Annotated in this window: 40 protein-coding genes (2 of these 40 cut by a window edge); 12 read left to right on the forward strand and 28 right to left on the reverse strand. The window is 72.1% G+C overall.

The window, feature by feature from the left end; all coding sequences use genetic code 11:
• Positions 1-942, reverse strand: the 5' portion of a protein-coding gene (gene glgX / locus ACYVK5_RS20415) for a glycogen debranching protein GlgX (RefSeq protein WP_460707817.1). 1,491 nt of this gene lie to the left of the window's left edge; 942 of the gene's 2,433 nt are visible here — the first part of the coding sequence; it begins with the start codon at positions 940-942; its stop codon lies beyond the left edge, outside the window.
• 88 nt (positions 943-1,030) lie between these two features.
• On the opposite strand from glgX, the gene ACYVK5_RS20420 reads away from it, so the two are divergent.
• Positions 1,031-2,806 carry an FAD-binding dehydrogenase gene (locus ACYVK5_RS20420; RefSeq protein WP_460707818.1) on the forward strand — a complete coding sequence of 592 codons (1,776 nt, stop codon included), beginning with the start codon at positions 1,031-1,033 and terminating at the stop codon, positions 2,804-2,806.
• A gap of 9 nt (positions 2,807-2,815) precedes the next feature.
• On the opposite strand, the gene ACYVK5_RS20425 is transcribed toward ACYVK5_RS20420, so the two are convergent.
• Positions 2,816-3,079: a hypothetical protein gene (locus ACYVK5_RS20425; RefSeq protein WP_460707819.1), complete on the reverse strand. Its 264-nt coding sequence runs from the start codon at positions 3,077-3,079 to the stop codon at positions 2,816-2,818.
• 606 nt (positions 3,080-3,685) lie between these two features.
• On the opposite strand from ACYVK5_RS20425, the gene ACYVK5_RS20430 reads away from it, so the two are divergent.
• Genes ACYVK5_RS20430 through ACYVK5_RS20440 form a run of 3 tightly spaced genes read left to right on the forward strand, consistent with a single transcriptional unit; the run spans position 3,686 to position 6,614 of the window.
• Positions 3,686-4,540, forward strand: a complete 855-nt coding sequence (locus ACYVK5_RS20430; RefSeq protein WP_460707820.1) for a hypothetical protein — start codon at positions 3,686-3,688, stop codon at positions 4,538-4,540.
• The gene (locus tag ACYVK5_RS20435) at positions 4,537-5,550 is read left to right on the forward strand and encodes a prephenate dehydratase (RefSeq protein ID WP_460707821.1); all 1,014 of its coding nucleotides are present in this window, start codon (positions 4,537-4,539) and stop codon (positions 5,548-5,550) included. The genes ACYVK5_RS20430 and ACYVK5_RS20435 overlap by 4 nt, the downstream gene beginning before the upstream one ends.
• A 5-nt stretch (positions 5,551-5,555) precedes the next feature.
• Positions 5,556-6,614 (forward strand): prephenate dehydrogenase, encoded by a 1,059-nt coding sequence (locus tag ACYVK5_RS20440; protein ID WP_460707822.1) that lies wholly within the window; start codon positions 5,556-5,558, stop codon positions 6,612-6,614.
• Between the two features lie 87 nt (positions 6,615-6,701).
• Here the strand turns inward: ACYVK5_RS20440 and ACYVK5_RS20445 are convergent, their stop codons facing one another.
• Complete coding sequence (locus ACYVK5_RS20445; RefSeq protein WP_460707823.1) at positions 6,702-9,215, reverse strand: VanW family protein; 2,514 nt, start codon at positions 9,213-9,215, stop codon at positions 6,702-6,704.
• Positions 9,216-10,185: 970 nt separating this feature from the next.
• Positions 10,186-10,626 (reverse strand): hypothetical protein, encoded by a 441-nt coding sequence (locus tag ACYVK5_RS20450; protein ID WP_460707824.1) that lies wholly within the window; start codon positions 10,624-10,626, stop codon positions 10,186-10,188.
• A gap of 109 nt (positions 10,627-10,735) precedes the next feature.
• Between ACYVK5_RS20450 and ACYVK5_RS20455 the strand changes: the two genes are divergently transcribed.
• Entirely contained in the window at positions 10,736-11,314 is a 579-nt protein-coding gene (locus ACYVK5_RS20455; RefSeq protein ID WP_460707825.1) for an LURP-one-related/scramblase family protein, read from the forward strand.
• A 144-nt stretch (positions 11,315-11,458) separates the two neighbouring features.
• Here ACYVK5_RS20455 and ACYVK5_RS20460 read toward each other — a convergent pair whose 3' ends face one another.
• The 13 genes from ACYVK5_RS20460 to fdxA all read right to left on the reverse strand — a co-directional run bounded on the left by ACYVK5_RS20460 (position 11,459) and on the right by fdxA (position 31,764).
• Positions 11,459-12,751: a PIG-L family deacetylase gene (locus tag ACYVK5_RS20460; RefSeq protein ID WP_460707826.1), complete on the reverse strand. Its 1,293-nt coding sequence runs from the start codon at positions 12,749-12,751 to the stop codon at positions 11,459-11,461.
• A 91-nt stretch (positions 12,752-12,842) separates the two neighbouring features.
• A complete protein-coding gene (typA, locus tag ACYVK5_RS20465) occupies positions 12,843-14,777 on the reverse strand; it encodes a translational GTPase TypA (protein ID WP_460707827.1) in 1,935 nt (644 codons plus the stop codon).
• Between the two features lie 286 nt (positions 14,778-15,063).
• On the reverse strand, positions 15,064-16,803 hold the full coding sequence (locus ACYVK5_RS20470; protein WP_460707828.1) for a dipeptide ABC transporter ATP-binding protein: 1,740 nt from the start codon (positions 16,801-16,803) through the stop codon (positions 15,064-15,066).
• On the reverse strand, positions 16,800-17,759 hold the full coding sequence (locus tag ACYVK5_RS20475; protein ID WP_460707829.1) for an ABC transporter permease: 960 nt from the start codon (positions 17,757-17,759) through the stop codon (positions 16,800-16,802). The genes ACYVK5_RS20470 and ACYVK5_RS20475 overlap by 4 nt, the downstream gene beginning before the upstream one ends.
• A complete protein-coding gene (locus tag ACYVK5_RS20480; protein ID WP_460707830.1) occupies positions 17,752-18,678 on the reverse strand; it encodes an ABC transporter permease in 927 nt (308 codons plus the stop codon). The genes ACYVK5_RS20475 and ACYVK5_RS20480 overlap by 8 nt, the downstream gene beginning before the upstream one ends.
• Before the next feature lie 153 nt (positions 18,679-18,831).
• Positions 18,832-20,448, reverse strand: coding sequence for a peptide ABC transporter substrate-binding protein (locus tag ACYVK5_RS20485; RefSeq protein ID WP_460707831.1), 1,617 nt, complete (start codon positions 20,446-20,448; stop codon positions 18,832-18,834).
• Between the two features lie 271 nt (positions 20,449-20,719).
• On the reverse strand, positions 20,720-21,439 hold the full coding sequence (locus tag ACYVK5_RS20490) for an ABC transporter ATP-binding protein (protein WP_460707832.1): 720 nt from the start codon (positions 21,437-21,439) through the stop codon (positions 20,720-20,722).
• The gene (locus tag ACYVK5_RS20495; RefSeq protein ID WP_460707833.1) at positions 21,436-22,437 is read right to left on the reverse strand and encodes an ABC transporter ATP-binding protein; all 1,002 of its coding nucleotides are present in this window, start codon (positions 22,435-22,437) and stop codon (positions 21,436-21,438) included. Before ACYVK5_RS20495 ends, ACYVK5_RS20490 begins: the two co-directional genes overlap by 4 nt.
• A gap of 33 nt (positions 22,438-22,470) precedes the next feature.
• Entirely contained in the window at positions 22,471-25,344 is a 2,874-nt protein-coding gene (locus ACYVK5_RS20500) for a hypothetical protein (RefSeq protein WP_460707834.1), read from the reverse strand.
• Positions 25,344-28,718 carry an FtsX-like permease family protein gene (locus ACYVK5_RS20505; protein ID WP_460707835.1) on the reverse strand — a complete coding sequence of 1,125 codons (3,375 nt, stop codon included), beginning with the start codon at positions 28,716-28,718 and terminating at the stop codon, positions 25,344-25,346. The genes ACYVK5_RS20500 and ACYVK5_RS20505 overlap by 1 nt, the downstream gene beginning before the upstream one ends.
• Positions 28,719-28,887: 169 nt before the next feature.
• Positions 28,888-30,198: a citrate synthase gene (locus tag ACYVK5_RS20510; protein ID WP_460707836.1), complete on the reverse strand. Its 1,311-nt coding sequence runs from the start codon at positions 30,196-30,198 to the stop codon at positions 28,888-28,890.
• A gap of 113 nt (positions 30,199-30,311) precedes the next feature.
• Positions 30,312-31,427, reverse strand: a complete 1,116-nt coding sequence (gene dapC, locus ACYVK5_RS20515; RefSeq protein WP_460707837.1) for a succinyldiaminopimelate transaminase — start codon at positions 31,425-31,427, stop codon at positions 30,312-30,314.
• A 19-nt stretch (positions 31,428-31,446) separates the two neighbouring features.
• Positions 31,447-31,764: a ferredoxin gene (gene fdxA / locus ACYVK5_RS20520; protein WP_123813417.1), complete on the reverse strand. Its 318-nt coding sequence runs from the start codon at positions 31,762-31,764 to the stop codon at positions 31,447-31,449.
• Between the two features lie 129 nt (positions 31,765-31,893).
• Here fdxA and ACYVK5_RS20525 point away from each other — a divergent pair, with 129 nt between their 5' ends.
• The 6 genes from ACYVK5_RS20525 to ACYVK5_RS20550 all read left to right on the forward strand — a co-directional run bounded on the left by ACYVK5_RS20525 (position 31,894) and on the right by ACYVK5_RS20550 (position 41,156).
• Complete coding sequence (locus tag ACYVK5_RS20525) at positions 31,894-32,205, forward strand: hypothetical protein (protein ID WP_460707838.1); 312 nt, start codon at positions 31,894-31,896, stop codon at positions 32,203-32,205.
• A gap of 208 nt (positions 32,206-32,413) precedes the next feature.
• Entirely contained in the window at positions 32,414-34,999 is a 2,586-nt protein-coding gene (glgP, locus tag ACYVK5_RS20530) for an alpha-glucan family phosphorylase (RefSeq protein ID WP_460707839.1), read from the forward strand.
• Between the two features lie 62 nt (positions 35,000-35,061).
• Positions 35,062-35,199, forward strand: a complete 138-nt coding sequence (locus ACYVK5_RS20535) for a hypothetical protein (protein WP_460707840.1) — start codon at positions 35,062-35,064, stop codon at positions 35,197-35,199.
• Positions 35,200-35,263: 64 nt separating this feature from the next.
• Positions 35,264-37,465 (forward strand): alpha-1,4-glucan--maltose-1-phosphate maltosyltransferase, encoded by a 2,202-nt coding sequence (locus ACYVK5_RS20540; protein WP_460707841.1) that lies wholly within the window; start codon positions 35,264-35,266, stop codon positions 37,463-37,465.
• A complete protein-coding gene (gene treS / locus ACYVK5_RS20545) occupies positions 37,462-39,309 on the forward strand; it encodes a maltose alpha-D-glucosyltransferase (protein ID WP_460707842.1) in 1,848 nt (615 codons plus the stop codon). Before ACYVK5_RS20540 ends, treS begins: the two co-directional genes overlap by 4 nt.
• Positions 39,306-41,156 (forward strand): aminoglycoside phosphotransferase, encoded by a 1,851-nt coding sequence (locus tag ACYVK5_RS20550; protein ID WP_460707843.1) that lies wholly within the window; start codon positions 39,306-39,308, stop codon positions 41,154-41,156. Before treS ends, ACYVK5_RS20550 begins: the two co-directional genes overlap by 4 nt.
• Before the next feature lie 138 nt (positions 41,157-41,294).
• On the opposite strand, the gene ACYVK5_RS20555 is transcribed toward ACYVK5_RS20550, so the two are convergent.
• The 8 genes from ACYVK5_RS20555 to ACYVK5_RS20590 all read right to left on the reverse strand — a co-directional run bounded on the left by ACYVK5_RS20555 (position 41,295) and on the right by ACYVK5_RS20590 (position 52,801).
• Positions 41,295-42,224, reverse strand: coding sequence for a carbohydrate ABC transporter permease (locus tag ACYVK5_RS20555; RefSeq protein ID WP_460707844.1), 930 nt, complete (start codon positions 42,222-42,224; stop codon positions 41,295-41,297).
• A complete protein-coding gene (locus ACYVK5_RS20560; RefSeq protein ID WP_460707845.1) occupies positions 42,221-43,258 on the reverse strand; it encodes a carbohydrate ABC transporter permease in 1,038 nt (345 codons plus the stop codon). The genes ACYVK5_RS20555 and ACYVK5_RS20560 overlap by 4 nt, the downstream gene beginning before the upstream one ends.
• A gap of 4 nt (positions 43,259-43,262) precedes the next feature.
• Complete coding sequence (gene ngcE, locus ACYVK5_RS20565) at positions 43,263-44,699, reverse strand: N-acetylglucosamine/diacetylchitobiose ABC transporter substrate-binding protein (protein WP_460707846.1); 1,437 nt, start codon at positions 44,697-44,699, stop codon at positions 43,263-43,265.
• 320 nt (positions 44,700-45,019) lie between these two features.
• Positions 45,020-48,274, reverse strand: coding sequence for a glycoside hydrolase family 2 protein (locus ACYVK5_RS20570; RefSeq protein ID WP_460707847.1), 3,255 nt, complete (start codon positions 48,272-48,274; stop codon positions 45,020-45,022).
• The gene (locus ACYVK5_RS20575) at positions 48,271-49,338 is read right to left on the reverse strand and encodes a carbohydrate ABC transporter permease (protein ID WP_460707848.1); all 1,068 of its coding nucleotides are present in this window, start codon (positions 49,336-49,338) and stop codon (positions 48,271-48,273) included. Before ACYVK5_RS20575 ends, ACYVK5_RS20570 begins: the two co-directional genes overlap by 4 nt.
• Positions 49,335-50,333 (reverse strand): carbohydrate ABC transporter permease, encoded by a 999-nt coding sequence (locus ACYVK5_RS20580; RefSeq protein WP_460707849.1) that lies wholly within the window; start codon positions 50,331-50,333, stop codon positions 49,335-49,337. Before ACYVK5_RS20580 ends, ACYVK5_RS20575 begins: the two co-directional genes overlap by 4 nt.
• A gap of 8 nt (positions 50,334-50,341) precedes the next feature.
• A complete protein-coding gene (locus ACYVK5_RS20585) occupies positions 50,342-51,643 on the reverse strand; it encodes an ABC transporter substrate-binding protein (RefSeq protein WP_460707850.1) in 1,302 nt (433 codons plus the stop codon).
• A 111-nt stretch (positions 51,644-51,754) separates the two neighbouring features.
• Complete coding sequence (locus ACYVK5_RS20590) at positions 51,755-52,801, reverse strand: LacI family DNA-binding transcriptional regulator (RefSeq protein ID WP_460707851.1); 1,047 nt, start codon at positions 52,799-52,801, stop codon at positions 51,755-51,757.
• A 100-nt stretch (positions 52,802-52,901) separates the two neighbouring features.
• On the opposite strand from ACYVK5_RS20590, the gene glgB reads away from it, so the two are divergent.
• Entirely contained in the window at positions 52,902-55,187 is a 2,286-nt protein-coding gene (gene glgB / locus ACYVK5_RS20595) for a 1,4-alpha-glucan branching protein GlgB (protein WP_460707852.1), read from the forward strand.
• Between the two features lie 24 nt (positions 55,188-55,211).
• On the opposite strand, the gene ACYVK5_RS20600 is transcribed toward glgB, so the two are convergent.
• The 3 genes in view from ACYVK5_RS20600 to ACYVK5_RS20610 are tightly spaced (at most 54 nt apart) and all read right to left on the reverse strand, a layout consistent with a single transcriptional unit that may run on beyond the window.
• Positions 55,212-56,174 carry a tetratricopeptide repeat protein gene (locus tag ACYVK5_RS20600; RefSeq protein WP_460707853.1) on the reverse strand — a complete coding sequence of 321 codons (963 nt, stop codon included), beginning with the start codon at positions 56,172-56,174 and terminating at the stop codon, positions 55,212-55,214.
• Positions 56,175-56,228: 54 nt separating this feature from the next.
• On the reverse strand, positions 56,229-57,272 hold the full coding sequence (locus ACYVK5_RS20605) for a hypothetical protein (protein WP_460707854.1): 1,044 nt from the start codon (positions 57,270-57,272) through the stop codon (positions 56,229-56,231).
• Positions 57,269-57,671 carry the end of a hypothetical protein gene (locus ACYVK5_RS20610; RefSeq protein WP_460707855.1) on the reverse strand. Its footprint extends 620 nt past the window's final position, so 403 of the gene's 1,023 nt are visible here — the last part of the coding sequence; its start codon lies off the right edge, out of view; it ends in the stop codon at positions 57,269-57,271. The genes ACYVK5_RS20605 and ACYVK5_RS20610 overlap by 4 nt, the downstream gene beginning before the upstream one ends.

Below are 57,671 nucleotides of genomic sequence, written 5' to 3' on the forward strand. Positions count from 1 at the left end.
GGTCGCGTAGGTGCTGTTGGGCGCGAAGAAGCCGAGCGTGTTGTAGCCCCAGTAGTTGGTCAGTCCCTGGGTGGCGAGCCGGGACTCGGTGGCATTGGCGTGGATCGGGAGGAGTTCGAGGGTGGTGACGCCGAGGGACGTGAGGTGCTCGATCGTCGCGGGGTGGGCGAGTCCGGCGTAGGTGCCGCGGAGGTCCTCGGGGATCTTCTCGTTGAGGAGGGTCAGGCCGCGCACGTGCGCCTCGTAGATGACGGTGTCCGCCCAGGGCACGCGCGGCCGGGTCAGCGGCTGCGGCGGTGTCAGCGGGCCGACGACGACGCCGTGCGGGACGTGCGCGATGGAGTCGCGGTCGTCCGGGGGGCCGTAGCGCTCGGCGCGCAGGGTGTCGTCGTCGGGACGGGCCGGCGATCCGAGCACCTCGGGCGCGTAGGTGACCTCGCCGACCAGGCCGCGGGCGTAGGGGTCCACGAGCAGCTTGGCCGGGTTGTAGCGCAGTCCGGCCTTCGGGTCCCACGGCCCGTACGCGCGGAAGCCGTAGCGCCGGCCGGGGGCGACGTCGGGCACGTGGGCGTGCCAGACGCCGTAGACCGGGCCTTCGAGTTCGATGCGGGTCTCGTGGAGCCCGCCGTCCGCGGCGACGTCGATGAGGCAGAGGTCCACGGCGGTGGCGTGGGAGGCGAGGACGGCGACGTCGATCCCGCCGTCCGGGGTGGCGTGCACGCCGAGCGGCGGCACGTGGCTGCGGTGCCGGGTGGGCTGCTTCAGCGGCCGGACGACGGGGCGTGGCTCAGGGTCGCCGGGCACGCGCTGGGGGGTCACCGTGACGGGTCGACCGGGAGTCGGCCGCGCGACGCGGGTGACTCGCGGCGTCCGGTCCATGGCCTCCGCCTCTCCGTCCGTGGCTTCCTGGTGGCTGTCCTGCGGTTTCGACGACGCTGGCATGGCTCCATCGTGGCACGCGGGTGGTGCGCCGAGGCTCGTCCGCCACGCGGCCCTCCCGTCGCGTCCCGCTTCCCGCTACGCTGCGGTCATGTCTGACGCCGTCTCCAACAGCGGTCCTGCCATCAGCGACGATGTGGTCACCGCCGACGTCGTCGTCGTGGGTGCGGGCCTGTCCGGGCTGGTCGCAGCAACGGAGCTGGCCGCCGCCGGCAAACGGGTGGTGGTCGTGGACCAGGAGCCGGCCCGCTCGCTGGGCGGGCAGGCGTGGTGGTCGTTCGGTGGGCTCTTCCTCGTCGGCTCTCCGGAACAGCGCCGTGTCGGCGTGCGCGACGACGCCGAGCTCGCCTTCGCGGACTGGCTCGGCTCGGCGCAGTTCGCCGCCGGTGCCGAGCGTGGCGAGGGTCCCGACCGGCACGGCTACGCCTGGGCCGAGGGTTTCGTCGAGTTCGCGGCCGGCGAGATGCGGCCCTGGCTGCACGGCAAGGGCGTGCGCTGGTTCCCGCTGGTGCAGTGGGCCGAGCGCGGAGGCTATCCCGTGACCGGCGGGGCGGCGACGGGCGCGCCCACCGAGCACGGCAACTCCGTCCCCCGCTTCCACGTCACCTGGGGCACGGGCCCGGGCCTCCTGGAGCCGTTCGTCCGTGCGGCCCGCGAGGCCGTCGCCGACGGCCTGCTCGATCTGCGGTTCCGCCACCGCGTCGTCGAGGTGCTCCGGTCCGGCGGCGCCGTGACCGGCGTGCGCGCGGAGGTCCTGTCCGACGACGACGCCCCGGCCGGAGCTGCCTTCTCGGGACGCGGCACGCCGTCGTCCCGCGAGGTCACGGGCGAGGTGGAGCTACGTGCTCAGGCCGTGGTGATCGCCTCGGGCGGCATCGGCGCGAACCACGACCTCGCCCGCGCCCGCTGGCCGCGCGAGGCCGGGAGCCTCCCGGAGCGCATGCTGTCCGGCGTGCCCGACTCCACGGACGGGCTGATGCTGGGCGTCGCGCGCGACGCGGGAGCCGCCCTGGTGCACGAGGACCGCATGTGGCACTACCCGGAGGGCATCGCGAACCACTCACCCGTCTGGACCGACCACGGCATCCGCATCCTGCCCGGGCCGTCGTCGCTCTGGCTCGACGCCGACGGCGGGCGGCTCCCGGCCCCGCTCTACCCCGGGTTCGACGCCCTGGGCGCGCTGCGGCACATCACGAGCCGCGGTGACGACCACTCCTGGTTCGTGCTGAACAAGGCGATCATGGAGAAGGAGTTCGCTCTGTCGGGCTCCGAGCAGAACCCGGACCTGACCGGGAAGTCCGTGCCGCAGCTCATCGAGCGCGTCCGTGGCAAGGCCGTCCCGGTGCGGACGTTCGCGGAGCAGTCGCCCGAGTTCGTGTGGGGTGCGACGCCGGCCGAGCTCGCTGTCGGCATGAACGCCCTCACCGAGGGGACCCCGGGCTCGACGGGCCACATCGACGCGGACGCGCTCGCGCGGATCGTCGCCGCCCGTGACGCCCAGGTGCTCTCCGGGCTGGGCAAGGACCCGCAGGTCGTGGCGACCCGGGCCGCGCGGTCGTTCTGGGTGGACCGGCGCATCCGTGTCGCCCCTCCGCGAGCGCTCACCGACCCGGCCGACGGCCCGATGCTCGCCGTGCGGCTGAGCGTGCTGACCCGCAAGACGCTCGGCGGGCTCTGGTGCGACGCCTCCGGACAGGTCCTCGATGCGTCCGGCGAGACGGTCGAGGGGCTGTGGGCGGTGGGCGAGGCGGCGGGCTTCGGCGGCGGCGGCGTGCACGGGCACCGCGCCTTGGAGGGGACGTTCCTGGGGGGCTGCCTCTTCACCGGCCGGACGACCGGGCGGGCAGTGGCGGCGCAGCTCGGGTGAGAGTCACGCTCAGGATCCCAGGAGCGCTGCGGGCACGACGGCGATTCCGTCCCGCCGGCGGTAGGCGTGTTCGCCTGCTGTCACCACGACGGCGTCGATCAAGTTGTCACCGATCTGATCACTCAGCCATCGCAGATGCTTGACGTCCGCGTCCTCGGCCCGGTCAGCAAGCTTGACCTCGATCGCAAGCACCTTGCCGTCCCGCCGCCAGTGTCCGGCGCCTGAGGTTCGTGGTGGAAGTCCGTTGCGGTTCGCGACGAACCGCAACATCATGCCGAGCGGCTTCCCGCGAACCGCAACATCATGCCGACACCACGGGTCCAACCGCAGCCGCGCAACGATTCCCTCCGCCGAACCGCACCCTGAGTGCGCCCGTGCCGGCCGAACCGCAACTCAAGGACGTTCTCCGCCACCGAGCCGCAGTGACACGCCGACAATCCTTGATGTTGTCGGCATGTCCCTGCGGCTCGGCGACGGTCAGCAGACGCAGGCTGCGGTTCGCCAGCACCGGCCGACGCGCCGTTGCGGTTCGCGACGAACCGCAACGGACTTCCGGCACGAATCTCAGACGCAGGGCACGCGCGGATGTCCTGCCAACGCACATAGCTGCTCTTGACTCGTCCTCCCCTTCTCTTTGAGGTTTGCCGGGACTGTACGTTCAACGGCTCTGTCGCACTTCCGGTGGTCGACCGCTCGTCCCGTGACAGGTCCTGCTCCGACAGCCCCAGGGTGGCGTCGCCGTGGTGCCGCCCGCCGACCGCGACCACCGGAATTGCGACAGAGCCGTTAAGTTGACAGACCCCATGGACGCGACTGCTGTCCGAATGATCCGGCGGACAGATGACGCACGAGCCCCTCCGGGGCAGTAGGTTCGGACCCATGCTGGGACGCGACGAACGAGAGTCCTCCGCGCACGCGCTGCTCGCGGCACGCGCGCAGGGATGGTCCACCGAACCTGTCGAACTATTGGATCTGGGCACCACGGCCGACACCCTGGCCACCGTCGCGAGCATCGCCGATCTCGCGGCCGTCGTTCACCTCGGGCACCCCGAACAGCCCTCGCCCGGGCTGGAGCGCGCGCTGCTGGAGGGCGCGCCGTCGCTCATCGTGACCGCGGCCGTGCCGGTCGAGCCGCAATGGGTCTGGGTCGGCGTCGGCGGCAGCTCCGGCGGTCAGGTGGTGGTCGACGAGGCCGGGCTGCGCGACTGCGCCGGTGTCCTGCGCGGGCTCGGCGTGCACCCCCGCCTGGTTCCCACCCGCACGCCCGTCGCCGAGCGGGTGGCGCTTGCCGGGGCGGACGGTTCGCTCGTCGTGGAGCGGTCCCGCGTGCCCGCGGGCTTCACCGAGCTGCCCGACAGCGCCGTCCTCGCCGAGCGCGGGCCGGTCTGGTACGGCCTGCTCCAGGCCCGCGACGTCGTGCCCGCGTTCACCCGGCCCGCCCAGGTGTGGCTGGCGTTCGGCCCGTACGACGACCACCGCGGCTCGCTCCAGCCCACCCTCGCCGTCATCGCCGACGCCGGGATCGACCTGCAGCACCTGCGCAGCCAGGCGTCGATCACCGGGCCGCACGTGTTCTTCACGTCGTTCTCCTGCCCCTCGTCGGCGGTGCTGTCCGCGCTCGTCGACGAGCTCGACACCCGCGGCATCGCGCACCGCACGCTCGCCGTCCTGCCGGGCGCGACGTTCGAGCCCGGACCCGACCGGGCCGCACCGCAGTGGGCGGGCGAGCTGTGAGCGGCGCGCTGCGCGCCGCCTATCTCGGACCGGAGGGCACGTTCACGCACCAGGCGGTCCGTGAGTGGCTGGCGCTCCGCGCCAAGGGGGACGACGACGGGCCCGGTCCGGCTGCGGCAGGTATGACGGGTACGACGACGGTCGCCGGGCAGCCCCGTCCCCCGGAGCCCCTCGCGACGGTGGCCCACGTGCATGACGCCGTCTCGGCCCGCACCGCCGATGTAGGCGTCGTCGCGATCGAGAGTTCCGTCGAGGGCTACGTGGTGCCGTCGCTGGACGCGCTCATCGGCAGCCCCGACGTGGTCGCCGTCGACGAGGTGGTGCTGGACGTCTCGTTCGACGCGTTCGTCCGCCCGGGGCACGGTGAGCTGCGCGAGGTGAGCGCCCACCCGCACGGCCTGGCGCAGTGCGCGGGGTTCGTCGCGGAGAGCGGGCTGCACCCGCTGCCGTCGTCGTCCAACGCGGCCGCCTGCCGTGATGCCGGGCCGCACACCGTCGCGCTCGGGCCGTCGCTCTGCGGCGACCTGTACGGGCTGGAGACCCGCGCGCGTGCCGTGGAGGACTTCCGGGGCGGGCGCACGCGCTTCCTCGTGCTCGCGCCACGGGACGCCGCGCGCGAGCACCTGGACGCCGCCCGCGCACGGGGAGCCTCGGCCTGGCGCACGATGCTCGCGGTCACGCCCCACCTGGTGGGCCCGGGCGTGCTGGCGCGGATCACCGACACGTTCGCCCGCGCGGGCGTCAACATGTCGAGCCTGATCACGCGCCCGCTGAAGGCGCGGCAGGGCCAGTACGTCTTCGTCATCACGCTCGACGAGGCGGCCTGGGAGCCCGGCGCGCGCGTCGTGCTGGCCGACCTCCTGGCGGCGGGCGACTCGCTCAAGACCCTCGGCGTGTTTCCCGCCCCGGACCTCGACGTCGACGGCACGCTCGACCCGGACCATGTCCCGGTCGGGTCGGTGACCGCGGCCGCCGGCTCCGCCGAGATCGACCGGGGGCTGCTGTGGTGAGTTCGGTGGGCGTCATCGGCCTCGGCCTGATCGGCGGGTCGCTCGCGCGGGCTCTCACGGGCGCGGGAGTGCCCGTGATCGCCACCGACCCCGCCGACGACGCCCGCACCGCGGCCCGGTCGGCGGGCATGCAGGTCGCCGACGACGTCGCGACCCTGTGCGGGAATCGTCCGGCGATGATCGTGCTGGCCGTGCCGCTGCGGGCGATGCGGGCCGTGGCCGGGGAGGTGGCCGCCGAGCTCGTCGGGGAGCCGGGATGGGACCCCACCGTCGTCGACGTCGGCTCGGTGAAGGGGCCGGTGCGGGACGCGATCCGGGACGCCGGGCTGTCCGGGCGCTACGTCGGCGCGCACCCGATGGCGGGGACCGAGAACAGCGGGTTCGACGCCTCGTTCCCCGACCTGCTGCGCGGGATCCGGTGGGCGGTGACCGTCGGCACGACGGCCGGGCGGTCCGATGTCCCGCCCGTGGGCGACATCCCGGGCACGGTGACCGACCCGGACCGGCTGGCGGAGGTGCTACGCCTGATCACGGCGCAGCTCGGCGGTACGGCCGCCGTGCTGACCGACGACGCCCACGACGAGGCCGCGGCGCTCGTCTCGCACGTGCCGCACGTGCTGGCGGGCGAACTGCTCGGCCTGGTCGCGGGGGCCCCGGTGCGCGACGTGGCGGTCGGCCTGGCCGCGGGCTCGTTCCGGGACGGGACGCGCGTGGCCTACGGCGATCCGCGGCGTACCGAGGCGATGATCACGCAGAACGCGGCGTGGGTGGCGCCGGCGCTGCGGCTCGCGGCCCGGGACCTGGAGATGCTGGCGGACGCCCTCGACTCGAACGCGCCCACGGGCTGGTTCTTCGACCGGCCGGAACCGTTGCGCGACCGGCGCCCGGGACGCGCGCGCGGCCACGCCGCGAACGGCATGCCGGAGATCCCGCTCCGCGAGACCGATCCGACGCCCGAGCAGCGCGTCCCGCTGGAGGGCGACTGGCCGGCCGCCCTGGTCGAACGCTGCTCGAAAGGCGCCGTCGTCGTCCTGATGGAACGGGAGACGGCGGTCCTGACCTGAGCGGCGGGCACACGGTTGGTCTCGTTCATCCGAGAACAACCGCGTGCCTCGCGAGGAGCCCTGCCGGAGGGGCGGGCGCGACGCTCGTCAGTCGCCGTCGCCGTCGCCGCCTCGGCCGCCCTTCGTGCACACGACTGGGTTGTCCGGCTTGTAGGTCCAGGTGTAGGTCTCGTCCTTCACCACGTCGCCGTTCAGGAGGACCTTGCGGTAGTTCGAGATCGTGAACCCGTCCTCCCCGCCGGGGTAGGCCGCGCACTCGGGGTCGTCGCTCCGCACCGTGGAGGTCTCGACCACGTTCTGGTGACCGCTGTCGCTGGTCTGGACGTCGTAGTACTTGGTGCTCCAGATCCGGACGGTGAGCTGGCCGTTGCTGACGAAGGACTGCAGCACGGCTCCGTAGGGGGTGTCGTTCTTGAACTTCATGTCGAGCGCGCCGACATAGATCGTCGCCTCCCGCCCGGCCGGGTAGCGCGGGAACCAGAAGCTGTGCTGGCGGTGCTCGACGTCGTCGAACCCGGCGAAGTAGCCCGCGTTGTAGCTGGTCGTCGCCATCTGGGAGAGACCGCCACCCACACCTTCGACGTGCCGGCCGTTGCTGACGATGCCGGACGACACGTACCCGTTCGCCTCGGTGATCGGCGAGAGCGCCTCGATCAGGGAGAACGTCTCGCCGGGCTTGACGAGGTCGCCGGTGACCATCTCCGCGCCGCGGATCAGGTTCTGCGTGCGGACGGTGTCGGCGGTGAGCGGCGTCGAGAACTCCGAGACGATCTCCTTGACGCCGAGCTCCTGGAGCGCCTCCTTGGTGTTCTCCGGGTCCTGCTCGTGCAGCTCCACCTCGGCCACCCGGTCGTCGCCGCGCGCGGCCGCGTTCACCGCCCTGCCGACCTCCACCGCGTCCAGTGTGGTGCCGGGGCCCCCGCCGGCCACCTGCGGCCTGCCGTCCTGGAACACGAAGTGCGCGTCCTCCGGGATGGTGAGGAGGTTCGCCGTGCGCTCGATGATGACGTTCGTGAGGCCCTCGCGGTCGAACGTGAGGGGAAGCTTGCCGTCCTTGGGCTCGAATCTCCCGAAGGTCGCGAGGTCGGCCGGGCTGAGTTCCACGCTCTGTCCGCCGACCTGGACGTCCACGGGCGCCGAGACCGCCTTGCGCGCCAGATTCATCGCGGCGTCGACCTCGTTCTGGGTGATCTCGGGGGCGACCTCGCGCGTCGGCAGCGTGTACGGCGGCTCGGAGCGCAACCAGCTGGAGGTGATGACGGCCTGAGCCCCCGCCGTGTCCACCTTGGACCCCTTCTTGGCGTCCGTGGCCTGCGGGGTGCCGCCCTTGAACGCCACCGCGCCGTCCGAGGCCTTGACCGTCATCGACTCCTCGAGGCCCTCGACGGCGCTGCCGAGCTTCTGCTCGTCGACCGCGAGGACGAGGTCGGCTTCACCCGCACCGAAGAAGTGCTGTCCCATGCGGGCGGGGTCGAGGGAGAATCCGGTGAGGGCGTCGACCGTCGCCTCGGCGTCGTAGGCCAGACCGGCCTTCGCCGGCTCGAGCTTCGACTCGGCCTGCCCTGCGACCAGCGCCACGGGCTCCTCCGCACGCGGTGCGAGCGCCGCGTCGAGCGTGGCGACCGCGTCGTCACGCGACTGGCCGCCGATGTCGACGCCCGCGACCCGTACACCGTTCGGCACGGTGCCCGCCTGGACGCCCGCGATGATCGCGAACAGCCCGAACAGGGCCACGACGGCGAGGCCGACCCCCAGTGCGATCTTCCGTCCCCGCTGCGGCGCGCTGTCCTCCTGGATCCCGAAGGTCCACGAACCTCCGGGCGGCGGGGGCGGGAACTCGCCCGAACCGCCGGGCCCACCGGGTGCGGGCTGCCATGCGAATCCGGCAGGCTCACCGGGCCCGCCAGGCGCGCCGGACGCGCCCGAACCGCCGGGTCCCGCGACGCTGCCGAGCGGCACCGCGGCCGGTGGGACGCTTCCATCGGGCGTGCCCGGGGAACCCTGCGGGGTGTTGCTCGCCCCTGCGGGCCCGGCGGGAATTGTCCCGGCCGGAATGGTCCCGGCGGGGTGGGGCGCGCCGGCGGGCGGGACCGGCCCGGCGGGCGGGATCGAGCCGGGCGGAGGGACCTGTCCAGCCGGAGGGACCTGCCCCGCCTGCGGAGACGCGGCGGTCTGCGGCATCGTCCCGGGCGGAGGGACCGAGCCGGGCGGCGGGACGGCTCCGGCCGGCGGTACGGCGCCGGCCGGCGGGACTGCCCCCGCCGGAGGGACGGCAGCCGGCGGCGGCGTCGCGGGACCATGGGGATGCCGCACGGCATGCGGATTCACCACCCGCGCGATCGCGCCCGTCAGCGGCTTGAGCTTGGGGATCATTCCGGTGATCGGGCGCATGAACGGGTTGTCACCCCGCCCGGCTTCCGGAGCGGGGCCACCCGTCGGCGCCCCGGGCTCACCCGACGGCTGTCCGGGCTCGGCGGACTTACCGGGCCGCGGCTTCTTGGCCGGCCTCTCGAAAGCGAACACGCGGGGCGTGTACCCGCCCTGCTTGGCCGGGGCCGCGGGACGCTCCGGCGCCAGGTTGTCGACGACCGACTGGAGCACGGCGGCCTGATCCTCGCCCGCCCCGGCAGCCGTGGGAGACGGCGAGGCGGAAGCCGGCGGTGAGGCAGGACCCGGCGGTGAGGCAGGACCCGACGGAGAAGCGGAAGCCGACTGCGAGGCGGAAACCGACTGCGAGGGCTTACCGGCGCCTGCGGGATCGGCCACCGGGGCCTTCGCGGGCGTCGGGGCACCGGCGGTGTCGGCCGCTGCGGGCCTCGCCGGTGGGGCGACTGCTGCGGGCTTCGGCGGGGCCTTGGCCGACGGCTCGACCGTCGGGGGCTTCGCCGGCATCATGTCGGCACCAGCAGGCCCGACCACCGGGGGCTTCGTGGGGTCCGGGGCATTGGTGGGATCCGGCACAAGAGGACCGTTCTGCGGCGATGGGCCGACCTGGGACGGAGGGCCAGCCTGGGACGGAGGGCCAGCCTGGGGCGGAGGGCCAGCCTGGGGCGGAGGGCCGACCGGGGCCGGAGGACCGCCTTGGGACGGCGGACCAGCCTGCGGAGGACCGGCCTGCGGCGGGCCAGCCGGCTGCGCCGACGGAGGCTGCGACGGGGCGGCGCCCTGCGACGGGGAGTCGGCCCGCGGAGGGTCCGCCTGCGCCGGGGCGCGGGTCCCTGCGGGCATCTCGCCGGCGGAGCTCGCGGACGCCGAGGGCGCCCCGGCCGCGGTCGGTGGCGCGGCAGGGCGCGCAGGCACGTCACCGATACCTGGACGGCTCGGCGAGAGCGGTGGCATCGCCTGCCGGGCATCGGTCGGATCGTTCTGACCGGTCGGCTCGGACGGCTTGTCGTTGTCGGTCGGCTGACCCATTCACCTTGCTCCGTGCAACCTGTCACGGCGCGGGCTCTCCGCGCCGCCAGACACCCTCGCGCACGTACGCGCGGCCGTCCCCGAAGCGCATCCTACTGGCCGCTCCAGGCGCCCCGGGCCGGGATTCACCCCACTCCGAGTGGAGGTTCTGTGCTGGTCACGGCCTGCCTGCCGCAGGCCCGGCCAGCCCCTCCGCCGTCCCCCGCACCGGCTCCTCGCGGAACCAGGAGGCCGGCAGGAACGCCGCCACACCCAGTAGCGCGACGCCGGCGTACGTCCAGGCGAGACCGAGGGTTCCGGCAGGAACCAGCACGTCCCCGCCCGAGCCCGGCAGCGACATCAACTGCACCGCCACGACCCAGCCGCCCGCGAACGCGAGGAGGGCGCCGTACCCGGACCACGCGCGGCACATGATCGCCGACGCCGCAGTGATCGCGAGCGCCAGCACCATCCCGGAGTACCAGGACTCGTCGCCGTACCGGTGGACCACGGTGCCGAGCGCGCCGATGACGAGCCCGAGGGCCACGGCGAGCAGCACCCGGACGATCACCGACCCCAGGCGCGGACGGTCCCCGTTGCGCTCGTACTGATCTGTCACGAACCCATCATCGCCTACTTTGCTGGGTGGTTCCTCGATGTTGTGCCAGACTCCGCACGCGTACGGCGTCGGCCCCTCAAGAAAGCGACGCCCGGAACGGAAGGCAACCATGGACGCCCAGACCCTTCAGTCGCACACGACGCTGTATGTCCGGCAGCGCGTGCGGCTCATGGTCAACCAGTACGCCGTGCACGCCGCACGGCCCGACGGCTCCGAAGGCGAGCTCCTTGCCTTCGCCCAGCAGAAGCGCATGGCGATGCGCGAGCAGGTCACGCTGTACACGGACGACACGAAGTCCGTCCCCGTGCTGGGCTTCAAGGCCCGCCAGGTGCTCGATCTCGGCGCCACCTACGACATCACCGACGCCTCCGGTTCCCCGATCGGGCTGTTCCGCAAGGACTTCGGGAAGTCGTTCCTCCGCAGCACGTGGCACCTGGAGCAGCCGGGGCTCGGAGAGGCGACGGGGCAGGAGCGGAGCATGGGGGTAGCGGTGCTCCGGCGACTCGCGGAGAGCCTGGACTGGCTGCCCTACCACTTCGACTTCACCATCGACGGACAGCCCGCGTTCTCCGTCGAGAAGCAGTGGGCGCTGCGCGACAAGTACACGGTGCAGGTCCACCACCCGCACATGGACCGCCGGCTGATCATCGCCATGGCGGTGGCGCTGGACGCCCTGCAGGGTCGCTGAGCACGAGTTCGGCGACCCGGCCGCGAGGTGGGAGACAGCTTCTCTCGGGCGATGCGCCGAAACCTCGTGATCGTGTCACCGAGCTCGTGGTGGAGCGGGTGGATGCCGGCTCGGCGGAGCTGTGGTGTGAGGGACCGTGACCGGCTACGCGACCAGGTACGTCTCGCGCTCCATGACCGGCGCCAGGACGCCGTTGCTCAGTGCGTAGAACCCGAGGATGCCGGGGGCGGGCGCGTAGGTGGCGTGCTGGACCTGCGTGGCGTGCGTGCCCATCGCGGCCAGCACACGGTCCAGCACGGGAGCGACGGCGACGTGCTCCACGCGCGTCCCCGGCTCCGACAGGCCCTCCTTGGCGAACGGCGGCAGGGGCTCACCAGGATCAGGCAGGACCAGCCCGTGTCCGACGACGGCCGCGCGCGCCTCCTCGCTCGCGGCGAGCGCCCGCCGGGCGGCCCGGACGTCGTCCGCGGGCGCGACGGCCTGCCACAACTCGGGAACGGACCCCTCGCCGCCGCTCGGACGCGAAACCTGGCAGGGTCCCGCGGGACCCGAGGTCACCCGCACCCCGGCCTCGGCCTGGCCCCCGGACTCAGCCCCCGCGCCGGGTACGGCCTGCGTCCCGGATACAGCCTGTTCCTCGGGGATGTCCTGACTTTCGGGCGCGTCGCGCTCCGCGAGGAGTTCCAGTGCGCGGACCGTGACGTCGTGGGCACGCACGTGGTCGGGGTGGCCGTACCCGCCACCGGGTTCGTAGGTCGCGACGACCGCAGGGCGGCGCTCGGCGATCAGGTCCGCCAGCCGCGCGGCCGCCTCGTCGAGCGGCACCCGCGCGAACGCCGTCGGCGGTGAATCGGCTGCCGGCCCGGCGACGCCCGGCCGCACCCACTCCATCCCGGAATCCTCATACGGCGCCCTCCCCACGCTGCCCGCGCCCTCACCGGTAGCGCCACCCGGCTGCGCCGGCGTTGTGTGGTCGGGGGATTTCCGTGTGGTCGGGCAAGTGCTTTGCCGACCACACGGAAATCCCCCGACCTCGTCCAGGAAGACGTGGTCCACGCCCAGGGCCGCCGTCGCACGTGCCAGTTCGCGTTCGCGGTGGGCGGCCAGGGACGGGCCGTCGCCTTCGAGCGCTGCCAGGCCCTCCGACGTCGTCCCCGGGAGCGCGATGACCTCGCCGCGTTCCCCGCGCGTGCAGGTCACAACCGTGACCGGGTGCCCGGCGGCCGCCCAGGTGGCAAGGAGCGCGCCTGTCGAGAGGGTCTCGTCGTCGGGGTGCGCGTGCACCGCGAGCAGGCCGCCTGCAGGAACGTCGCCAGCCCGCGCGGGCGGCACGCCGGACGCGTGCACCACACCAGACGCAGGCGCGACACCGGACGCGGGCGCCCGGGAGACGGAATCCCCCGGGACGCCGTTGGGCATTTTAGCCTCAGAGGTCATCCGGAAGCTCCCCAGCCGGCGACGACCACGCCGTCGTGGCCGACGACAACGTTCGCATCGATCACTGTGGCGTGGTCGCGCCGAACAGCACTCAGGCGCGCTTCGCGCGGGCCGCCGCGCGGGCGCGATCCGTCTGGTTCAGGACCACCTTGCGGATGCGGACGACCTCCGGCGTCACCTCGACGCACTCGTCCTCCTGGGCGAACTCCAGCGACTCCTCGAGCGTGAGCTTGCGCGGCGGGATCAGGTTCTCGAAGCTGTCCGCGGTCGCCGACCGCATGTTCGTCAGCTTCTTCTCCTTGGTGATGTTGACGTCCATGTCCTCGTTGCGCGAGTTCTCGCCGACGATCATGCCCTCGTAGACCTCCTGCGTCGGGTCCACGAAGAACGAGCCGCGCTCCTGCAGGTTGATCATCGCGAACGGCGTCACCTTGCCGGCGCGGTCGGCCACGAGGGACCCCGTCGCACGCGACTCGATGGGGCCGTGCCAGGGCTCGTAGCCCTCGGCGATCGAGGCTGCGATGCCGGTGCCGCGCGTGTCGGTCAGGAACCGTGTGCGGAAGCCGATGAGGCCGCGTGCCGGGACCATGAACTCCATGCGGACCCAGCCGGTGCCGTGGTTCGTCATCGTCTCCATGCGGCCCTTGCGCGACGCGAGGAGCTGGGTGACGGAGCCGAGGTACTCCTCGGGGACGTCGATGGTCATGCGCTCCATCGGCTCGTGCCGCTTGCCGTCGATCTCCTTGGTGACGACCTGCGGCTTGCCGATCGTGAGCTCGAAGCCCTCGCGGCGCATCTGCTCCACCAGGATGGCCAGCGCCAGCTCGCCGCGGCCCTGCACCTCCCAGGCGTCGGGGCGCTCGGTGGGCAGGACCCGGAGCGAGACGTTGCCGACCAGCTCGGCGTCGAGGCGGTCCTTGACCTGGCGCGCGGTGACCTTGTGCCCCTTGCCGCCCTTGCCCGCCAGCGGTGAGGTGTTGATACCGACGGTCATGGAGATCGCCGGGTCGTCCACGGTGATCACCGGGAGCGGGCGCGGGTCGTCGATGTCGGTCAGCGTCTCGCCGATCATGATGTCCGCGATGCCGGCCACCGCGACGATGTCCCCAGGGCCCGCCTTCTCGGCGGGGACGCGGTCGAGCGCCTTGGTCTCCAGCAGCTCGGTGATCTTCACGGTCTCGACGGTGCCGTCGTGGCGCGCCCAGGCGACCTGCGTGCCCTTGCGCAGCTCGCCGTTATGGATGCGCAGCAGCGCGAGGCGGCCGAGGAACGGGGACGCGTCGAGGTTCGTGACGTGTGCCTGGAGCGGCATGTCCTCGGAGTAGGTGGGGGCCGGGATCTTCTCCAGGATGGTGGCGAAGAGCGGCTCGAGGTCCTCGTTCGTGGGCAGACCACCGTCGGCCGGCTGCTCCGTGTCCGCACGACCCGCCTTGGCGGACGCGTAGACCACCGGCACGTCGAGGATCGCGTCCAGGTCGAGGTCCGGGACCTCGTCCGACAGGTCGCTCGCGAGGCCGAGCAGCAGGTCGGTGGTCTCCCCCACGACCTCCTCGATCCGCGAGTCGGGGCGGTCCACCTTGTTCACGACGACGATCACCGGCAGTTTCGCGGCCAGCGCCTTGCGCAGCACGAACCGGGTCTGCGGCAGCGGGCCCTCGGAGGCGTCCACCAGCAGGACGACGCCGTCGACCATCGAGAGGCCGCGCTCGACCTCACCGCCGAAGTCGGCGTGACCCGGGGTGTCGATCACGTTGATGGTGACGCCGCCGGGCTCGCCGGAGGCCGCCGCGGCAGGGCCGGCGTACCGGATCGCCGTGTTCTTCGCGAGGATCGTGATGCCCTTCTCGCGCTCCAGGTCACCCGAGTCCATGACCCGGTCGTCGACCTGCTGGTGCGCGTCGAAGGCACCGGCCTGCCGGAGCATGGCATCGACCAGGGTGGTCTTGCCGTGGTCGACGTGGGCGACGATCGCCACGTTGCGCAGGTCGGAGCGGACGGCGAGGGACGTCGCAGCGGAGTTGGGCACGGCTGAACTCATTTCCAGAAAAGTCGAGGGAGGGGCGCGGACGCAACTTCATCGACGCGCCCTTCCCATTCTACCCGGGTAACTCCCCGCAAAGCTGTGATCCAGCCCGCCCCCCACTCCACCGAGCCGCCACCCCACCAGTCCGCAGTTCCGCCGACCAAGGACGACGACGGCGACGGCTGGCTGTCCGTTCTGGGATGGTGCCCCCGTAGCGAAGAACGAGCGCAGGGGGTATCTCTTCCCAGAACGGACATCCGGCCGCCGCCGTCGCCGTCCGTCGCTACCCCTACACCGTGCCGATCTCCAGGCTCCCGCCCGGGATGGCAGCGAGCAGGTCCTTCGTGTAGTCCTGCTGCGGGTCGTCGAACACCTCGTCCGTGGTGGCGTGCTCCACGATCCGCCCGTCCTTCATGACCGCGACCAGGTCGGCGATCTGCCGCACCACCGCGAGGTCGTGCGTGATGAACAGGTACGACAGCCCGAGCTCGCCCTGCAGGTCGCCGAGGAGCTGCAGGATCTGCGCCTGCACCAGCACGTCGAGGGCGGACACGGCCTCGTCGAGCACGATGACCTCGGGGTTGAGCGCCAGCGCCCGCGCGACGGCGATGCGCTGCCGCTGCCCGCCGGACAGCTCGTTCGGGAAGCGCCGCATCGTCGACGCCGGAAGCGCCACCATCTCGAGCAGGTCGCGCACGCGCTGCTCGCGCTCCTTCTTGTTCCCCACCTTGTGCAGCCGCAGGGGCTCCTCGATCGAGTTGAACACCGAGAACATCGGGTCCAGCGACCCGTACGGGTTCTGGAACACCGGCTGCACGCGGCGCCGCATCGCGAACTGCTCACGGCCCGACAGCGTGGAGGTGTCCTTGCCGTCGAAGACCACCGTGCCCGACGTCGGCTCCAGCAGCCCCAGCACCATGTTCGCCGCGGTGGACTTCCCGGAACCGGACTCCCCCACGAGCGCCAGCGTCTTGCCGCGCGGCAGGACGAAGTCGATGCTGTCCACCGCGGTGAAGTTCGTGTGGCTGCCCGGACGGGAGCCGCGGATCTTGAACACCTTGGTGAGATCCTTGGCGACGACGACGTCCTTCGGCGCCGCCTTGTCGATCTTGACCTCGTGGCCCGCGATCATTTCCTCGGGCGTCATGCCCGCCTCGTGGGCGGACTGGATGCGGCGTGAGGCCAGGGACGGCGCCGAGGCGACCAGGCGCCGCGTGTACTCGTGCTGCGGGTTCTTGAGGATGTCCAGCGCCGGGCCCGACTCCACGACCTTGCCCTTGTACATCACCACGAGGTGCTCGGCACGCTCGGCGGCCAGGCCCAGGTCGTGCGTGATGAACAGGACGGCGGTGCCGAGCTCGCTGGTGAGACCCTCGAGGTGGTCGAGGATCTTCTTCTGCACGGTGACGTCGAGGGCCGACGTCGGCTCGTCCGCGATCAGGAGCTTCGGGCGTGCCGCGAGGCCGATGGCGATCAGCGCGCGCTGCCGCATGCCGCCGGAGAACTCGTGCGGGTACTGGAGCGCCCGGCGGTCGCCGTCGGGCAGCCCCGCCTCGCCGAGCAGTTCGGTGACCCGCGCCCTGCGCTCGGCCCTGGTGCCCTGGAAGCCGTTGGCGACCAGGGCCTCCTCGATCTGCGTGCCGATCCGCCACACCGGGTTGAGGTTCGACATCGGGTCCTGCGGGACCAGGCCGATGTCCCGGCCGCGCATGTGCTCGGTCGTCTTGCGGTCCAGGCCGACCATCTCGCGCCCGTCGAACGCGATGGATCCGCCGGTCACCTTGCCGGTGCCGGGCAGCAGGTCGATGATCGCGTGCGCGGTGGTCGACTTGCCGGATCCCGACTCGCCCACGATCGCCACGGACTGCCCCGGGTACACGGTCAGGTCGACGCCGCGGACGGCCTCCACCAGGCCGGTACCCGTGGTGAACGAGATCTTCAGGTCCTTGATCTCGAGCAGGGGCGCACTGTCGTCACGCATCCGGGCGTCCTCGGGCGTCTTCTCGGTCAGGTTGATCGTCGTCGTCATCGCTTACGCGCCTTCGGGTCGAGGGCGTCGCGCACGACGTCGCCCATCATGATGAAGCCGAGCACCGTCGTGCCGAGCGCCACGGCCGGGTAGAGCAGGACCTCAGGGGCCTGTCGGATGATCGTGCGGCCCTGGGCCAGGTCACCACCCCAGGAGACCGTCGACGACGGCAGACCGATGCCGAGGAACGTCAGGGTCGCCTCGGCGACCACGAAGGTCCCCAGCGCGACCGTGCCGTACACGATGATCGGCGCGGCGGCGTTCGGCAGCGCGTGCTTCACCAGGATGCCGATCCTGCTCATACCGAGCGCCTTGGCGGCGGTGACGAACTCGTTGTTCTTCACGCTGATCACCGACCCGCGTGTGATGCGGGCGATCGACGTCCAGCCGAAGCTGGCGAGCACGATCGCCACCGCGAACGCGTTGCGGTTCGGCAGCAGGGACAGGATCACCAGGGCGGCCAGGAAGAACGGGATCGCGAAGAAGATGTCGGTGATCCGCGACAGGATCGTGTCGAGCAAGCCGCCGAAGTAGCCGGCGATCGCGCCGATGGTGCCGCCCAGAATGACGACGAACGTCGTGGCCAGGACACCCACGGTGACGGACGGCCTGGCGCCGAAGATGACCCGTGTGTAGACGTCACAGCCGTTCTTGTCGGTGCCGAAGGGGTGCTCGCCCGACGGCGGGAGCAACGAATCCGCCAGGTCGCAGAGGCGCGGCCCGTGCGACGTGAAGACGCCGGGCATGATCGCGATGACGACGGACGCGGTCATGATCGCGAGCGCGATCCAGAACATCGGACGGCGCCGCATCTGGCGCCACGCGTCCTGCCACATGCTCGAGGGGGCCTTGTCCTCGGCGATCGCGTCGATCGCGCCGACCGTCACTTCCTCGGCCGGCGCCACGTAGCGATCCTGGCCCGGACGCGGGCCGTTGTCATAGCGGTTCTCAGGCATAGCGGATCCTCGGGTCCAGGACCGCGTACAGCAGGTCCACGAGCAGGTTCGCGGCGATGTAGACGAGCACGAGGATCGTCGCGATGGCGACCACGGTGACGTTCTCTCCGCGGATGATGGATTCGAAGAGCGTTCCCCCGACTCCGTTGATGTTGAAGATGCCCTCGACGACGATGGACCCCGCCATCAGGTTGCCCAGGTCGGCGCCGATGAAGGTCACGACCGGGATCAGGGAGTTACGCAGTACGTGCCGGTTGGTGACCTGGCTCCGCGGGAGACCCTTCGCCCGCGCCGTGCGCACGTGGTCCGCCGTCAGGTTCTCCGCGACCGACGTCCGGGTCAAACGCAGGATGTACGCCATCGACGTGCCTGCCAGCACCATTGCCGGCATCAACAGACTCTCGAAGTCGGGATCTCGCCCGGCCGTCACCGGAAGCCAGCCGAGCTGCACGCCGAAGATGATCTGCGCCACGAAGCCGAGCACGAACGTGGGCACGGCGATCAGCAGCAGGGTCCAGACCAGGACGGTCGAGTCGAAGAACTTGCCCTTGCGCATCCCGGCGATCAGGCCGAAACCGATACCGAAGACCGTCTCGATGACGAGCGCCATGATCGCGAGCTGGAACGTCACCGGGAAGGCGTTCGCGACGGTCTCCGCGACGGGCCGCCCGGAGAAGTCAGGCCCGAGGTCGAAGGTGAAGATCCCCTTGAGGAAGTACAGGTACTGCACGAAGAACGGATCGTTCAGGTGGAACTGCTCCCGGATCTGTTCTGCCACGGACTCCGGCAGCCCGCGCTCACCACCGAGCGCGGCGACCGGGTCGCCCGGGCGCAGGAACACCATCCCGTAGACGAGCAGGGTGGCGCCGATGAACACAGGGATCACCTGCAACAACCGGCGTCCGATGTACCAGAGCATTGTGGTCTCCTTGTCAATTTCCGCCGCCCATTCTCCAGGATGCCGCCCGGAGTTCGTGTTGCGGCACAGGGCGAGGCGGGGCACGCACAGTCGCGTGCCCCGCCTCTCACCTGGAGTGACGCGTTCAGTCCGGCGAACCGGACGTGATCACGCTCACTCCGACTTGGTCACCTGGTACAGGATCGGGTCACTGTCCCAGCCGAACGCCACGTTGTCCACGGTCTCGGCGTAGCCGCCCGTGGCGTTGTAGTACCACAGCGGGATACCCGGCATGTCCTGGAACAGGATCTCCTGAGCCTCCTTGTAGAGCTCGGTGGCCTCCTCCGGGCTGGCCGCCGCGTTGCCCTCCGTCATCTTGGCGTCGAACTCCTCGGACGAGTAGTCCATGTCGTTCGAGCCGGCGCCCGTGCCGTAGATCGGCCCGAGGAAGTTGCTCATGGCCGGGTAGTCGGCCTGCCAGCCGCCACGGAACAGACCCTTGATCTCACGCGCGTCGCGGGCCTCGAGGAACTCGTCGAACACCGGGTACTGATCGAACTCGCACTCGATCTCCAGCGCCTGGCGGATCGTGTTGCACGCCGGGTCGATCCACGACTGGTGGTCGGAGTCGGCGTTCGAGGCGATGAACAGGGTGTAGTCGTCGCCCAGCGGGTCCATGTCCTCGGCCTCGTCCCAGAGGGTCTTGGCCTCCTCCGGGTTGTACTCGAGCACCTCGCTGCCCGGGATGTCGTCGCTCCAGCCGTTGATCACCGGGTTGGTGAAGTCGCTGGCGGGGGTGCGAGCGCCGTCGTACACGGTCTCGGTGATGGCCTCGCGGTCGATCGCCATCGAGATCGCCTGGCGACGCAGCAGGCCCGCTTCGCCCTGGAAGTCCTCGACGTACTCGGGAACGTTGATGACCTGGGTGACGGCCGCCGGCTGGTTCACCGCGCGGTCTTCCAGCTGCTCCTCGAACGTCGCGAAGGCCGAGGCCGGAACGTTGGGAACGATGTCCAGGTTGTTGGCGAGGAGGTCGTTGTACTGCGAGTCCTCGTCGGTGTAGGCGAGGAACTCGACGCCGCCGTTCTGCGGCACGCGGTCACCGATGTAGTCCGGGTTCGCCTCGACCGTGATGGCGGAGTCGTGCTCCCACTCGGTCAGGACGTACGGGCCGTTGCTCACCGGGGCCTCGCCGAACGCCTCGGGGTCGTCGAAGAACACCTCGGGCAGCGGGAAGAACGCCGCGTAGCCGAGGCGGACCGGGAAGTCGGACTCGGGCTGCTTCAGCGTGGCCGTGAACTCGGTGTCGCTGACGACCTCCAGGCCACCCTCCTCGATGATCGACGTGTTCTCCTCGTACGAGAAGCCCACGAACGGCTCGTAGAAGTAGGAGAGGTTGGCCGCGTTGTCGAGCTGGCCGCCCCAGTCCCAGGCGTTCACGAAGCTCTCGGCGGTGACCGGGGTCCCGTCGCTGAACGTCCAGCCGTCCTCGATCGTGATGGTCCACGTCACGTTGTCGTCGGACTCGATCGACTCGGCGATCTCATTCTGGACCGCGCCGTTCTCGTCGTAGTACACGAGGCCGGCGAAGATGTTCCGCACGACGAGGCCGCCGAAGACCTCGTTGGTGTTCGCCGGGATGAGCGGGTTCTGGGGTTCGCCGCTGCCGACGGTGATGATGGCTTCCGAGTCGCCATCGGTCTCACCGGTGCCGCCGCCGCACGCTGACAGGACCAGGGAGCCGGCAAGCAGAGCCGCCCCTACTCCCATGAGTCGCTTACGAGGTGTCACGTGTCCTCCTGGTTCGATGGTCACGCCGCTTCGCGGATCGCTGACGACGCTGTATCGGGCGCAGCACTGCGCCCGGTTGTGGGGCGCCACATTACCCGCCCTCGAGACCCCGTCGAAGGGTCTTCACACGAACGTGCCCGCAGTCGTGACCTTTTCGGTATGCCTTCGTAACACCATGTAACACGGACCTTCAGGGATTCTCCCGTCCAATGGTGGTTCGTCATCCGAACGTGACCGGAGGGCGGCGGTAACCCGCCATAACCGGTGGCGGCTACCCGCCAGCGGCGACCCTCCCGTCGTGGAGCTCGACCACCCGGTCCGCGCGCTCCATGAGGATCGGATCGTGCGTCGAGACCACGGCGGCCATGCCGCGTGCGTGCACGACGTCGCGGATCAGGTCCATCACCACGGCCGCCGTCGCGGAGTCGAGCTGCCCCGTCGGCTCGTCGGCGATGAGCACCTCCGGCTCGGCGACCAGGGCCCGCGCGATCCCGACCCGCTGCTGCTGGCCTCCCGACAGCTCGTACGGCCGCTGCTCGGCGTGTTCGCCCAGCCCGACGGCCTCCAGCGCCGCCCGCACACGCTCGGCGCGCTCGGCAGGCGCCACCCGGCGCAGCCGCAGCGGGACCTCCACGTTCTCGGCGGCCGACAGCACCGGCACGAGCCCGAACGACTGGAAGACGTACCCGATCTGCCCCTGCCGCGTCGCCAGGACCTCCCGCTCACGCATCGCGGTCACCTCGGCCTCGCCCAGCCACACCCGGCCCGACGTCGGCCGGTCGAGCCCGCCGAGCAGGTTCAGCAGCGTGGTCTTGCCGGACCCGGACGGCCCGCGCACGACGAGCAGCTCCCCGGACGCCACCGCGAGGTCGACGCCGTTCAGGGCGGACACCTCGCCGGCCCCGGACCCGAACACCCGGCTGAGCCCCTCGGCCCGCAGGATCGCGGTGCGCGCACCCGACTCCGCGCCCGCTTCGACTACCGTGCTCATCGCTCGCTCCCCTCGTCCGCCTCGGTCACCCGTGAGGAGGCGTCCGGCCACACCCCCACGTGGTCCTCCTCCAGGGCGAGGCGCACCCGGTCCTTCAGGGTCAGCGACCGCATGAAGTCCTCGGGAAGCTGGAGCCGGCCCACCCGGTCCAGCACCGCGAACTCCTCCGAGATGTGCCGTGCGCGGCCGTGCTCGTCCGTCTCCGTGCGCCGCAGCGTCTCGGTGGACGTCCGCCCGTCCCGGATCTGTACCGTGCGCGCCACGTGCTCCGACACGGTCGGGTCGTGGGTGACGATCAGGGTGGTCACGCCGGTCTCGCGGTTCACCCCGCGCATCGCCTCCAGCACCTCGACGCTCGTGGCCTCGTCGAGCTCGCCCGTCGGCTCGTCGGCCAGCAGCACGCGCGGGGAGTTCGCCATCGCGACGGCGATCGCCACGCGCTGCTGCTGCCCGCCGGACATCTGGTCCGGCCGGCGTCCGGCCATGTCGCCGATCTCCAGCAGCTCGAGCAGTTCGTCGACCCGGCGCGCGCGGGCGCCGCGCTCCCGCCGCGAACCGGCCGCCAGTTCCAGCGGCAGCAGCACGTTCTCCCGGGCGGTCAGGTACGGCAGCAGGTTGCGGGAGGTCTGCTGCCAGACGAATCCGACCGTATGCCGCTGGTAGGCGACACGCTCCGTCGGCCCCATCGCCAGCAAGTCCGTCCCGGCCACCGTCGCGGTGCCGCCCGTCGGCGTGTCCAGCCCGGACAGGATGGTCAGCAGGGTCGACTTGCCGGACCCCGACGCGCCCACCACCGCGACGATCTCACCGGGTTCCACGGTGAGGTTGAGCCCCTGCAGCGCCTGCACCTCGACGCCGTCGGTCGCGAAGATCCGCACCAGGTCGCGGCACAGGATCTCGCCGCCGTTCTGCCCCGGCTGTCTTGGGGCGTCCGCCGCCGCGCCCCGGCGCGAGGCACCCGGCGTCCGGCCGTCGTCCAGATCGATCACCGTCGTCATGTCACCGCTCCTTCTGTCATCGCTCGATTTCTCTCATCGCTCGATGCGCAGCTGCGCCGCGATCTCGTGCCGTCGTCCCAGCGCGGCGGCCAGCCCGGCCGCCGCCGTCGCGACCACGACGAGCCCCGCGGCCAGTCCGGCGGTCAGGACGGGATCCCAGCGCACGTCCGGTGGTTCCGCGCCGCCGGTCAGCGCGGTCACGTCCACCGCTGCGAGCAGAACCACGGGCACGACGCCGCCCAGCACCGCCCCCGCGACGACGGCCACCGCGATCCACGGTCCGATCTCCCACCCGACGAGCCCGCGCCCCTGCCGCGCCGACAGCCCGAGCGTCCGCAGCACCGCGAGGAGCCTCGACCGCGCGGGCGCCGCCAGCATGAGCGTCATCACCAGGACGGCGCCCACCAGCAGTCCGGCGAGCCCGACGGCTGCGACGAACGCCGCCACGAGTCCCTCCGATGCGGGCGACCGGAGGATCTCCCGAGCCTGAGCGGCAGGGTCGTCGACCACGGCGTTCGGCAGCACGTCCCCGATGTCGCCGACGACGGCGGTCGCGGGCGCGCTTCCCCCACCGCCCGCGACCGGCCCCGCGTCGTCGTCCAGCGCCAGGAGCGCGACCCTCGCCCGCGAACCGGAGATCACCGAGGTGTCGTCCCCGTCCTCCGGGGTCGCCTCCTCGTCCGTGGCCTCGGCCAGGTGCTCGCTCGCCGCGGCGGCCAGGCGGGCGTCGTCCGCCAGGACCAGTACCTCCCCGCCCGGGAGGCCGGCGACCTGGTCGACCGCCTCGACGACCTCCGCCGTCACGACGACGTCCGGCAGCCGCAGCTCCACCGGCTGGCCGACGTCGTAGCCCGTCGACCTGGTGACGAGCAGAGGCACGGGCTCCGATTCGGGGCCCGCTCCGAGGCTGCCGGTCCGGACCGGCGCGTCCGCGATCCCCTCCTGGGCTCGTGCCATCGCGGCCGCGTCGGTGGTGAACAGCGTGGCGCGCACGCCGTTCCCGCCCGGTACGGCGACCGCGATCCGGTCGTGGTCCGTCACGGGCGCGACCGCGCGGACCCCGTCGATCGCGGCCAGTTCCGCGGCGACGTCGGCCGAGACCTCCGGCCCGGACACCCGCAGGTCGGCGCCGACGTCGTGCCAGGCCTCGCGAGCCACGCCGCCGGTCACCGTCGAATACAGCACCGCGGCGGTCGCCGCCACCGACACGCACAGCACCAGCGCGATCGCCGGGACGACGCCGCCCGCAGGGTCGCGCGTCGCCCGCGCGGCGCCGAGGAACGGCACCAGGTCCCGGCGTCGGGCGAGCACCCGTTCGACAGCCAGGGTGACCAGCGGGAACAGCCTGACCGCGAGCAGCGTGACCGCCAGGGAGAGCAACAGCGGCGACGCCGCGAGCAGGGGGTCCACGCCCGCCGTCGGGAGCGGGTCGGCCGCCCCGCCCCCGCCGTCGTCGTCGGCGCCGGGATCGACGGCACCGCCGACCACGCCCCGCTGCAGCAGCAGCGTCGTACTGACCACCGCGCTGACCAGCACGAGGACCTCGAGGATCCAGCGCGCCCGGCCGCGGCCGCGGCCCAGGTCGGTCCGCCCGCCCCGCAGTCCCCGGGGCCCGGCCGCCAGCGCGAGGGCGACACCCGGGCCGAGCCCGGCCGCCGCCGCGAGCGCCACCTGGGCCGCCATGACCTGCCCGGGCACGGCCCACAGCCCGGCCGCGAACCCCGCCCCGGCCGCCAGGAGGCCGACCGCGGCTCCCTCGAGACCGGCCATGGCACGCAGCTGTGCGTCCGACGCACCGCGCGCGTGCAGGAGGGCGAGGGCGGGGCGGCGCCGGTCGATGACGAGGCGCGCGCCGAGTGCCAGGACCGCGAGGGCGGCGCCGAGGGGGCCGGTGGCGAGCACGGCGATGATGGCGTCCACGCTCACGCGCTGGGCGAGGAGGGTGGCGAGCACGCCGGTGAGGCGGCTGTCGAGGTCGACGGCGAAGCCCGCGGGGCTGCCGTCGTCCACCGGGATCTGCTGGGCGTCGATGCCGCGGACCTGGGCGAGCACGTCGGGCACGTGGTCGGCACGGAGGCCGTCGCCGCTGACGGGGATCCAGGTGGTGGTGCCCGCGCTGCCCCAGGAGAGCGGACCGATCATTGCCGGGTCGACGTAGGCGGCGGCCTCGGCGTTGAGCCCGGTGTTGGGATCCTGGATCACGTTGGGCACGCCGCCGAGGGGGTTCTGCCGCCACCAGGAGCCCTGGGGGTCGCCGTCCTGCTCGTAGATCCCGGTCACGACGAGGGGGCCCCAGCCGCTGTTCGCGCGGGAGCTCAGGGGGGTCCTGCTGGACCCTTCGGCGCGCAGTTCGTACTCGTGTCCGGCTTCCCACCCGAAGCGCTCGGCGGCCTGCCGGGAGACCGCGACCTCGTAGGGGTACCGGGATTCGCGTGCCTCCTCGCTGCCGTACTCGAACTGGTCCAGGGGGCCGGCGGTCGCCTCGGGCCATCGGCCCTCGACGAGCGTGGCGTTCTCGTCCAGGTGCGGGGTGGCGCGCAGGACGAGGGAGACGCTGAACAGGCTGCTGTCGGGCAGGGGGGTGACGGACTCGGGCTCGGCGGCGCTGACCTGGAAGCCGGGGTCCCCGAGGAGGCCGTGCAGCGGCTCGGGCTGGTCGTCACGCAGCTGGGTGAGCCCGGCCAGGTACGCGTCCCAGTCGTCGGGGACCTGCGGGCCGGTCACGGCGATGAGGTCCCGGGTGAGCGGTGTGGTCTCGCCGACGGTCCACGCGGCCTGGTCGCTGTGCATCGCCGCGACGGCGCGCGGCGCGGCCGCGAGGACGAACGCGGTGACCAGGGCGACGACGCCGAGCGTGAGCACCGCGCCCCAGGACGCGGCGAGCTGCCGCCGTACGTACCGGAACATCAGCGCACCTCCTCGCGATAGGTGGTGTCGCGGGCCTGCGCGGCGACGCGCGCGCCGACGAGGCCCCCCACGACGACGAGCCCGGCGAGTGCGGCGCCGAGGACGGCGGCGACTCCGGCGCCCTCGACGACGAACCGGGTGGGGACGTCCGCGTCGACACCGGTCAGAGTCGCCTGCGCGAGCCCGCCGACGACGAACCGGGCGACCACCCAGCCGGCAGCCACGCCGAGCACGACGGCCGCCGCTCCGACCGCGACGAGCTCCGTCGCGCGGGCGCGGGCCTGCGCCGTGGGCCCTAGCCCGACGGCGCGCAGCACGATCACCTCGGCCCGGCGCTGGCGGAGCATCGCGACGGCGGCGACGAGGACGCCGACCAGGGCGAGCGTCGTCGCGCCGACAGCGGTGAGCCAGTAGGCGACGCGCACGGGCGCGGCGGCGTCGATGGTCACGGAGTAGCCGGGGGTGCTCACGCCGGCGGTCTCGCCGTCGTCGGCGCGGAGGTCCGCGGCGGTCTCACGGACCGCGGTGGCGGCGGCGTCGATCCGGTCGGAGACGGTGGTCTCCGCTCCGGCGGACGCGTCGGGGTCGGCCGGCCCTCCTGGCTCTGCGGCGGCGATCCAGATCTCGTCGGCCGGGGCCGCTTCGCCGACGGCTTCGAGGCGCCAGACCGCGAGGCCGGCCGCGTCGGCGAGCACGACGCCCGGTTCGAGCAGGCCGGGGACGACGTCGGTGGTGGCCGTGATCTCGGCGTCCGCCGCCACCCCGCGGTGGGTCAGCTCGAAGACGTCGCCGACGCCGAGGCTCAGCGTGCGGGCGACGTGCTCGGTGACCACGACGGGCAGCGGACTCGCGGATCCGCCCGGCAGGAGGCGGAAGGGGAGGGCGCGGTTCCAGCCCCGGAGCTCCGCCTCGATCACGGGCCCGGAGACCTGCTCCTCGCTCCCGGACCCGGACGGTGCCAGGGCTCCACTGCTGGGGCTGCGGACGCGCCACTCGTCCGGCAGGCGGATCGAGGCGCCGTCGACGGCCAGGCCGTCGAGTGCCATCTCGTTGCGCGTCTCCAGTCTCCAGTCCGTCGGCATCGTCACGTCGACGGCGGCCACGGACCAGGGTCCCGCCTCCGGCGCGGGCGGCACCGGGGCGGCGAGCGCGTGCGTCACGGGTTCGCTGCCCACGGGGTTGGTCCCGTCGCCGTCGTCGTCGAGGTCGGGGTCCATCGGCGGCAGCTCCACCCGGGCGACGGACCCGTCCGGCGCGACGAGCAGGACCGCCGTCTGATACACCATGCCCTCCTCGATCTGGTCCAGGGCTTCGTCGCCGACCCCGTCGACCCGGGAGAGATGGAGGGGTTCCATGGACGCGGTCACGTCGAGACGCAGCGTCCGGGCGTCGTCGGGCAGCGGGATCGCCGGTTGTCCGGGGGCCGTGGCGGCGGCGAGGCCACCGACGTCGACCACCCCCTCGGGCGCGCGCATGACCCCCTCCAGGTCCGCCGCGGGCGCCGCGATCAGCGCGAGCGGGATCTCGCCGGCCTGCGCCTCGTCGGTGAGCACGGGCATCGCGGTCCCCACGCCGTCGGCGCGCGCGTACGCGGCGCGGGTCTCGGCGCGGGCCTCGTGGCCCGCGGGGAGCACGACCCGCACGTCGGCCCCGTTGCGCAGGACCGCGACGTCGTCGGACAGGGCGCGTGCCGTGCCCGCGTAGGCGCCGGCGAGCGTCGCCGCGCCGCCCGACAGCGCCAGCAACACCACCGGGACCACGTAGACCACGAGCCGGCGCGCCACCTGGCGTGCGGCGAGCACTCCCCCCGCGCCCCGGCCACGGGCCGCCAGGCCCGCCCACGCCCGGGTGGCCGGGCCGAGCACGGCCATCGCCACCACCGCGAGCACGGCCAGCAGCAGGGCCGGGGCAGCGGCGGCCAGCGGGTCGGTGCGGGTACCGGACGGGGTGGTGACCAGGGGCGAGCCGTAGCGGGCGAGCGCCTGGGCGCACACCGCCGCGGCGGCCAGGGTGAGGACCACCGTGCCGACGGCGGCGACCTGCCGTACGCGGCCGGAGCGGTCGGTGACCCGGCGCCGGACCGCGGCGCGTGCCTGCGCCCCGGCGACGACGGCGGGCACGGCGGTGGCGGCGACCGCCACCGCCGAGGCCGTCACGACCAGCACGGACCACTGCCATGCCCCCGGCTCGAGGACCTGGAGCACGAACGCGGCGACGACGGCGCCCACCGCCGACGCCGTCACCGCCAGCACGGCGCCCTCCACGGTCGCCGCGGCCTGGACCGTCCCCGGATCGGCGCCGCGGGAGACGAGGAGCGCCACCTCACCGTCCCGTACCGCGGCGAGGAGCCGCGCCACCTGCACGAGCGCCACCAGGCCGGTCAGGGCGAGGACGACGAGCGCCACGAGGGCGACGGCGTCGGCCGCGCGGATCGCGGTGAGCGTGGTGCGGACGGTGTCCCCGAGGCTGCCGAGCGCCTGGAAACCGCGGATCGCGACGGCGTCGTCGTCGGACAGTGCGGTGTCGAGGTCGTCCGCCAGGGTGACCGACCGTTCCAGGTCCGCCGGGGTGATCCGCTCCGCGTCCGGGACCACGAGCCAGCGGGCGAACGGGGCGGTGCCGAGCTCCTCCAGGGCGCTGCTCGCGAGGAGGATCGGGCCGGCGACGGTGCCGTCGCCGCCCGTCGTGGTGACCGGGTCGCCGAACCACCGGGACGCGCCGGCGCCGGTGGTGACCTCCCACAGGCCGGAGACGACCACGGGGGTGCCCGTGCCCGCGGGGTCCTCGTCGTCGGCGCCCAGGAGAAGGGTGTCGCCGACCTCGATGCCGGCGGACTCGGCGGCGTCCGCCTGCACCGCCGCCTGCGGTGGCTCACTCTCCGGAGTCGCCTCGGGCCACGTACCGGCAGTGGTGTCGGCTATCTCGCGGTCGACGGCCGCCCACTCGCCCGGGGGGACGTCATCCGGCGTGCCGCCGGGCAGCTCGGCGCCGGCAGCGAGGAGGGCGGGGGTGGAGACCACCCAGCGCTCCTCCAGCAGCGTGCCTTCCATGGCGACCGGCAGCCCCTCGGTGCGGGTCTCGCGATACACCGCGTACGGCGTGCCGCCGAGGCGTTCGTCGACGGCCTCCGTGACCCGCGCGTCCTGTGCTGCGACGGACGCGCCGTCGTCGGCCAGCCGTGTCGTCAGGAGCAGCCCGCGCCCGGCGGGCGAGGCGGCGGACAGCCCGGTGCGGGCGTCGTCGACGCCGGCCGCGCCGACGTACCCGATGGTGACGCCGAGGCTGGCGGCCAGCCCTGCCACCAGCAGCCACACCAGCAGAAGCAGCCCGCGATGAGCTGCGGACCTGCGGGCGAGGAGGGTGGAACGGCTCACGCCCGAGAGACTAGCCCAGCATTTCGGACAGTCATGAGAACAATATTCGGCCCAGATCGACACGAGCCGGTGGTTCGGCGCCACCATCGGCCGGAACCGTGGCGACCCCGAACCACCGGCTCGTGTCGACCTCGGCCGAACGGTGCCCGCGCGACCGCCCGGCGGGAGTTCAGCGCTGCGAGACGGAGACGAACGTCCGTTCCGTCGCGCCCGTGTAGACCTGGCGCGGGCGGCCGATCTTCGTGGACGGGTCGTTCACCATCTCCTGCCACTGCGCGATCCAACCCGGCATGCGGCCCAGCGCGAACAGCGGCGTGAACATGGCGGGCTCGAAGCCCATCGCCTTGTAGATGAGGCCGGTGTAGAAGTCGACGTTCGGGTAGAGCTTGCGCTCCACGAAGTAGTCGTCGCTGAGCGCGATCTGCTCCAGGCCCTGGGCGATCTCCAGCAGCTCGTCCTTGGCGCCCAGCTTCTCCAGCACCTCGTCGGCGGACTTCTTCACGATGGCGGCGCGCGGGTCGTAGGACTTGTACACGCGGTGGCCGAAGCCCATCAGGCGCACGCCGTCCTGCTTGTTCTTGACCTTGTCCATGAAGGTCTCGACGGTGTCGCTGCCGGACCGGATCTTCTCCAGCATCACGAGCACGGCCTCGTTGGCCCCGCCGTGCGCCGGGCCGGACAGCGCGTTCACGCCGGCGGCCACCGAGGCGAACAGGGTGGCGTTCGAGGAACCGACCATGCGGACCGTCGACGTCGAGCAGTTCTGCTCGTGGTCCGCGTGCAGGATGAGCAGCTTCTCCAGCGCGTCGACGATCACGGGCTCGGCGGCGTACTCGCCACCCTCGTCACCGAACGTCTGGCGCAGGAAGTCCGCGACATAGCCGTTCGACGCGTCCGGCGCCACGAAAGCCTGCCCGGTACGACGGCGGTGCAGCGCCGCGGCGATCGTCGCCGTCTTCGCGAGCAGCATCGCCATGGCGGAACTGACCTGCGCCTTGTCTCGCGGGTCGACCACCTCGGGGTACCAGGCGGCAAGCGCGTTGATCGCGGCGGCCAGCGTCGCCATCGGGTGTCCGTCGGCCGGGAGCGCTGCCAGGAACGCGCCGAACCCGTCAGGCAGCTCGGCGTTCTTGCCGACCTTCTGCTCCCAGGCCGACAGTTCCTCGGCTCCGGGCAGTTCCCCGTCGATGAGCAGGGCGGCGACCTCGAGGAACGAGGCCCCCTCGGCGACCTGGTCGATCGGGTATCCGCGGTACCGCAGAATCCCCTGGTCGCCGTCGATGTAGGTGATCGCGGACTCGCACGACGCCGTGTTCGTGAACCCGGGGTCGAGCGTGACCAGACCGGTGTCCTTGAGCAGTGTGTTGACCTTGAATCCGCTGGCACCCTCACTGGCGCCGACGACGGACAACGGTCGAGCGGTGCCGTCGACGACGAGTTCGACGGTGGACGTGGCGTTCGCCGGCGTGGTGGACGTCATGACTTCCTTCCTCGAAGCACGCGGTGCGCTACCCCTCCTCAGGGGGAAACAGGGCAGCGTCGACCTGGAGTAAAACCGTACCGTGTCAAGGCTTTGTGATTCCAACCCGCGGGTCAAGAATTTGTGAGTCGCAACACAACATCGGCGATCTGCGCGTCCGTCGCGGTGAGCGCTGTCCGCACGTGACCCTCACCGGCGGGACCATAGAGCGCGCCCGGCGCGACGAGGATGCCCCGCTCGGCGAACCACGCGGCGACCGCCCGTACCCACAGGTAAAGACCCGCTTCGGAGTGGTCCACGGTGAGCCCCGCATTCTCCAGCGCCCCGGCCAGCGACCGCCGTCGGGCCCCGTAGATCTGCCGCTGTGCGGCGACATGCGCGTCGTCGCCGAGCGCGGCGACCATCGCGGCCTGCACCGGCGCCGGGACGATCAGCCCCAGGTGCTTGCGCCGCGCCAGCAGCTGCCCGACGAGCGCCCCGTCCCCCGCGACGAACGCCGCGCGGTACCCCGCGAGGTTCGACTGCTTCGACAGCGAGTACGCCGCCAGCAGCCCGTCGTGGGAATTGTCACAAACGCGCGGATCGAGGACGCTCGGCACGCCCCCGCCGGACTCGCCCGCGCCCGGCGCCCACGGCCCCCAGCCGAGCTCGGCGTAGCACTCGTCGGAGACGACGACGGCGCCGATCTTCCGCGCCGCCGCGACCACCCGGCGCAGTTCGGCGGCGTCCAGCACCCGCCCGTGCGGGTTGGCAGGGCTGTTCACCCAGACGAGGCGCACGTCGTCGCGCCCGGCCCACGCGTCGACGTCGTCGGTGGCGAGCGCCGTCGCGCCCGCGGCGGCGGCGCCCACCGCGTAGGTCGGGTACGCGATCTCCGGATGGACGACGACGTCCCCCGGCCCCACCCCCAGCAGCGACGGCAGCAGCCCCACCAGTTCCTTGGAACCGATCGTGGGCAGCACCTGGTCGAGCTCGAGACCGGGCACGCCACGCCGGCGGGCGAACCACTCCGCGATCGACACGCGCAGCTGCGCCGAGCCGGCCGTCGTCGGATACCCGGGCGCGTCCGCGGCGGCCGCGAGCGCCTCGCGCACGAGCGGCGGCGTCGGGTCCACGGGCGTGCCCATGGACAGGTCGATCATGCCGCCGGGGTGCGCCCGCGCGGTGGCCTTGAGCTCATCGAGGGTGTCCCAGGGAAACGTGATTCCGGAGAGGTCGGCGAGGCCCATGGTGCGCGGGCGGACCGGGTCAGGCCTGCGGCGGGAGGGCCGCGATCATCGGGTCGTCCTTGTCGATCTCGCCCATCTTCGCGGCGCCGCCCGGCGAGCCGATGTCGTCGAAGAACTCCACGTTGGCGCGGTAGTAGTCCTTCCACTCCTCGGGGACGTCGTCCTCGTAGTAGATGGCCTCGACCGGGCAGACCGGCTCGCAGGCGCCGCAGTCGACGCACTCGTCCGGGTGGATGTAGAGGGAGCGGCTGCCCTCGTAGATGCAGTCCACGGGACACTCCTCGATGCACGCCTTGTCCTTGACATCGACGCACGGCTGAGCGATCACGTAGGTCACTGCGGGAGCCTTCCTCGGGATGTACTCGGTCCGGACCGTTCACGCGGGTCGCGCCCAGGTCCGAGCCTAGTATTCCAGGAGCGGCGCGCCCGCCGCGTCCACCGTCTCATTCCTCGGCGAAGGCAGTCCGTGAACTCCGACACATCCCGATCCGATCCGCCGGCCGGTCCGCCCTGGTCGCGGCTCGCTCCCGGCACGCGCGTCGTCGTCCGCCGCCGGCTCACGACGGCCGAGGCCGGCGCGGCGCGCGCGGACCACCGCGGCGAGGTCTGGACGGACGTCATCGGGTTCCTGCTCCGGGTGTCCGACGACGGTCTGGGCGTGCGCACGGACCCGAGACCGGGACGCGGCGAGCCGGAGGAGATCTGGGTCCCGGCGGACCTCATCACGTCGGTGAAGCCGGTCCCGCCGCGGCCGGAGCGGCGCGGCCGACTGCCCTGACCCGGCGGTCGTGCGGCTGGCTCGGCTCGGCTCGGCATGAGCATTCCGTCGTCGGCACGAGCCTTCCTGCACATCCACTCGACGGACGCGCGGGAAGTTCGTGCCACGGTCGCGAAGCTCGTCACGAGGCGGAGGACCTCACGACAGGGCTGCGGTGAACCTCCATCACCGGGTGTGTCGTCCTCGACAAGTGCGTAGGGTTCCCCCCGTGAGAGCGATCCGACGATTCACGGTCCGCACGGTCCTTCCGGAGCCCCTCGCGGCACTCGACGAGCTGTCCCACAATCTGCGCTGGTCCTGGCACGCCCCGACACGTGAGCTCTTCGCCGGGGTCGACCCCGAGCTGTGGGCCGACGTGAAGGGCGATCCCGTCGCGTTCCTCGCGGCGCTCGGCTCCGAGCGGCTCGCCGCCCTGGCGGCGGACGAGGGCTTCGTGGGGCGTACCCGGGCTGCCGCAGGCGAACTGCACAGCTACCTGCACGACCCACGCTGGTACCAGGCGCAGCGGTCCGCCTCCGGGGCGGAGCTCCCGCGCGGCATCGCCTACTTCTCGCCGGAGTTCGGCATCACGTCGGTGCTGCCGCAGTACTCCGGCGGCCTGGGCATCCTGGCGGGCGACCACCTGAAGTCGGCGTCGGACCTCGGCGTGCCGATCGTGGGGGTCGGCCTGCTGTACGGGGCGGGCTACTTCCGGCAGTCCCTGACCCGCGACGGCTGGCAGCTCGAGAACTACCCGCTGCTGGACCCGGACGAGCTGCCGCTGACGGTGCTGCGCGAGGAGGACGGCACACCCGCCCGGGTCTCGCTCGGGCTCCCGGGCGGCCGCCGGCTGCACGCCCATGTCTGGGTGGCGGCCGTGGGCCGCGTGCCGCTGCTGCTCCTGGACTCGAACGTGCCCGAGAACGACGAGGCGGCGCGGGCGGTCACCGACCGGCTGTACGGCGGGGGCGGTGAGCACCGTCTGCAGCAGGAGCTGCTGCTCGGCGTGGGTGGCGTGCGTGCGCTGCGCGTCTGGTCGCGGCTGACCGGTGCCCCGGAGCCGGAGGTCTACCACACCAACGAGGGGCACGCCGGGTTCCTCGGCGTCGAACGGATCCGGGAACTGGTGGCCCAGGGCCTCGGCATCGACGAGGCGCACGAGGCCGTGCGCGCGGCGACAGTGTTCACGACGCACACCCCCGTGCCGGCCGGCATTGACCGCTTCGCGAAGGACCTGGTCAGGAGCTACTTCGCCGGCGACAACCAGATGGACGGCGTCCCGGTCGAACGGATCCTGGCGCTCGGCGCAGAGGACTACGACGGCGGCGACCCGACCGTCTTCAACATGGCCGTCATGGGCCTGCGGCTCGGCGGCCGGGCGAACGGCGTGTCGCTCCTGCACGGCCAGGTCTCGCGCGAGATGTTCGAGGGCCTGTGGACCGGCTTCGACGCGCGCGAGGTCCCCATCACCTCGGTCACCAACGGCGTGCACTCGCCCACCTGGGTCGCGCCGCAGCTGGCGCGGCTGCAGGCCGAGCGGCTCGGGCTGGACCAGCTGACCGCCAGCGAGGCGTCGGGCGGCTGGCTCGACCCGGGCAAGGTGTCCGACGGCGACCTCTGGGCCGCGCGCACGGAGATGCGCGGCGAGCTCGTGGCGGAGGTCCGGAGGCGCGTGCGCAAGTCCTGGCGGGAGCGCGGGGCATCGCCCGCGGAGCTCGGCTGGATCGACGACGTGTTCTCACCCGACGTCCTGACCATCGGCTTCGCGCGCCGCGTGCCCACGTACAAGCGGCTGACGCTGATGCTGCGCGACCCCGCGCGGCTGCGGTCCCTGCTGCTGCACCCGGATCGCCCCGTCCAGCTCGTGGTGGCCGGCAAGTCGCACCCCGCCGACGAGCAGGGCAAGCGCCTGATCCAGCAGTTCGTGCGGTTCGCCGACGATCCGGCCGTGCGGCACCGCATCGTGTTCCTGCCGAACTACGACATCGCGATGGCGCAGTCCCTCTACCCGGGCTGCGACGTCTGGCTCAACAACCCGCTGCGGCCCCTGGAGGCGTCCGGCACGTCCGGCATGAAGTCCGCCCTGAACGGCGGCCTCAACCTGTCCATCGAGGACGGCTGGTGGGCCGAGTGGTACGACGGCGAGAACGGCTGGGGCATCCCGACCGCCGACGGCGTGGACGACACCGACCGGCGCGACGACCTCGAGGCCGCGGCCCTGTACGACCTCATCGAGGCGCAGGTCGCCCCGCTGTTCTACGACCGGACGGCCGACGGCGTCCCACCCCGCTGGCTGGAGATGGTGCGCCACACGCTCGCGACCCTCGGGCCGAAGGTGCAGGCCACGCGCATGGTCGGCGAATACGTGCACGGCCTGTACGCGCCGGCGGCCCAGGCGGGGCGGGCGCTGCGCTCCGACGACTTCGGCGCGGCGCGGGACCTGGCCGCCTGGAAGGCCCGGGTCCGCGCTGGCTGGTCGCAGGTGCGCGTCGACCACGTGGAGTCCGCCGGGATCGCCGACGCCGCGCGGGTGGGCGACCGGCTCACGGTGCGGGCCTACGTCTCACTCGGCTCGCTCACCCCAGAAGATGTCGAGGTGCAGATCGTTTTCGGGCGGGTCTCCGAGGCCGATCTCATCGAGGACTTCGACACCGACCCGCTGACCCTGACCGACTCCTACGAGGCCGGGCGGCACGCGTTCGCCGGGGAGGTCGACCTCGGCGCCTCGGGCCCCTTCGGATACACCGTCCGCGTCGTGCCCCGGCACCGGAGGCAGGCGAACGTGGCGGACCTGGGCCTGGTGGTGAACGCATAGACGCCATCCCTGCCCGCCGCGGACGCTCATTCCTGACTAGATAGTTGGGACGGGTGGTTGCCATGTCTGTCGTCACATCAAGCCAGTTCAATCAGAAGCCCAGTGAGATCAAGGCGCTGAGCGATCGCGAACCTGTGTTCGTCACCGACCGAGGGCGGACCACCACGGTCGTCCGCCCACGGCGGATGGACGATCCGTGAACCTTGCGCAAGCCGTTGGCGCGCCCCCGTGCACGCGGCGACCGAGGATAGATAGCGTGGCGGTGTGAGCAGCGCGCGCAACTCGGCAGGCGGCCCGGGCCGCCCGAAAACCGGCGGCCTCGGCCGCATTCCCGTCATCCAGGTCTCCCCGGTGGTCGAAGGAGGACGCTGGCCCGCCAAGGCCGCCGTCGGTGAGGTCGTCCCGGTGACCGCGACCGTGTTCCGGGAGGGGCACGACGCCGTCGCCGCCACCGCCGTGCTCGTCGCGCCGGACGGCACGGACCACTCGTGGGCCGCCATGACCGACATCGCCCCCGGGCTGGACCACTTCCGCGGCTTCCTGCAACCCGACGCGGCAGGGGAGTGGGCCTTCCGCGTCGAGGCGTGGAGCGACCCGTACGCCACCTGGACGCACGACGCCACCATCAAGATCGGCGCCGGGATCGACGTCGACCTCATGCTCGCCGAGGGCGCGCGGCTCTTCCGCCGCATCCTGCGTCCGGACCGGCGTGACGCGCTGATCGCGCCGCACCGGACCGCGGCCGACAAGCGGCTGCTCGCCGAGACGCTCTCCGCACTGGAGGACGACTCCCGCCCGGCCGCCGTCCGGCTCGCCGCGGCGACGTCGCCCGAGGTGCGCGACGCCCTGGCACGGGCGCCGCACCGGGAACTGGTGTCGGCGTCGGACACGTACCCGCTGCGTGTCGCGCGGCCCCTCGCGCTGGCCGGGGCCTGGTACGAGATGTTCCCGCGGTCGGAGGGCGCCTACCAGAGACCCGACGGCAGGTGGGTCTCCGGCACCTTCGCCACCGCCGCGAAACGCCTCCCGGCGATCGCGGCCATGGGGTTCGACGTCGTCTACCTCACGCCCGTCTCCCCGATCGGCACCACGTTCCGCAAGGGGCGCAACAACACGCTCGAGGCCGAGCCGGGCGACCCGGGCAGCCCGTACGCCATCGGCTCCCCCGACGGCGGCCACGACGCCATCCACCACGACCTGGGCACGGAGCAGGACTTCGTGGCGTTCGTCCAGGAGGCACGCGACGCCGGCCTCGAGGTGGCGCTCGACATCGCCCTGCAGTGCTCCCCGGACCACCCGTGGGTGACGAAGCACCCCGAGTGGTTCGTGATCCGCGCGGACGGCTCGATCGCCTACGCGGAGAACCCGCCGAAGAAGTACCAGGACATCTACCCGCTCAGCTTCGACACCGACCCGGACGGCCTGGGAGCGGCGGTGCTGGACGTGATCCGCACCTGGATCGACCGCGGCGTCACGCTGTTCCGTGTCGACAACCCGCACACCAAGCCCCTGGACTTCTGGGAGTGGCTGCTCGCCGAGGTGCATGCCACCCACCCCGAGGTGATCTTCCTCAGCGAGGCGTTCACCAGGCCGGCCATGATGCAGACGCTGGCACGGATCGGGTTCCACCAGTCGTACACGTACTTCACCTGGCGCAACACCAAGGAGGAGGTCGCGGAGTACCTCGCGGAGGTGTCCGGTCCGCTCGGGTCGGTGATGCGGCCGAACTTCTGGCCCACCACCCACGACATCCTCACGCCCTACGTGCAGCACGGCGGTGTCGCAGGGCACGCGGTCCGCGCGGTCCTGGCCGCGACGGGCTCGCCGTCGTGGGGGATGTACTCCGGCTACGAGCTCGTGGAGAACACGCCACGCCCGGGCGTCGAGGAGCACATCGACAACGAGAAGTACGAGTACCGGCCGCGGGCGTGGGAACGCGCCCGGGAGTACGGGATCGCCGCGCTGGTCACCCGCCTCAACGCGATCCGCCACGAGCATCCGGCGCTCCGCCAGCTCCGGAACCTGACCGTCCATCCCACGACGAACGACCAGGTAGTTGCCTTCTCACGACGAATCGGCGCAGAATTCCTCTCCGGCGCGCGAAGCGGTTCGAAGGGCAGCACCATGGTGCCAGGGGGCAGCACGGTCGATCGACGCGGCACCGACGTGGGCGCCGCACCCGTCACCACCCCCGCACACGACGACGTGATCGTGGTCGTGGTGAATCTTGATCCCTGGAACTCTCAGGAGTCGCTCGTGCACCTGGACCTGAAATCCCTCGGCCTCACACCGCCGGAGGGTGACCCCGACGCCCCGTTCTACGTGGCACACGACCTGCTCTCGAACGAGACCTACGGCTGGGGCGCGACGCCGTACGTGCGGCTCGACCCCGCCCACCGTGTGGCGCACGTCCTGCACGTGACGCCCGCGGGGACCGACCGAGGCGGCACCGGAGGCATCTCATGACCACGTTCGGGCCGGGCGGCCCGGCCGAACAGCCCGACCGTCAGACCGGCCGGCCCGCGCCGGCGCCACCCGTCGGCGACACCCGCGACGTGCCCCGGCCCACGACCGCGCCGATCCCCGTCCAGGCACTGCCACCCCGGCGGCAGCCCCAGGTCGAGGCCCGTCGCCGGGGCCTCTCCGACGACCCGGAGTGGTACCGGAAGGCGGTCTTCTACGAGGTGCTCGTGCGGGCGTTCTCCGACCCGGGCGACTCCGGGATCGGCGACCTGCGTGGCCTCGTCGACCGGCTCGACTACATCGAGTGGCTCGGCGTGGACTGCCTCTGGGTCCCGCCGATCTACCCGTCCCCGCTGCGCGACGGCGGGTACGACGTCGCGGACTTCACCGCCATCGCTCCGCAGTACGGCACGATCGACGACTTCCGCGACCTGGTGGCGGCGTCCCACGAGCGCGGCATCCGCGTGGTGATCGACCTGGTCATGAACCACTCGAGCGACCAGCACCCGTGGTTCCAGGCGTCGCGGTCGGACCCGGACGGGCCGTACGGCGACTTCTACGTGTGGAACGACGACCCGGAGGGCTACCAGGACGCCCGCATCATCTTCGTCGACACCGAGACCTCGAACTGGACCTTCGACCCGGTGCGACGGCAGTACTACTGGCACCGCTTCTTCAGCCACCAGCCGGACCTGAACTTCGACAACCCGCAGGTGGCGGAGGCGATGCTGGACGTCGCGCGGTTCTGGCTGCGGCTCGGCGTGGACGGCTTCCGGCTCGACGCCGTCCCGTACCTGTTCGAGGCCGAGGGCACCAACTGCGAGAACCTGCCCGAGACGCACCGCTTCCTGCGGCGCGTCCGCAAGATGGTCGACGCGGAGTTCCCCGGCCGCATCCTGCTCGCCGAGGCGAACCAGTGGCCGCAGGACGTGGTCGAGTACTTCGGCACCGAGGACGAGCCAGAGTGCCACATGTGCTTCCACTTCCCGGTGATGCCGCGGATCTTCTACGCCATCCGGGACCAGCGCGCGAACCGCCTCAAGGAGATCCTGGCGGACACGCCCGCCATCCCGGCGGGCGCGCAGTGGTCCACGTTCCTGCGGAACCACGACGAGCTCACCCTCGAGATGGTGTCCACGGAGGAACGCGCCGCGATGTACGGGTGGTACGCGCCCGACCCGCGGATGCGGGCGAACGTCGGGATCCGCCGCCGGCTCGCCCCGCTGCTGGACAACTCGCGCAAGGAGATCGAGCTCGCGCACGCGCTGCTGCTGTCCATCCCCGGCTCGCCGTGCCTCTACTACGGCGACGAGATCGGCATGGGCGACAACATCTGGCTGCCCGACCGCGACTCCTCGCGCACGCCGATGCAGTGGACCCCGGACCGCAACGCGGGCTTCTCGCACGCCGACCCGGGCAAGCTGTACCTGCCGCTCGTGCAGTCGCTGGTGCACCACTACCAGCACGTCAACGTCGAGGCGCAACTCGCGCAGCCGACGTCGCTGCTGCACTGGGTGCACGGGATGCTCGCGGTGCGGCGCCTGCACCCGGCGTTCGGCGGCGGTGTGTACCAGGCGGTCGACTGCGACGACGAAGCTGTCATCGCCTTCACGCTCACGACCGAGTCCGAGACGATGCTCGTGGCGGCCAACCTGTCCGCGACCGCGCGCTCCACGACGCTGAAGCTGCCCCGGTACACGGGCTGGACGCTGACCGACGTGTTCGGCGGCGCCGGCTTCCCCGACGTGACCGACGGCGGCACCGTCACGATGACCTGGGGCGCGCGCGACTTCTACTGGCTGTCGCTCGCGCAGGGCGTGAAGCCGGCGCACCCGGGAGGGGCGTGACGGCCATCGACGAGGTGCGGACCGTCATCGTGCACGAGGGGGCCGGTCCCCTGCCCGACGGCGTGCTGCGCCTGCTGGACGCCTGGCTGCCCGCCCGGCGCTGGTACCCGGTGCCGGGCGAGGGCGTCCGCCACGTGCCATGGCTGACGGTGGAGTTCCCGGGGGCGGCGGATGCGGACGGCCTCGTCGGCCTCGGTGACTCCTCCGTCCGCGGCGACTCCACCACCTCCGCCGTCGTCGTCCCGCTGCTCCGCCTGGCCGCGCCCGGCCTGCCCGCGGACGACGGCGCGCTGGTGATCCAGGTGCCGCTCGTCCTGGAACGGGTACGGGGACGGGGTGATCGGTACTCCGGTGAGCGATCGGCAGTTCGAACTGCCGATCGCTCACCGGAGTACCGACCGCACACCGACGGGGAGCGCGACGGCGGGGACCGTGCCGGCGATGCGCTCATCGGGGTCGTCGATGCGGGGGACGGGTCCGTCGCCGTGTACGACGGCGGGGCCCATCCCGCGGCCTGGCGCGCCTACCTCGCGGCGGCCCTCCCCGCGCTCGCCCCCGCGCTCGCCGAGGAGTCGGCTGGTCCCGCGCCCGCCGCCGAGGCGCCTGCCGGTTCGTTCCGGCGTGCCAACGACGAAGCGCCCGCCGGCTCGTTCGAGCGTGCGGAGGACGCGGACCGACCGAGTGCTCGGCACGGTGAGGCAGGGCTGGACGGGGCACGCCCGCTCGGCGGGGAACAGTCCAACACGTCCGTGCTGGTCCCCGGCCTCCGACCGCCGGTCCCGGGATTGCCCGGGGAGCGGGCCGACGGCGTGATCCTGAAGATCCTGCGCACCGTGCCGCTGGGGCCGCACCCGGACGTCGTCATCCCCGAGGCGCTCACCCGGGCCGGCTGGGACGGCGTCCCGCGCTACCTCGGCTCGGTCGAACTCCCCGCGCCGCCGCGCGGACACCCCACGCCCCTGGCGGGCGAGTCGCCAGCCACGACGGCGTCCGCGCTCGCCGGGGCCCCGGCCGCGCCGGATGCGGGCACGCCCGGCCACCACGAGGCCCACGCGCACCTCGCCGTCGTCTCCGAGCTCGTCACCGAGGCCGACGACGGGTTCGAGCTGGCGTGCGCGTACGCCCAGGAAGGAACGGGCTTCGACGAACACGCCGCCGAACTGGGCGCCGTCATCGCGCGGATGCACATCACCCTGGCCATCGCCCGTCCGACGGACGCCACGCTGGACGCGAGCGGGTTCATGGGCGTGCTCCGGCGCCGAGCGGCCGAGGCGATCGCCGACGTCCCGGGACTCGCGCCGTACCGCGCGGGCATCACCGCCTTCTACGACGAGGTCAGCGGGCACCTGGCACGCGTGACGGCCGACCATCCGGTGCCTCTCCAGGCGATCCACGGCGACCTGCACCTCGGTCAGGTGCTGCATGCCGCGTCGGGGTGGAAGGTCCTGGACTTCGAGGGCGAGCCGCAGCGGCCGGTGGCCGAGCGCACCGCGCCGGACCTGCCCCTGCGGGACGTCGCCGGCCTGCTGCGATCCTTCGACTACGCGGCCGCGGTCGGTGAGGCGGCCGACCCGGAATGGCCGGCCGGGGCGCAACTCTCGTTCCTGGAGGGCTACCGCCAGGCCCGGGGCGAGGCCGGCGCGCCGGCCGGGTCCGTGCGGGACCACGGCGACGCAGTCCCCGGGGCGGCCGTGCCCGGCGGCGCGCTCGACGTCACCACGACCTCGCTCCTCCTGCGGGCACTCACGCTGGACAAGGCGTTGTACGAGGTCGTGTACGAGGCGCGCCACCGCCCCGGGTGGCTGCACATCCCGCTGAACGCGGTGGCCCGCGTCCTGGACCGCTGAGAGACCGCCGCCCGGCCGGCGAGCACGAAGTCGCCGACACGAACCACGAGCTTCCGGTGCATCGCCCGGGAGAGCCGGGCGACATCCTCGTGGTCGGGTCGGCAACCTCGTGGTCGGGTGGCGGCACCCGCGCCGTCGTCAGCGGAACGTGCCCTGCGCCACCGAGCCCTGGAGCCGGCGCTGGAAGAACACGTACACCACCAGCACCGGGATCACGGTCATGACCACGCCCGCGTACAGCGCGCCGAAGTCCACCGCGTAGCCCGCCTGCGAGGCGAACTGTGCCATGCCCTGGGTGAGCACGTAGTTGTCCGTCTCGGTGTTCAGCGCGACCGGCAGCAGGAACTGGTTCCACAGTCCCAGGAAGTTGAAGATCGCCACGGACGCCATGCCGGGCCGTGCCATGGGCAGCATGATCTGGAAGAACGTGCGCCACTCCCCCGCGCCGTCGACCTGCGCCGCCTCGGCCACCTCGTGGGGCAGGCTCCGGAAGAACGAGTACAGGAAGAAGACGGTGAAAGGGAACGCGAACGCCACGTAGGTGACGATCAGTCCCGGCAGGGTGTTGAGCAGGCCCGCGTTCCGCAGCACGAAGAACAACGGCACGATGGCGAGGAACACGGGGAAGGTCAGCCCCGCCAGCATGAGGTTGTAGATCACCCGGTTGCCGGGGAACCTGAACCGGGCGAGCACGTACGCCGTCAGCGCTCCCAGCAGCATGACGAGGAACAGCGCGCATCCCACCACGACGATCGTGTTGAGGAAGTACCGGCCGATCCCGGCGTCGGTCCACGCGCTGACGTAGTTGTCCAGGCTCGGGTCCGCCGGCAGGGAGAACGGCGAGGCCAGGATCTCCTGCGTCGTCTTGAACGACGACACGAACACCCACACGAACGGCACGACGACCAGCACCGCGCCGAACGTGAGCAGGATGTGGCTCGTCGCGACGGCCGTCCGGTCGCCGGCCGTGCCCGACGGCGTCCGCCGCGGCGCGCCCGTGAACGGCCCGCCGATGTCTCCCCGTTCCGCGTTCGCGCTGCGCTCGGCGACCGTGCTGGTGCGGCTCATGCGTGTCCCCTCACGTCGTCGTGCCCGCCGGTGATGCGGTCCACGAGGAACACCGCACCGGCGAAGAGCAGCGTCACGAGCGCGAGCACCACGCCCATTGCGGTCGCGTAGCCGAACTGTCCCTTGCTGAACGCCGTCTGGTACAGGTCCTGGCTGATCACGAACGTCGAGTAGCCGGGGCCGCCCCCGGGATTCATCGCCTGCATGTAGACGAACGAGTCGATCGCGGCGATGCCCAGGTAGATCCACGCCGTGCGGACGTTGTCCCTGATGAGCGGCACGGTGATGGAGACCGCCGTGCGGAACCGGCTTGCGCCGTCGAGCCGCGCGGCCTCGTAGATCTCCCCCGGCACGCCCTTGATGGCGGCCACGAACAGCACGGTGTAGAACCCGATGAAGCTCCAGACGATCACGAACATCGACGCCCCCATGGCGGTCCGCGCGTCGCCGAGCCAGGGGAAGTCGGTCATGCCGTCGAGCCCGATGCCGGTCAGCACACCGTTCAGGAGGCCCCGGGACGGGTCGTACACCTGGGCCCACACGAGCCCGATGACGATCGCGGGCACGCAGTACGGGAAGAAGGAGATCACGCGGTAGAAGCCCGCGCCCCGCACGCCGCGCACGCCGCCCGTCGTCGAGCCGCCGACCGTCACCATGGTCGCCACGGCGATCGCGATCACGATCGTCACGGTCGGCACGACGACGGCCAGCAGGGCGCTGTTCAGCGCGGCACGCAGGAACTTGTCGTCGCCGAGGAGACGGACGAAGTTGTCGAGCCCGACGAAGGCCATGTCGGGGGTGAACCCGCTCCAGTCCGTCATCGAGAAGTACACAGCCTGCACGAACGGTGAGATCACGAAGATCACGTACACCGTGAGCGGGAGGAACAGGGCGACCGCGAAGAAGCTCGCCTTGTCGAGGGAGATGCGACGGCGACGGCGGCGGCGAGCCGGCCCGGGGGTGTTCCCGGGCCGGTCCTCCGTGGCCGGCGACGTGGCGCCGCTGGGCGCCGCCGGGTTTGACGTGCCGGACATCAGCTCAGCTGACCTCGATCTTCTCGATCGAATCGTCCGCGGCGACATCGTCGCTGATCTTCTGCAGCCCGTCGGTGACGCCCTTGACGTCCAGGTCACCCGACAGGAACGCGTTCCAGACGACGAGCTGGTCGGCGTTCAGGCCGTAGTAGTCGACGAACTGGTAGTTGAAGATGTTCTCACCCGCGGCGTCCAGCATCCCGGTCTGGGAGACGAGCGCCGTGGATCCGAAGCCGTCCTCGGGCACGACGCCCCTGACGATGGTGGGCGCCAGGCGCGTCTCGGAGAAGTTGGTCGCCGCCTCCGCGGACAGCATGGCGCGCAGGATCTCCTTGCCGCCGGCCGGGTTGGCGGCCTGGCTCGGCACGATGAACGGCTCGCCGGCGCCCGCGCGGATCGCCTCGTACGGGAACGTGGGGCTGTCCGAGACGGTGGGCGTCGGGAAGCCGGTCATCTGGAAGTCGGCGACGGTGGCGTCCTTCATCTCGTTCTCGATCCAGCCGCCCGACGGGTACAGCAGGGCGTCCTGGTCGTTGCTCCACCGCGCCTGCGCGGCGGTGAACTGGGTGCCCGCCCCGCCGGGGACGAAGTACCCCTTCTGCACGATCTCGTGCAGGGCCTCGAGCACGCCCTGCATCGCGTCGTGCGACCAGGCGTTCGGCTCCAGGTTCTCCAGGGCGAGGCGGACCTCGTCGCCGCCTTCCTTGATGGCCGAGTCGAGCGCCATCGTCTGGTAGTACGTCGCGGCCTCCTTGCCCCAGACGAAGAGCTTCTTGTCCGCTCGCTGTGCCTCGGCCCCGAGGTCGATGGCCTCCTGCCAGGTGGCGGGCGCCGTCCAGCCGTTCTCGTCGAAGAGCGAGGCCGAGTACCACACGGCGTACACGGTCATCACATAGTTCAGGGCGACGAAGCGGCCGTTGTAGGTGCCGGGGTCCTTGACCGACGGGTACAGCGTGTCGGCGATGGTGGTGCCCTCGTAGTTGGGCGCGTCGAAGACGTCGTCGAGCTCCTCGAGCTGGTCGGCGATCGTGTTGAAGCCGATCGACCCGGCGCCGGAGTTGTCGATCAGGTCCGGCGGGTTGCCGCCGACGAAGCGGGGCTGCAGCTCCTGGGCAATCTGCGTGGACGGCGAGACCTCGAAGGTCACGTCGGGGAACAGCGTGTTCGCCTGGTCGGCGGCGAACTCGACGTAGTCGAAGCCGTACCCGCCGTTGAAGATGACGGCCTCGACCTCGGAGTCCTCGACCAGGCCGAACGGATTGCCGGCGCTCATCTCGCCGGCGGCGGTCTCCTCGCCTCCCCCGCCGCTCGGCACCGCGCACCCGGCGAGCGAACCGCCGAGCGGTGCCAGCAGGGCGGTGGCAACGGCGCCGCGCACGAAGGTCCGGCGATCCAGTGCGGCCTGCGCCAGCCGACCTTCGGTGAACTTGTTCGTGGACATGCAAGTCTCCTCTTGTCGATCCCCGGTCGCACGGCTCTGTGCAAGGTGCGTGTGACGGCCGTGTCACCCGGGCAGAACGAATATGTTAGCCGTCCTACCACTTAGGGTGAACCTAGTCACAGACTGCGGCGGATGGCAAGCGCGCCACCGTCACGTCTCGGTAACGCACCTCCGGGAACCGCGGTCAACTCCGGTGGCTGGCACACTTTTACCGGGCACGCCGCGAGGTAGCCCACGCGGCACGAGGTTGCTTTCGCCTGAACCCCGGATAGCGAAAGCAACCTCGTGCCGCGCAGGTAACCTCGTGCCGCCCGAAGCGCCTACAGCGCGCGGACCAGCTGGTTGAGGGAGCGCAGGACGCGGGGAGCCGTCAGGACGGCGGGGTCCGGCATGCCTGCCGGGCCGCCCGCGCCACCCGGGCCGCCCGCGCCGGCTGCGCCTGCCGCGCCTGCCGGGCCGCCCTCCCCCAGCCGCACCACGAACGTCGTCGTCTCCCCCGGCAGCAGCGTGACCAGCGCCTGGTCCGCCACCGCGCCGGGGTGTGCCTTGTCCGCGAGCAGCGTGAGGTCGCGCATCAGGTTCCGTGCGGTGACCCGGACGACGAACCGTCCCTCGCCCGCCGGCTCGACCCGCGCGTCGAGGTCCGGCGCCTCCAGCGCCGAGTCGCGCGGTTCCGCGAAGAACCACGTACCCCGCACCCCGTCGACACTCGCCACGATGAGTTCGCTCCCAGCGTCCCCGGGGATCGCCACCCCCGCCGGGATCGGCACGGTGGCGATCCCCCGCGGCGGCGCGCTGAACGGCGACCTCACGACCGCGAGCTCGGTGCCGTCGTAGGCCAGGCGCCGCAGCACCACGTCGCCTGCCCACGGCTCGTCGCTGTCGTTGACGACGACGGCGGCCAGGCCCGCGTGCCGATCGTCACGCCCGGAACCATCGGCCCCGGTCGGTCCGGTCGACACCTGCCCGGCCGACCCGATCGACACAGCCGACCCGGCCGACCCGGGTGACACGGCCGACACCCCCGGCCCGCCGTCGTCGGCCACCCGACGGGCATCTCCGCCGTCGGCCACCCGACCGGCATCTCCGCCGCCGCCCGCGCGACCACCGCCGTCGGCCCCGCGAGCCCGACCCGCCGGCCGCGGTTGCACCGTCACCAGCCGGTCCGCGTGCGCGTGCGCCAGCGCGTACAGCAGGGGTTTGGGCCGCTCGTCGCCGTCGACCGCCGCCCACGAGGTCACCGGCCAGCAGTCGTTGAGCTGCCACACCACGGAGCCCGTACAGCGCGGGGCCCACGAGCGCAGGTGCTCGACGGCCGTCCGCACGGCCACCGCCTGGTTCCACTGCATGGCCCAGTGCCAGTCCTCCATGTCGTCGGGCAGGGGGACGTGCGGAACCAGGCCGGCGGTGAGCTTCTTGTTGCCCTCCATCGCCTTCTGGTGCACCTGCATCCCAGGCGACTCGGGCGTCAGCGGCATGTCCCCGACCGAGCGCCGCAGCGTGGTCCAGGCGGGCGGCCCCTGCCATCCGAACTCGGCCATGAACCGCGGCACCGTGTCGCGGTAGTGCGGCCAGTCGAGCTGGTTCCACAGGTCCCACGAGTGCATCGAGCCGTGGTCCGGGTCGTTCGGGTGGCGATCCGGATCGCCCGACCACGGGCTCGACGGCGTGTACGGACGCGTCCCGTCCAGCTCCTCGACGATGCGGGGCAGCAGCTCCGTGTAGTACCCGAGCCCCCAGGTCCGGCCGTCGAGGCGCAGCTTCCAGCCCCAGTCGTGGTAGCCCCAGATGTTCTCGTTGCTGCCGTTCCACAGCACGAGGCTCGGGTGCGGGGCGAGCCTCGTGACCGCGTCGCGCGCCTCCGCCTCGACCTCACCGCGCAGCGGCTCGCCCTCGCTGTAGGCGGCGCAGGCGAACGCGAAGTCCTGCCACACCAGGAGCCCACGCTCGTCGCACTCGGCGTAGAAGTCTCCCGACTCGTACAGCCCGCCGCCCCACACCCGCAGGAGGTTGAGGTTCGCGAACTCCGCCTGGTCGAGCCGCCGCGCGTACCGCGCGCGGTCCACCCGGTGGAAGAAGGTGTCGTCCGGGATCCAGTTGGCGCCCTTGACCCAGACCGGACGGCCGTTGACGACGATCGTGAACGACGTGCCGTCGTCGTCCGGCGCCATGTCGAGCGCGACGCTCCGGAAGCCGGTGCGGCCGCTCCAGCGGTCGAGCGCCCCCGCCATCGGGACGGGGTGCCCGGGCTCCTGGACGGTGCCGCCCGCCGGTCGTGTGCCGGAAACGTCCGAACCGCTCTCGCCGATGCTGCCCGACGGCGGTCGTGCCGCGGCGAGCGCGACCTCGACGTCGTACAACGGCTGGTCGCCGTACCCGCGCGGCCACCACAGCTCGGCGTCGTGCAGTCGCAGATGGACGACGGCGGACGACCGGCCGGGCTCGATCGTCACGGTGGCCCCACGCGACGAGCCGCCGGGCCGGGTACCGCCCGGACCCCGCACGATCACGTCGACCTCCAGCGGATCCTCGCCCGTCGCCGCGCCGGCGGCCCGCTGGACGTCGACATGCACGTCGAGCAGCCCGACCGGCGCGGGGCCCGACAGGTCCACGCCCGGGAGGGGCCGCACGGCCGCGAGCCGCGCCGTCGACCACGACTCGAGGCGCACGGGACGCCAGATGCCGGCCGTGGCCGCGTCGATCCCCCAGTCCCAGCCGAAGTTGCAGGCCGCCTTCCGGATCGCGTTGAACGGGTGGTGGTTCACCTGCGGACGCTGACCGAGCGCCAGCGACTGCGCGTCCGCGTACCGCACCGGCGAGGCGAACCGGACGGTCAGCTCGTTCTCGCCGTCGTGCAGGAGCCCGGTCACGTCGAACCGGTAGGACCGGTGCTGGTTCGCGGTGCGGCCCACCTCGGCGCCGTTCAGCGCGATGGCGGCGACCGTGTCCAGGCCGTCGAAGGCGAGCTCGTGCCGGACGGCGCCGACCGGGGCGTCGTCGCCGCTGTGGCCGCCCGCGCCGGTGACACCGGCGGGGCGACGCCGCCACGTGAACGTCGTGCGGTACTCCCAGTCGCACCGGCCGATCCAGGCGAGGAGACGCTCGTTGTCGTCCAGGTACGGGTCGGGGACGAGGCCCGCGGCCATCAGGTCGGTGTGCACCGTTCCCGGGACGGTGGCGGGCACGCCCGGGCCGTCGGCCGCGAGCGCCCGGGTGAGGTGCGCCGGAACGGGCCCGCCGGCACAGCGCACGGTCCAGCCGCCGTGCAGGTCGCGGACGTGCCGGGCGGGCGCTGTGGCGGCGAGTGCGGTGGCTCCCGGCGAGACGTCGCTCGTCGGGGTGACGCCGGTCGGAGTGGCGGCCACCGGGGTGACGCCCGTCGGGGTGACGCCCGTCGGAGTGACGCCCGTCGGAGTGACGGCCACCGGAGTAGCGGCCACCGGGGTAGCGGCCGCCGAGGTCGCGTCCGTCTGGATCAAGCCCGTCGGGCTGCCGTCCGCCGGGGCGGCAGCCGCCGGGGCAGCGGCCGTCGGGTTGCCGTGCGGCGGGTTGTTGTCGGTGGAGATGTCGGTCACTTGGTGGCTCCGGAGGTCAGTCCGCTGTAGATCTGCCGCTGCAGCAGGAGGAACGCGATGAGGGTCGGGATGATGACCAGCACCGTGCCTGCGGAGATGATCTCCCACTGCGCGCCGAACGGCCCCATGAAGCGGAACAGCGACGTGGAGACCACGCCGAGGTCCCGCGAGGGCATGTAGAGGAAGGGGATGTAGTACTCGTTGTAGATCGCGATGCCCTTGATGATCACGACGGTGGCGATCGCGGGGCGCAGCAGCGGGACGATGACGCGTGCGTAGATGGTCAGCTTGTTCGCGCCGTCGAGCATCGCGGCCTCGTCGAGGGATCGCGGGATGGACCGCATGAACTGCAGGAAGATGTAGATCGACACGATGTCGGTCCCCATGAACAGCACGATGGCGGCCCAGCGGGTGTTGAACAGGCCGAGCCCGTTGACGACCTGGAAGGTGGCAACCTGGGTGGTGACCGCCGGGACGAGCGTGGCGAGCAGGAAGGCGCCCATCACGAGCCGGCGGCCCCGGAAGTCGAACCGGTCGACGGCGTACGCGGTCATCGTCCCGACAAGGATCGTGCCCACCAGCGATACCGCGAGGATGATCGTGGTGTTGACGAATCCCTGCAGCATCCCGCCCTGGGTGAACGCGACGACGAAGTTCTCGAGGTTGAGCCAGTTGCCCGGCGGGGTGAGCGGGTCCGACGTCGCGAACTCCTCACGGCTCTTGAACGCCGCCATGAACACGGTGACCAGCGGGATCAGCGCTGCCGCGACGGCGATCGCGAGGCTCGTGTACTTGAGCGCGATGCCGAGCGGCGTGGTCAGGGGACGCAGGGCGCGCCAGCCACGTGCGAGACGCTGCCGGGCATGCTCCGGCCGGACGGCCGGACGCGGCCGGGCGATCGTCGGTTCGTGCGGGGCGGCGGAGCCGGGGGTGCCGCCTGTCGTCGCATCGGGGGTCGGGCCCGCCGAGTGGTCGGGGGTCCGGCCCGCCGAACGGTCGGGCGAGCTGCCGGGGGTCCGGCCGGGCGGGTTGTCCGTCGCCCGGCCGGTCGTGGGGTCGGTCATGTCAGGTCCACCCTCTCGTCGGGGAACAGCCGGCGCTGGATCCAGGTGACGAGCAGGACGATGATCAGCAGCACGACGGCCATGGCCGACGCCAGGCCGAACTTGTTGAACTGGAACGCCTGCTGCACGGTCTGGATCACGAAGGTGGTGGAGCCGTTGGCGCCGCCCGTCATGATCCACGGGATCTCGAACACGGACAGCGACCCGGAGATCGCCAGGATCGTGGTGAGGCCGATGATCGGCCGGATCGCGGGGGCGATGATGTACCGGAACTTCTGCCAACTGGTGGCGCCGTCGAGGTCCGCCGCCTCGTACAGCTCGCCCGGGATCGACTGGATCGCGCCCAGGAACAGGACGAAGTTCAGCCCCAGGTACCGCCACACGCTCGTCGCGGCGAGCGACACGTTCACGAGCGACGGATCGCCGAGCCACTGCGGCGGCTCGGCCAGGCCCAGGAGCGCGAGCATCGCGTCGAGCGTGCCGCCGGGTCGCAGGAGGAACAGGAACACCAGGCCGATCGCGACCCCGTTGATGAGGTACGGGAAGAAGATCACGCCCTTGAAGAAGTTCCGGAACCGCGTGCTGAAGCTCAGGACCGTGGCGAAGTACAGGGCCAGGACGAGCTGGAGGGCGGCGCCCGCGAGGTAGTACAGGCTGACGAAGAAGACCTCGAACATCTGCGGGTCGGTGAAGATCCGCACGTAGTTGTCGAGGCCGACCGGCTCCTTGACGGGGTCCAGTCCGTCCCAGGATGTGAAGCCGTACCAGACCATGTTGGCGACCGGCACGTAGGTGAACAGCACGAGCAGGCCGAGCGGCGCGACCAGGAAGAGCCACGGCGTGACGGGGAGCCCTCGGCCCGGGCCGCGGCCGGGCCGGGGGCGGCGGGTCCGGCCCGGGTGCCCGGCGATCCCGCCGGGCACCCGGGCACGCCAGGCACCGCCGGCCCGGCCGCCGGCGCGCCGTGCCGGGCCGGATTCGGTGACGGCAGTCATGATCCGCGCTACTCCCCCACCGTCGCGCGGCCGTCGGCCCAGCGCTGGTTCAGGTCCGCGAAGAACGACTCCTTGTCGCCGTCCCCGGCGCCCCGCGCGATGTCGACCAGTTCCTGCCGGTAGATGTTCCCGTACAGGTCGACCTCGGAGGCCGACACGACGTCCGCCTCGTACGACTCCTTGCCCTGCGGCGCGGGCTCCATCTCGACGTACTCGACGCCGGCCTCCTCGAAGTCGCCCAGGGTCTCGGGCTCCGGGCCGTCGAGGAGCGGGGAGATCCCGCCCTCGTCGTACGCGTAGCCCGACTCCTCCGCGAACCAGTCGATCCAGGCCCGCGCGGCGGCCTTGTGCTCGCTGTGCACGTTGATCGCGTTCTTGTAGTCGCCCGCGATCTGCGCGTGGAAGGTGCCGTCCACCTGGTACGGGAAGGGCATGTAGCCGATGTCGTCGGCCGAGCCGCCGGCGTCCTCGGCGGCCTGCTGCATCTGGGTGATCGCCCAGGAACCGAGCAGCATGGTAGCGACCTGGCCGGTGCCGAGCAGGGTCTTGGACTCCTCCCAGTTCGTCGTGGTCGGATCGTCCTCGGCGAGGCCCTCGGCGACGACGTCGTAGAGCAGCCCGTCGGAGATGCCGTGCCACTCGTCCTCGGCCCACGGGGTGTCGCTGTAGGCGATGTGCGTGTTCTGGTACGCGGGGTCGCCCAGCACGCCGCGGTTGCCGTCCCACTGGCTCAGCGGCCAGCCGTCGGCGTAGTTCGTGTAGTAGGGGACCGCGTCCGTCGTGTCCCGGATGGCGCGCAGGTCGTCGAGGAACTCCTCCGGCGTGGTCGGCAGGTCCGTGATCCCGGCGTCCTCCCAGACCTTCTTGTTGTAGACGAGGCCCTGGGTGTTCACCGTGATGGAGACGCCGTAGACCTGACCGTCGTACGCCTTCTCCTCGACGAGCCGGTACTCCTGGCTCATCTCCTCGACCGAGCCGATCGGCTCGAAGAAGGCGGCGAACTGGTCGGGCTTGACGCTGTTCGGGATGAGCAGGACGTCCCCGTAGTCGTCCGTGTTCATCCGCACGGCGATCTCGCCCTCGTAGTCGGTGATCGCCTCGAAATTGACGGTGACGTCCGAGTACTCGGCCTCGAACTCGGCCTTGTACTCCAGGAACACCGTGTCGACGATGTCGGTGCGCTGGGTGATCACCGTGATCTCCCCGGCGATCTCGGTGTCACCGGACGTGTCGCCGCCGGCCGGGGCGGAGCACGCCGACAGCGTCAGCGCCAGGGCGGCGAGCGGTGCCCCGCCCCGCAGATGGTGCATCGACCTCATTGTTGTCTCGATCCGTCGTCGTTGACTGGTGGACGGCCAGGACATTAAGCGGTTAAGTTTTCGTAAGTCAACACCCTGACACGGCGTCAGCCGCGAGGGCGGTCAGCGGACGCGAGCGCGCCGCGCGGGACGACCATCCACGGCGGGTGGCGCCGTCGAGCCGCGGACCTGGAGCACCGGCGTCGAGTCGCGGTACGACGCCGGACGCTCGCCGGCCATGACCTCGAAGAGGCGGCGCGCCACGTGCGCGCCGTAGCCTGCGACGTCGTGGCTCAGCGCCGTCAGCTGCGGGTACGCCGCGCGGCACACCGGCGAGTCGTCCCAGGCCACCAGCGACACGCCGTCGGGCACCCGCACCCCTGCCTCGTGCGCCGCGCCGAGGCCGGCGAACGCCATCGCGTCGTTGTCGTAGACGATCGCGGTCACCTCGCCCCTCACCAGCAGGTCGCGCGTGGCGGAGGCGCCGGCGGCGGGGGTGTAGTCGGCATGCCGCACCTCGGTCGTCATCGACCGGGCCGCGGCCTCGCGCGCGAACGCCTCGTCACGGATGTGCGTGTGCCCGAACTCGGGCGTACCCGTCACGTGCCCGACCGTGGTGTGCCCCAGCCCGGCCAGGTACTCGACGCACGACCGCATCGCGGCCGCGTCGTCCGTGTAGACGCTCGTCAGCCCGCCGGACAGGCTCGGGTCGCCGACGACGACGGCCGGCAGCGTGTCGGGGCCCACGAGCAGGTCGAGCCGCGGGTCGGGCACTCGGGGATCCACCATGACGATCCCGTCCACCCTCCGGGCGGCCCGCCACTTGCGGTAGGTCCGCAGCTCGGCGTCGATGTCGGGCGCCACCTGCAGGAGCAGCCCGTAGTCGCGTTCGGACAGCACGGACTCGATGCCTGCCACGAACTGCATGTAGAACGACTCGAAGCCGAGCGTCTCGGGTGCGCGCGCCAGCACCAGGCCGACCGTCTCCGTGTGGGCCCCGGACAGCGAGCGCGCCGCCGAGCTCGGCGCCCAGCCGAGCTCGGCGGCGATCTCGAGCACCTGCTCGCGGGTCGCGTCCGAGACGCCCGGCCGCCCGTTCAGCGCATACGAGACGGCAGCGGTCGAGACGCCCGCACGGCGAGCGATGTCGGCAATGGTGATCCGCGCCATGCGGGACATCATGGCCCGAGGCGGCACCCGACGAGTAATACGGTCGCGAGCCGGCCGCTAACTGTCGCGTTGTGGTGCCCGGACATGGAAAGGTGTGGACATGGCCGACCTGCCCCCCGCTGACCTCGAGGCGCTGACCGCTGTCGCGCAGGGCTCGCACCACGATCCGCACTCCGTGCTCGGACCGCACCCGCTCGACGACGGCCCGTTCGCCGTCGTGCGGGCACTGCGGCCCCTCGCCGACGAGGTCACGATCATCACCGACGACGGCGACCACCCGTGCGAGCATCAGGGCGCCGGCGTGTGGGCCGCCGTCGTCCCCGCCGCGTCGGCCCCGGGCACCGCCTGGGCAGCGCCCGACTACCGCATCCGGACCCGCTACGGCGCCACCGAGCACGTGGCCGACGACCCGTACCGCTTCCTGCCGACGCTGGGCGAGATCGACCTGCACCTCATCGGCGAGGGACGGCACGAGGAGCTCTGGAAGGTCCTCGGCGCCACCGTGCGGCGGTATCCGAGCGCCTCCGACGACATCGACGGCGCGAGCTTCGCCGTGTGGGCGCCGAGCGCGCGCGGTGTGCGCCTGCTGGGCGACCACAACCTCTGGACGCCGGTCCACCCGATGCGGTCGCTCGGGTCGTCGGGGGTCTGGGAGCTGTTCGTGCCCGGCGTCACGCCCGGCGCCCACTACAAGTTCGAGGTCCTCGGAGCCGACGGCGTCTGGCGTGCGAAGGCCGACCCGATGGCCCGCGCGACCGAGCTGCCGCCCGGCACGGCCAGCATCGTCACGGAGTCCGACTACGAGTGGGGCGACGACGCCTGGCTGGCCGCACGGGCCGCGTCCGACCCGCACTCGGGTCCCATGAGCGTCTACGAGGTGCACCTCGGCTCCTGGCGGCCGGGCCTGTCGTACCGTCAGCTCGCGGACGAGCTGACCGCGTACGTGTCGGAGCAGGGTTTCACGCACGTGGAGCTCCTGCCCGTGGCAGAGCACCCGTTCGGCGGGTCCTGGGGCTACCAGGTGACCTCGTACTACGCACCGACCTCGCGGTTCGGGTCGCCCGACGACTTCCGGCACCTGGTGGACCGGCTGCACCAGGCGGGGATCGGCGTCATCCTCGACTGGGTCCCGGCGCACTTCCCGCGCGACGAGTTCGCCCTGGCCCGGTTCGACGGCACCCCCCTGTACGAGCACCCCGATCCCACCCGCGGCGAGCACCAGGACTGGGGCACGTACATCTTCGACTTCGGGCGCAACGAGGTACGCAACTTCCTCGTCGCGAACGCCACCTACTGGTTCGAGGAGTTCCACGCCGACGGGCTGCGCGTGGATGCCGTGGCCTCGATGCTCTACCTCGACTACTCGCGCGAGGCGGGCGAGTGGCACCCCAACGTGCACGGCGGCCGGGAGAACCTGGAGGCCATCGCGTTCCTGCAAGAGGCGAACGCCACCGCCTACCGGCGCACGCCGGGGGTCATGCTGATCGCCGAGGAGTCGACGTCGTACCCGGGCGTCACCAGGCCGACCTCCTCGGGCGGACTCGGCTTCGGCCTCAAGTGGAACATGGGCTGGATGAACGACACCCTCCGCTATCTCGCCGAGGACCCGGTCAACCGGCGGTACCACCACCACGAGCTCACGTTCTCGATGGTCTACGCGTACTCCGAGCAGTTCGTGCTGCCGATCAGCCACGACGAGGTGGTGCACGGCAAGGGGTCGGCGCTGCGCAAGATGCCGGGCGACCGGTGGCAGCAGATGGCCGGGCTGCGAGCTTTCCTCGCCTACCAGTGGACGCATCCCGGCAAGCAGCTCCTGTTCATGGGCTGCGAGATCGCGCAGGACACGGAGTGGTCCGAGAGCGAGGGCCTGCGCTGGGAGGTGCTGGCCGACGGATGGCACGCCGGGGTGCAGCGGCTGGTGCGTGACCTCAACGCCCTGTACCAGGCCGCGCCGGCCCTGTGGGAGCGGGACTTCGACGGCTCGGGTTTCGAGTGGCTCGACGCCGACGACGCCGACCGCAACCTCCTGGCCTACGTCCGCCGCTCGGCAGCGGGCGACCCGGTGGTCGTGGTGGTGAACTTCGCCGGCGTGCCGCACGAGGGATACCGGCTGCCGCTGCCCGGTATCCCGGGGAGCGGGTCCGGCTCCGGCCCGCAGGCCGGAGCCTCCGGCAGGGGCCCGGCAGCACCGGTCACCCGGCAGGTCTGGCGTGAGGCCCTCAACACGGATGCCGAGATCTACGGCGGCTCGGGCGTGGGCAACCTGGGCCGGGTCACCGCCGAGGCGGTCCCCCACTACGGCCGTGACCACTCGGCGTCGATCCGGGTCCCTCCGCTGGGCGCCCTGATCCTGATGCCCGAACCGTCCGGCACCTCCGGCGAGTGACCGGCCGGGCTCGCGAGCGTGCGGTCAGTACAGGCTGATCGCCAGGCGCTGGCGGGCCTTGTTGACCCGCGGGTCGCTCACGCCGACCACCTCGAAGTACTCCAGCAGGCGCAGGCGAACCCGTTCCTTGTCGTCGCCGTCGAGGCCGGGGAGCAGGTCCAGGAGCCGGGCGAAGGCGTCCTCGACCTTGCCGCCGAGCACGTCCAGGTCCGCCACGGCCAGCTGCGCCGTCACGTCCGACGGCGCGTCGGCGGCCGCCTTGCGCACCGCGGCGAGGTCGGCGTCGTGGGTGCGCCGCATCAGGCGCACCTGCGCCAGGCCCGCCGTCGCGTCGGTGTCCTTCGGGTCCTGCTTGAGGGCCGTGCTGTACGCCTCCTCGGCGGCGGCGAGGTCGTCACGCTCGATGGCGTCGTAGGCCTCCTGGTGCAGCGGCGGCAGCGGCTTCTCCGCCTCGGGCTCCGCCTCCGGGGCCGGCGCGGCGTCGCCCCCGGCCGACGGCGCCCGCCCGGTCACGCCGTTCTGCTCGGCGGCTGCCAGCACCTGGTCGATCACCGGGCGCACCTGCTCCTCGGGCGCGTTGCCCGCGAACAGCGGCAGCGGCTGCCCCTGCAGCACGGCCACGACGGCCGGCACGCCCTGCACCTGGAACGCCGCGACGATCTGCGGGTAGGTCTGGGCGTCGACGCGACCGAGCAGGAACCTGCCGTCGTACTCGGCGGCGAGGCCCGCGAGCGTGGTGGCGAGCTCGGCGTTCTCGGCGTCCGTGGGCGCCCAGAGCAGGATCACCACGGGGTACGTGGCGGAGTCGCGCACCACCTGCTCGAAGTTCGCGTCGGTCAGGTCCCGCACGTACCCGCCGGCCTCGGGCGCGCCGCCCGGCTCGCCCGGTGGCGGCGCCTGCGGGCGCGTCAGGGCGGACAGGTCGACGGCGCCGCGCGCGGCGGCAAAGCTCTGGGGTGCCGGGGTCGGCTGGTCGGACGTGGTCATGGCCCTCATCCTACGAAAACGCGAGGCCCGGCGGGACCCCGAACACCCCGGCGCTCAGTCGCAGTCGGCGGGTTCGCCGGCCGACTCCGCCGCGACCGCGACATGCTCGAACCCGACCAGGTGCAGCGTGGCGCCGGATCCCTCGGGCGGCACGTAGAGCGCGACGACGTCCAGGTATCTCGTCCGCAGCAGGTTGGTCACGTCCTGGTCGCCGAGGAGAGCCTGCTGGGTCGCGAAGTCGTCCGACGGCTCGGCGCACGCACCCTCCTGGAGCTGGATCGTCTGCGTGGAGTCGATCGCGCCGATCACGATCGCGCCGCCGTCGACGGTACGCATCCCCCGCACGCCCAGGTCGGCGTTCCGCTCGGCGCTGAAGGAGTACTTGCCCTCGGACGCCTTCCAGCCGTCCGCCTTCTTCTGCGCGGACTCCTGGTCGCGCAGCAGCGCGCGGAAGTCGTCGTCGTCCTCGAACCGGTCGGCGGACGCGGAGTCCGCGTCGCCGGAGAGGAGGTCCGCGTAGGCCGATACCGCCTTCGCCGGAGTCATCGCCAGCGAGTCGTCGTCGGCCGCCACCGCCTCGGTGCCCGTGACGGTCGAGGCGAACGGCGGCAGCGTCGCACGCCGTAGCAGCTTCACCCACGCCCAGAGCTTGTAGTCGTCGCGGGCCGACCGCTGCTCGAACGCGTACAGCATGGGCACCGTGCCGTCGTCCGGCGGGGTGCTCACCGCCAGGCTGGTACGCGGCCAGTCGGGCTCCGACGGCAGCACGACCGCCTGCATGCTCATCGGAAGGGCGGTGACGCGCTCGTCGTCCGCGAGGATCCTGGCGACCTCGATCTGGCTCGCGCGCAGCTCACGGGCCGGCCCCGCGGTGCGCGTGCCCAGCACCTTCGTGTCGCGCCCGGCAGTGGCCGTCTCGACTGTCTCGGCGACCCGGGCGATGATCGTCCTCTCCTGCTCCTCGGTCACCACGGCGCCGACCACGGCAGGCTCCGGCTCAGGGGCGGGGAGGCCGCCCGCCGTGCAGCCCACCACGGTGAGGCTCACCAGCGCTGCGACGGCGCCGACGACCGGAGCCGCGCGGCGAGGAGGCCTCACTTGTTGGTCGCCGAGACCGCGACGTGCTCGAACCCGACCAGGCGCAGCTTGTCGTCGGAGCCCTCGGGCGGCACGTAGAGCGCGACGACGTCCACGTACCTCGTGCGCAGGACGTTCGTCACGTCCTGGCCGCCGAAGAGAGCCTTCTGCGTCACGAAGCCGTTCGACGGCGGCGCCTCGGCCTTGTCCTGGAGCTGGATCACCTGCGACGAGTTGATCGCGCCCATCACGATCGCGCCGCCGTCGACCGTGCGCATCGCCTGCACGCCCGCCTTCTCGTCCGGCTTGGCGCTGAAGGAGTACTTGCCCTCGGACTTCTTCCAGCCGTCCGCCTTCTTCTGTGCGGACTCCTGCTTGCGCATCAGGTCACGGAAGTCGTCGTCCTCGACCTCGTCGGCG

The sequence above is a fragment of the Myceligenerans halotolerans genome (assembly GCF_054782975.1).

Excerpts from the sequence above, each read along its gene's own strand:
- ACYVK5_RS20510 (WP_460707836.1), bottom strand. The coding sequence starts at position 30,198 with ATGACGTCCACCACGCCGGCGAACGCCACGTCCACCGTCGAACTCGTC.
- ACYVK5_RS20560 (WP_460707845.1), bottom strand. The coding sequence starts at position 43,258 with ATGTCCGGCACGTCAAACCCGGCGGCGCCCAGCGGCGCCACGTCGCCG.
- ACYVK5_RS20600 (WP_460707853.1), bottom strand. The coding sequence starts at position 56,174 with ATGACCACGTCCGACCAGCCGACCCCGGCACCCCAGAGCTTTGCCGCC.
- treS (WP_460707842.1), top strand. The coding sequence starts at position 37,462 with ATGACCACGTTCGGGCCGGGCGGCCCGGCCGAACAGCCCGACCGTCAG.
- ACYVK5_RS20500 (WP_460707834.1), bottom strand. The coding sequence starts at position 25,344 with ATGTTCCGGTACGTACGGCGGCAGCTCGCCGCGTCCTGGGGCGCGGTG.
- ACYVK5_RS20585 (WP_460707850.1), bottom strand. The coding sequence starts at position 51,643 with ATGCACCATCTGCGGGGCGGGGCACCGCTCGCCGCCCTGGCGCTGACG.
- ACYVK5_RS20460 (WP_460707826.1), bottom strand. The coding sequence starts at position 12,751 with ATGACCTCTGAGGCTAAAATGCCCAACGGCGTCCCGGGGGATTCCGTC.
- ACYVK5_RS20470 (WP_460707828.1), bottom strand. The coding sequence starts at position 16,803 with ATGACGACGACGATCAACCTGACCGAGAAGACGCCCGAGGACGCCCGG.
- ngcE (WP_460707846.1), bottom strand. The coding sequence starts at position 44,699 with ATGTCCACGAACAAGTTCACCGAAGGTCGGCTGGCGCAGGCCGCACTG.
- ACYVK5_RS20475 (WP_460707829.1), bottom strand. The coding sequence starts at position 17,759 with ATGCCTGAGAACCGCTATGACAACGGCCCGCGTCCGGGCCAGGATCGC.
- ACYVK5_RS20425 (WP_460707819.1), bottom strand. The coding sequence starts at position 3,079 with ATGATGTTGCGGTTCGTCGCGAACCGCAACGGACTTCCACCACGAACC.
- ACYVK5_RS20480 (WP_460707830.1), bottom strand. The coding sequence starts at position 18,678 with ATGCTCTGGTACATCGGACGCCGGTTGTTGCAGGTGATCCCTGTGTTC.
- dapC (WP_460707837.1), bottom strand. The coding sequence starts at position 31,427 with ATGGGCCTCGCCGACCTCTCCGGAATCACGTTTCCCTGGGACACCCTC.
- glgB (WP_460707852.1), top strand. The coding sequence starts at position 52,902 with ATGGCCGACCTGCCCCCCGCTGACCTCGAGGCGCTGACCGCTGTCGCG.
- ACYVK5_RS20575 (WP_460707848.1), bottom strand. The coding sequence starts at position 49,338 with ATGACCGACCCCACGACCGGCCGGGCGACGGACAACCCGCCCGGCCGG.
- ACYVK5_RS20535 (WP_460707840.1), top strand. The coding sequence starts at position 35,062 with ATGTCTGTCGTCACATCAAGCCAGTTCAATCAGAAGCCCAGTGAGATC.
- ACYVK5_RS20490 (WP_460707832.1), bottom strand. The coding sequence starts at position 21,439 with ATGAGCACGGTAGTCGAAGCGGGCGCGGAGTCGGGTGCGCGCACCGCG.
- ACYVK5_RS20590 (WP_460707851.1), bottom strand. The coding sequence starts at position 52,801 with ATGGCGCGGATCACCATTGCCGACATCGCTCGCCGTGCGGGCGTCTCG.
- ACYVK5_RS20555 (WP_460707844.1), bottom strand. The coding sequence starts at position 42,224 with ATGAGCCGCACCAGCACGGTCGCCGAGCGCAGCGCGAACGCGGAACGG.
- ACYVK5_RS20420 (WP_460707818.1), top strand. The coding sequence starts at position 1,031 with ATGTCTGACGCCGTCTCCAACAGCGGTCCTGCCATCAGCGACGATGTG.
- ACYVK5_RS20430 (WP_460707820.1), top strand. The coding sequence starts at position 3,686 with ATGCTGGGACGCGACGAACGAGAGTCCTCCGCGCACGCGCTGCTCGCG.
- ACYVK5_RS20580 (WP_460707849.1), bottom strand. The coding sequence starts at position 50,333 with ATGACTGCCGTCACCGAATCCGGCCCGGCACGGCGCGCCGGCGGCCGG.
- ACYVK5_RS20455 (WP_460707825.1), top strand. The coding sequence starts at position 10,736 with ATGGACGCCCAGACCCTTCAGTCGCACACGACGCTGTATGTCCGGCAG.
- ACYVK5_RS20495 (WP_460707833.1), bottom strand. The coding sequence starts at position 22,437 with ATGACGACGGTGATCGATCTGGACGACGGCCGGACGCCGGGTGCCTCG.